Consider the following 57,671-nt stretch of genomic DNA (forward strand, 5'->3'; position numbering starts at 1 on the left):
TGATCAATTGGTCTTGAACCAATCGCACAGCCTCCAGGTAATGCAACTCTTGCATGACCTGTTCTTGCTAAAAGTGGTCCCATGACAAGCACGGATGCTCGCATTTTACGGACATACTCAAACGGAGCCTCAGTTTCTAGTGCATGAGATGCATCAACTGATACTTCGTTATTTTCAAAATGTACTTCTGCTCCTAAATGACGTAACACTTCATTGATTGTATATACATCGGAGAGCGTAGGTACATCACAAATTACGCTTTTTTCTGTACTTGCTAACAAAGATGCAGCGATAACTGGTAAAACGGCATTTTTTGCGCCTTCTACTTTAACTGTGCCGTTTAACTTTTGACCGCCGCGGACGATGATTTTTTCCAAGGTCTTCCCCTCCGCGTCCCAAATTCTCTATATTAATATTCAGTCGTTACGATTGGTGTGCCAACCGTAATCGTATGATTTTCGTTCATTTCCGAACTTCTGATGGCAATTTGAACATTCATTTTATCATTTGAAGTCATAATGAACTGTTCCCACTTATCTGTGTAAGCGGAAAGCGACACAAAATTAGACTCAACGAGATACTCAACTGGTTTTGCTTGAAATTCATTTGCTAACATTTCAGCTTTTTTTTGCAAAACAACATCCATCATACCATTTACATGACCATCGAGACAAGTAAAAATTACAATTTTCTCTTGTAATATGCTTTTTGCATGACGTACGAACTGATCATATGTATGCTCCCAGGTATTCAGTGGGCGAGCACCTTTTTGCTCATATAATAAATACGACTTTTGATTGGATTTTGTGGCGGTCTTCACGAGTAAAATTTTCGATTCTGTATCATTTTTTTCATCTTTGTAAATTCCTGTGACTTTGGTGACATGTTGTTCTTTTTTTTCGGTCCACTCATACTGTCGTAGTTCGTCTTTCAAACGTTTCACTTTTTTTGAAAATTGTTCGGATGTAATATCTACATTTGTCTTGGCATGAAGGGTCCATCCATCGACTTCAATTTGCTGGTTTTTTAGACCTTCTGCTATTTGAGCGAGCGGGGAAGATTCTTCCGCACGAACACCTTGAATCATCAGAACAAAAAAAAGAATAAACGCAAATAATGGCCAACCTTTCAAATACTTTCTCACTTGTCATTCCCCCTTGCTACAAGTGTTGCCGCAAGGAGGTCAATGCATACGTGGAAAAGTCAACAAAAGGCGAGCCTTTTGACCCTTCTTTTTACGTTCCCGCAGAAGGCTGTGACCAAACCTTTTATGTTAGAACATATAAGGAATTTGTCTCGAGAAATTTAAGTAATCAAGGAAGAAATTGCTGACTGCAGATGCGATAGCAATGGTAATGAGCATCAGCAGCAGCCTTGCTTGAACGATTTTCCCTTTTTTAATGAGTGGATCAATATTTACAGCAAGCAGTGCCCACCATGTAACCGCGATGAAAAATAGGTGGATCACAATGCCCACGATTGCTTGTTGTCCTACGTCTTCCATACAGTTGAATCCTCCTTTTATTTATTTCTGTAAAGGAAAACTCCCTTTCATTATATCCTCGAAAATCGGAAAGATGAATCATTTGGAAAAAAGAGCTACATTTAGTGTGAATCCCCTCTTATCCTGATGCCAAGGAGATGATATACTGCGTGTGGAAGGAGCTGAACACATTGAAAGATTCTTTTCCTGACTTTGTTGATTTGTACGGAGAATTGGTTCCCTCATTTGATCATGAATGGGAGGCCATTGCTTTCTACTTTGATTATAGACAGACACAGCTAGAAGAATTAGCACAATTGTGTCATTTTCATAACATTTCTTTGGATTACTCTGAGGAAAGCTTGTATCAATTAGAATCACTATACTTTGATGCATTGACCAAGCAGCTGTTCGCTGAGTGGAAAATGCCGATAGATGCATTAGAAGCGATGATGAGTGTGTATATAGGAGAGGTTGTCATCCGTCATCATTCAGATGCTGACTGGGTGGTGCGGCCTTATATGGATTCTCCGCACAAATATACGCTTGGCTTACGCAGAAATAATAAAACATGGCATTGTAGTACGCAATTTTGCGAGCACTTATATCTAGAAAAGCAAGCATCTCATCCTTATGTGTCGATGTATCAATCTCTCATGTCATCCTAAAAAAAATCCTTCTTATCACAGTGATAAGAAGGATTTTCTGTTTTATTTCCCTGCTACATTTAAACGGTTTAACGCCCGTTTTAATGCGAGTTCCGCCCGGCGTACATCACTTTCATTCGGGTGGTTCAAATGCTCTTCAGCACGCTGCTTCGCTGATTTAGCACGATCGACATCAACTTTATCTGATGTTTCAGCGGCCTGAGCAAGAATCGTTACTTGTTCAGGGCGGACTTCAACAAATCCGCCACTTACTGCAACCAATTCAGTTGATCCACTATGTTTTAAGCGAACTGCACCGATTTTTAGCGGAGCAACCATTGGAACGTGGCCAGCTAAAATACCAAGCTCACCGCTTTCTGCTCTTACACTGACCATTTCCACATCCGCTTGATACACTGGGCCGTCGGGAGTAACGATATTGACTTGAACGGTCTTCATGCTTTTACCCTCCTAAGGACCAGATTAGGCCTCTACACCCATCTCTTTGGCTTTTTCAATCACTTCTTCAATGCGTCCAACTAAGCGGAATGCATCTTCTGGAAGGTGATCGTATTTACCAGACAAGATTTCCTTGAAGCCTTTAACAGTTTCTTTCAATGGCACATAAGAACCCTTTTGGCCAGTGAACTGTTCTGCTACGTGGAAGTTTTGAGATAGGAAGAATTGAATACGACGCGCTCTGTGTACCACAAGCTTATCGTCCTCAGATAATTCATCCATACCTAAAATGGCAATAATATCTTGAAGCTCTTTATAACGCTGCAATGTTTGCTGCACTTCACGCGCAATCGCATAATGCTCTTCACCAACGATCTCAGGTGCAAGTGCACGAGATGTTGAAGCAAGAGGATCAACCGCTGGGTAAATACCCATTTCAGTCAGCTTACGCTCAAGGTTTGTCGTTGCATCAAGGTGAGCGAACGTCGTTGCAGGGGCTGGATCTGTATAGTCATCCGCAGGTACATAGATCGCTTGAATCGATGTAACCGATCCTACGTTTGTAGACGTGATACGCTCTTGCAGCTGACCCATCTCTGTTGCAAGTGTCGGCTGATAACCTACCGCTGAAGGCATACGTCCAAGAAGGGCTGATACTTCAGAACCTGCTTGTGTAAAGCGATAGATATTATCGATGAAGAACAATACGTCTTGACCTTGTTCATCACGGAAATGCTCTGCCATTGTCAAACCAGTTAGGGCAACACGCATACGTGCACCTGGCGGCTCGTTCATTTGACCAAAGACCATGGCTGTTTTTTCGATAACGCCAGAATCTTTCATTTCGTAGTAAAGGTCGTTTCCTTCACGTGTACGCTCTCCAACACCAGCGAATACAGAAATACCGCCGTGTTCTTGTGCGATGTTGTTGATCAATTCTTGAATCAGAACGGTTTTACCTACACCAGCTCCACCGAATAGACCGATCTTTCCACCTTTGATGTAAGGAGCAAGCAGGTCAACAACTTTGATACCTGTTTCAAGAATTTCAACTTCTGTAGAAAGTTGATCAAAAGAAGGCGCTTGTCTGTGGATTGGATCTCTTTGAGCTTCCACACCAAGTGGCTCATCTAAGTCAATGTTATCCCCCAGTACGTTGAAAACACGTCCAAGTGTTACGTTACCAACTGGTACTGAAATTGGTTTTCCAAGGTCTACAGCTTCCATACCGCGCTTCACACCGTCTGTTGATGCCATTGCGATGGTTCTCACTGTATCGTCACCTAAATGTAGTGCTACTTCTAAAGTTAAGTCGATATCAACTTCACTTTCGCTTTCCGCTTTATGCGAAACTTTGATCGCATTATAAATCTCAGGCAAGTGACCGTCTTCAAAACGAACGTCTACGACTGGTCCCATGATCTGACTGATGCGTCCTGTTTTCATTGCATTCCCTCCTGACAATTATTTCTATTCTAAGGCAGCTGCTCCGCCGACAATTTCTGTAATCTCTTGTGTAATCGCTGCTTGACGAGCACGGTTGTAAGAGAGTGTCAGGCTGTCGATCAATTCTTTTGCGTTGTCTGTTGCACTCTTCATTGCTGTCATTCTTGCAGCATGTTCACTTGCTTTGCTGTCAAGAAGCGCACCGAAAATCAAACTCTCTGCATATTGAGGAAGGAGAACTTCAAGAATTTCTTCTTCAGAAGGCTCAAACTCATAAGATGCGGAACGTTTATTTGGTGTCGCTGCGGCCGAAAGGTCCGTTAGCGGCAATAATTTCTTCTCTGTTACTTCTTGTGAAATCGCACTGACAAAGTGGTTGTAGAACATATAAAGTTCGTCAAACGCTTCATCAGAGAACATTTGAACTGTACTGCTTGCTAATTCTTTAATATCAGCAAACGCTACTTCGTCTCCAAGCCCTGTTACTTCAGAAATAACTGGAATACCACGCTTTTTGAAGAAGTCGCGTCCGATTTTACCAATGACAATCACCGCATATTCATCAGCGGATTGATGACGAGATTGAATGGTTTGGTAAGCGGCACGCAAAATCGAGCTGTTAAAAGGTCCTGCAAGCCCTCGATCAGATGTAATAACGAGATACCCTGTTTTTTTGACAGGTCTTGAAAGAAGCATTGGGTGCTTAGCACTTGTTCCAGTTGCAATTGCAGCAACCACTTCCTGGATTTTCTCCATGTAAGGAACAAAAGACTTCGCATTGTTTTCAGCACGATTCAGTTTCGCAGCTGATACCATTTGCATCGCTTTTGTGATCTGACTCGATTTTTTCGTTGACGTGATCCTTGACTTTATATCGCGTAATGAGGCCAAAGATTTCACCACCTTTTTTCAGGAATCCGTGTTCATTTACGTGAAAAGAGAGAAAAAGAGAATCTTTTTCTCTCGGAAAGATTACTAATTAGTTGCTTGGTGCAAACGTACGTTTAAAGCCTTCGATTGCTGTCTTCCACTCTTCATCAGCAGGCATATTTCCTGTTTGAGAGATCGTGTCAAACAAGCCTTTATGGTTTTCTTCAATATACAAGAATAACTCAGCTTCAAAACGTTTAACATCAGCAATGGCAACATCGTCTAAGTATCCTCTTGTTAGTGCGTAAAGAATCGCTACTTGTTTTTCAACTTTAAGCGGTTTGTTCAAGTCTTGTTTTAAGACTTCAACTGTTCTTGCACCACGGTTTAATTTCGCTTGAGTGGCTTGGTCTAGATCAGATCCAAATTGAGCGAATGCTTCAAGCTCACGATAAGAAGCAAGATCCAGACGAAGTGTACCTGCTACCTTTTTCATCGCTTTGATTTGTGCAGAACCACCTACACGGGATACAGACAATCCTGCGTTTACTGCTGGACGTACGCCTGAGAAAAAGAGGTCAGATTGTAAGAAGATCTGTCCATCTGTGATTGAAATAACGTTTGTTGGGATATATGCAGAGATATCGCCAGCTTGCGTTTCTACGAAAGGCAATGCTGTGATAGAACCGCCACCCTTTGCGTCACTAAGCTTCGCTGCACGTTCTAATAAACGAGAGTGAAGATAGAAAACATCACCAGGGAATGCCTCACGACCTGGAGGACGACGAAGCAATAATGAAAGCTCACGGTAAGCTGCCGCTTGTTTAGAAAGGTCATCATAGACAACAAGTACGTGCTTGCCGTTATACATGAATTCCTCACCCATCGTTACACCTGCATAAGGAGCAAGGTAAAGAAGTGGAGCTGGCTGTGATGCAGAAGCTGTGACAACGATTGTGTAGTCAAGCGCACCATGCTTACGAAGTGTTTCAACAACACCACGAACCGTTGATTCTTTTTGTCCGATCGCTACATAAATACAGATCATGTCTTGATCTTTTTGGTTTAGAATCGTATCGATTGCAACAGATGTTTTACCTGTTTGACGGTCACCAATGATCAATTCACGCTGTCCGCGGCCGATTGGAATCAAGGCATCAATTGCTTTAATTCCTGTTTGAAGCGGCTCATGTACAGATTTACGATCCATAACGCCTGGTGCTTCACTTTCGATTGGACGTGTTTTGCTTGTTAAGATTGGACCTAGTCCATCAACAGGCTGACCAAGCGGGTTCACAATACGTCCGATTAACTCTTCACCTACTGGAACCTCCATGATACGACCTGTACGTTTTACGTCATCACCTTCGCGGATATCTTTGTAAGGTCCTAAAATAACGATACCTACGTTAGACTCCTCAAGGTTTTGAGCCATACCCATTACACCGTTAGAGAACTCAACCAGCTCTCCTGCCATAATGTTGTCAAGGCCATGTACACGCGCGATACCGTCCCCTACTTGAATGACTGTACCGACATCTTTTACTTCAATTTCTGATTGATAGTTTTGGATTTGCTGCTTTATCAGCGCGCTAATCTCTTCAGCTTTGATACTCACTAAGGTTTCACCCCTTCTAACGATTTTCGCCTGCAAGCTGACGTTCAATGCGGGAAAGCTTTCCGCTGACACTGCCGTCATAAATGCGGTTTCCGATACGGATTTTCACTCCGCCTATTAGATCCTTGTCAATCACATTTTCAACACGTAGTGATGTGACTCCGGCTTTTTTGGCAAATACTTCAGATAAAGATTGAATTTCAGCACCGCTCAGCGGTTTCACTGAATACACGACCGCATCGTCTATTTGTTTCGTGCGGTTTGCAAGTTTCACAAACTCCGACGTCATTTCAGAGAAAATATTCGTGCGTCCGCGGTCAATCAGTAAATACATTGTGTGCAATACATAAGTAGAAACACCTTTGAAAGCTTCTGCAATCAACTGTTTCTTTTTGTCTGCAGTAATCTTTGGATGAACAAGGAAGTCATTGAGTTCTTGATCAGCCTTTAGAACTTTTTTGATCTCATTCAGCTCTTTTTCAGTTTCGTCTACTGCCGAAGAAGCAAGAACGATGTCAAAAAGAGCAGAAGCGTAACGCTTAGAGACAATAGTTACGCTCATCGGCTTTCGCCTGCCTCTTTAAGGTACTCTTGAATCAATTTCTCTTGTGCCTGCTCATCAAGTTCTTTTTCAATCACTTTAGATGCAATCAGCACAGATAGTGATGCAACCTGCTCACGCAGTGCAGCCACAGCTTGTTCTTTTTCTTTCACGATTTCAGTTCTAGCAGACTCTTTCAAGCGCTCTGATTCTTGACGTGCTGCTTGAATGATCTCTTCTTTTTGCTTCTCACCAATCTTTTTCGCATTTTCGATGAGTGTATGTGATTCTTCGCGTGCTTCTTTCAATAAGACACGTTGTTCTTCAAGAAGCTTTTCAGCTTGAACGTGCTTTTCTTCAGCACTTGAAATTTCATTTCCTATATAATCTTCACGCTGTTTCATAATCCCTAATAAAGGCTTAAGCGCAAATTTCTTTAAAAGTGCAAGCAAGATGAGCATAGCGATAAGCTGGAATAACATATCACCGGCGTTGAAGCTTAAGCCCCCTGCTCCTAAAACCACTGGTAACTGAGACATTTAGTACGGCAACTCCCTTCTTTAAATAATATGTTAAGAAACAAAACATAAAGGAATGGCGAAGTTTCGAACTAATCTGATCTTCGCCATTAAAATTCATATTAGAACGCTTCTCACATATTAACCAAAGAATGCCAAGAATGCGATAACGACAGCGATAATTGGAAGTGCCTCAACTAAAGCGACCCCGATGAACATAAGTGTTCTTAGTTCTCTACCAGCTTCTGGCTGACGAGCGATTCCTTCAACTGTTTTAGATACGATTAGACCGTTACCAATACCTGCTCCTAGTGCTCCTAAACCGATTGCAATTGCTGCTGCTATTAAATTCATTAAAAAGCTCCTCCTTTAAAATAACGTCCTTTTTGGACTCTCAATTTTTTAGTGTTCGTCGCTGACTTTATGGGAAATGTACACCATTGTCAGCATGGTGAAGATAAATGCCTGGATTGTTCCGACAAACAAACTGAATGCCTGCCATACAATCATCGGCACGATGGCACCTAATGTACCAACGATACCAAGCGCAATATTTTGCGTGTAGAAATTGGTCGCAAGTCCTGCAAGTAACCCAAGAAGAATCTCTCCAGCGAAAATATTTCCGTAAAGACGCAAACCAAGTGTTAGCGTGTTTGCAAATTCTTCAATGATTTTCAGCGGCACTAAATATGGGATTGGCTTGAAGAAGTCTTTCGTATATTCCTTGACTCCTTTTGCCTTGACACCGTAGAAGTGTGTAAGTCCCATGACCATAATTGCTAGTGTCATTGTGATTGCAGGATCAGCAGTTGGTGATTTCCACCACAAGTTGTGATCGACCGTAATCGAGAACGGCAGTCCAAGCATGTTTGAAACAAATATGTACATGAGTAATGTAACGCCAAGCGCTAGAAATGGGGCTCCTGTTTTCATGTCCATCGAACTACCTATGATATTTCGAACAAAATCAACGATCCATTCCATGAAGTTCTGCGCCTTAGTCGGACGAATAGACAGAACACGAGTAGTCAGCACCGCTATGAGAAGAACGATGATACTAGCAATCGTAATCATGAGAACATTGGATAAGTTGAACGTTAACCCTAAAAATTCTGTAGTTTTTGAACTGTGACCCAAAGAGTATTCACCTCTCTTCCATAGTAGAACGTTTAAGTTGAATGAAGGAATCTATCATAATGACAGGATATATTGTCATTAATCCTATAACAACACCTGCCAGATGAACTTCATTAGGGTAACGCCAAGCAATCGCTACTGCGAGAATCGCGTTGGCCCACCTGGCTGTACTTCCCATTGAACGAATGGATTTTCCTTTTTTAACCGCTCGATCAAAAGCGTGCATTCTCCGTATAAGTAGGAATAAATTAAAGAAAGCAAAAATTGTGCCGATAATGAAACCAAGAAACAGTGGTTTAAAACCAGGCATGGCATAGCCAAACACAAAAATTGCCAATAGATAGAACATGTATTTACTCTGTCTGCGGAAAATCGCGTTTGGATCGTTCATTCATCTGACTCCCGATGAAAAGTATTGTAAAAAAGGTGATAAATGGTGATGAAAACTGCGTAGAAGACGCTTATGATAAGCCGTCCTATTCGAAAAAAATCAATCACCCATCGGTCTAATTGCACAATCAGACTTGAAATCTTTAGATCTATGGGATGCTGCTTCATTCGTTGATACAAACCCTGATTATTAAAGGGTTCACAATGAGGATTAGTAGAGTGCTATAGGCTATGAAAACCTTACCATAATACCCTCGTTTAGCATACAATAGCGTCTATGATGTGTCAATCGGTTGAAAGTTAAAAAACTTTTCTATAGTGATAGAGCACACAAAATGTTCACAATTTCATCAAACTTTAGGAGAGATGTGACAATCATTGAAATAAACAGCCAATGTTCAGTATACATTGATTTTTCTAAGAACGGTATCAACCGTTTGTCATATATTTCAAAAAGCCCACATGCACGTTTGCATGTGGGCTTTTATTAAGACTTTCTTATTTCGTTCCGTACATACGGTCACCAGCATCACCAAGACCTGGGATGATGTAACCTTTTTCGTTTAGTTTCTCATCTAATGCTGCAATGTAGATATCAACATCTGGATGATGCTTTTGCATTTCCTCTACACCTTCAGGGGCAGCAATCAGACACATAAAGCGAATGTTTTTCGCACCGCGTTTTTTCAAGCTGTTTAACGCTTCGACTGCTGAGCCGCCAGTTGCAAGCATTGGGTCTACTACGATAAATTCACGTTCTTCCACATCAGATGGAAGCTTCACATAATATTCAACAGGCTTTAATGTTTTCGGATCACGGTATAAACCAACATGTCCCACTTTAGCAGCTGGAATGAGTTTCAAAATCCCGTCTACCATTCCAAGACCTGCTCTTAAAATTGGCACAACACCGAGTTTCTTCCCTGAGATCACGTTTGATTTCGCTACTTGTACAGGTGTTTCTACATCTACCTCTTCAAGCGGTAAATCTCTTGTGATTTCAAATGCCATTAATGTTGCAACTTCATCCACTAGCTCTCTAAATTCTTTAGTTCCTGTATGAACGTCACGAATATATGTAAGTTTGTGCTGAATAAGCGGGTGATCAAATACATAAACCTTTGCCATTGCTTGCTACAACTCCTTTTCTGTCATCTTCCGGTGAACTTTGCACACTTCCTACAATTCTACATAAAAAGACATCATCTTTCAATATGATTCGCAAATCCTACAAAAAAAACCCACATGCCAAATATAGGCAAATGGGTCTGTTTTTTAATAATCTAATTCGTTATATAGAGGGAAACGGGCCGTAAGATCAGATACACGCTTTTTCGCCTCTTCTAATTTCGCTTCATCTTCATGATGCTTTAGCGCAAGTGCAATAATGGAACCGACTTCTTTCATCGCTTCTTGATCAAAACCGCGGCTTGTTACTGCTGCTGTACCTACACGTACACCACTTGTGACAAATGGTTTCTCTGGATCATAAGGAATTGCATTTTTGTTCACTGTAATACCGATTTCATCAAGAACGTTTTCTGCAATTTTTCCTGTGATGCCAAGAGAACGCAAGTCGATGAGAACAAGATGGTTATCTGTTCCGCCAGATACAAGCTGAATATCTTCAGATAAAAGAGTTTCAGCTAGTTGTTTTGCATTATCAATGACGTTTTGTGCATATGTTTTGAAATCTCCGTTCAATACTTCACCGAAAGAAACAGCTTTTGCAGAGATGACATGCATCAGTGGTCCACCTTGAATACCAGGGAAAATCGATTTGTCGATCTTTTTACCAAACTCTTCACGGCATAGAATCATTCCGCCGCGAGGTCCGCGTAATGTTTTGTGAGTTGTCGTTGTCACAAAATCTGCGTAAGGAACTGGATTTGGATGAAGACCTGCTGCAACAAGACCAGCAATGTGAGCCATGTCGACCATAAAGTAAGCACCGACTTCATCAGCAATCTCACGGAACTTTTTGAAATCAATTTGACGTGGGTATGCACTTGCACCCGCAACGATAAGTTTCGGCTTATGTTCACGTGCTTTTTCAAGTACATCTTGATAGTCGATATGCTGAGTTTCTTTATCTACACCATATTCTACAAAGTTGTACTGTACACCACTAAAGTTTACAGGGCTTCCGTGTGTTAAATGCCCGCCATGTGATAAGTTCATGCCCAGTACTGTATCGCCATGCTCAAGAATTGTAAAGTATACGGCCATGTTCGCTTGAGCACCTGAGTGAGGCTGTACGTTCACATACTCAGCGCCAAAAATTTCTTTTGCGCGGTCACGTGCGATATCTTCCACAACGTCTACATGTTCACAGCCGCCATAGTAGCGTTTACCAGGATAGCCCTCAGCGTATTTGTTAGTTAATACAGAGCCCTGTGCTTCCATGACTGCTTCGCTTACGAAGTTTTCTGATGCAATTAATTCGATTTTGTCCTGCTGGCGTTTCCGCTCTAGTTGAATTGCTTTGAATACTTGTGCGTCTTGCTCAGGTAAATGTTTCATCAGCGAAATCCTCTCCAATCTATTTCCATTCGATGTTTTCACCATCTCATTGTACACGGTTTTTGAGTAAAATGTAAAAGTTTTTTTTGGAAAATCGACTTCTTTATTATGAAAACCCGAATATTCAAGTGGTAAAGCGTCTTCATCATTCAACATTATATTAGAAATATATCGAAGCTATGATCTTGTATAAACGGCTCGTTCTCCGCCAATCAGCTTCGGACGCGTTTTCGCAAAAGTCACATGTGCATGTCCTAATCGATGACGACTGAGGCGGACAGGTACAGCGACTCTCTTTAAGTGCATCCCAATTAACGTATCACCGATATCAATTCCAGCATGTGCCTCAATGCATTCGACTAATACAGGATGTTCCATTTGCTGATACGCATGCGCCGCCATCGAACCACCTGCCTTGCGGACAGGTACTGCAGCTACGATCTCCAGGTTAAAACGGAAAGCCGCTTCTTCTTCAACAACAAGGGCACGATTTAGATGTTCACAGCATTGAAAGGCGAGCTCGATGCCGGTCTCTCGTCTTAACTGATCCAATTCTTGATAGATAGAGGCAGCAATTTGCTCACTTCCTGCAGTACCAATATGCTCACCAGCCACTTCTGACGTACTGCAGCCAATGACTAAGATTTGCCCGGCACGCAATTCAACTGTTTGATGAAACTCTTTTAACATTTCAAGCCAATCTTGACCAATGTTCATGTTAAGCGCTCCTTATAGGTGCTTTTCTTCGTAATCAGCAATTTTGCCAATCCGCACAGCATGGCGTCCTGCTGTAAACTCTGTCGTCAGCCAAATGTGCGCAATCTCACGTGCTAATCCTGGCCCAATCACTCGCTCTCCCATCGCAAGAACGTTCGTATCATTATGTTCTCTCGTTGCTTTCGCACTAAATGTATCATGAGCCAATGCACAGCGAATTCCTTTTACTTTATTTGCTGAGATGCTCATGCCGATGCCTGTCCCACAAATTAAAATGCCGCGGTCGACTTCTCCGTTTGCCACCATATTGGCTACAGGGAAAGCATAATCTGGGTAGTCTACGGAACCTGATCCGCATTCACAACCCATATCAATGTATTCAATCTTCAATTCATCCATCAGTTGTTTGATTTCTTCACGAATATTCGTTCCGCCGTGATCGGATGCAATGGCTACTTTCATCGGGCAATTCCTCCTAAGGGTGAGTTGATCTGTTATGTCTTACATTCATTCTTTATTTACAGTTATATTTTAACCTCTGCCTAGTGATTTGCAAACAATAGCAGAAAAACCGTTGAGGCAACGGTTTTACAGGTTATCTATTATGATGATCTTTTTTCAGCTTCTCAGCAAGCTGATACAGTAAGGCTTCTAGTTCATCTCGTGTTTCCTGATAAACAGAAAGACTTCCTCCAAACGGATCGGATACATCGCCTTCTGTTCCTGTCGCAAATTCCTTTAAAGTGAAGACCTTGCCTTTTGCATGCGCATATTGCTCTGCAATCAACTGTTTATGCTGCATCGTCATCGTGAAGACGTAATGAGCTTCGCGCAGAAGATCCTCTGTCAATTTTAATGATGAGTGATTTAGTGGAATGCTTTTCTCAAATAATGCTTCGATCGCTTGAGGAGAAGCCTTCCCTTCATCGGAGGCAAAAATGCCCGCTGATTTTACAGTGACCTCTAAACCTTTTTCATCTGCAATTGAAGCAAAAAGGGCTTGAGCCATTGGACTTCTGCATGTATTTCCCGTACAAACAAATAAGATTTTCATCTTTCGCCCTCCTTTTCTTCTATTATATAGCATTTCATTCTACATGTTATGTAAGGAGATTGGCTAGAGCGGAAATAATAATTTGATACCAAAGGCTAGTAAAATGATTCCGCCAAGCGCGCCGCTATATGAACCAACCCATGACCGAACCTGTTTACCGAGTAATAATCCGAGCCATGTGAGGAGCATACTAAAAAAACCAAACAATAATATAGTCATCCACACCTGGGAACCGTAAATCCCAAGACTTAAACCAACGGAGAAGCTGTCTAGGCTTACACTTGTAGCAAAAAGAACGAGACCAGCCCCAACAGGTGCGATAAAGGGCTTATCCTCTTTGCGGATAGAAGCAACAATCATTTGCAGTCCCAGCACCAAAAGCAGCGCCCCGCCGATATAGGTGGCAAGAAGACCGAGCCATCCGGATAAGAGCTGACCTGTCAGCATGCCAAAAAGCGGCATAAACATATGAAATATCCCAATGACAAGTCCAATATAAATGATCTGGCGGAACCTCAGCTGAATCATCCCCATACCAAGTCCAACCGAAAAAGCATCCATCCCAAGTGCAAAAGCCATGATGCTGAGTGTCAGCAATTCGCCAGCTAGTTCGTTCATGTAAATCCCCCTTGGACACACATTCTTCTTTAACCTATGTTTGTCCAAGAAAGGTTAGAACTATTGGAACGAAGGGAGTGTACGCCCTCCTGCGGCTTTTTGCAGACGGTTCATAATGGCAGAACCAACTCCCTGCTCTGAGAAGGCTTCTGAAATAATCAAGTCTACATCTGTTTCATCAAATTGTCTCAGTACACGATAAAGGTTTGCAGCAACCGTTTCAGGTTTTTCTCTATATCCACAGCTGTACACAACATCTGCCGCAAACAGCGATTTCTTTTCTTCTGTTGTCAGCACTCCGACTTTTAGACCTTCAGCTTTGTATTTCTGTATGTGACGCTGCATATCTTCAACACTTCCATGAAAGATATACATCTTGGCTTCAGGTGCATAATGTGTGTATTTCATTCCCGGCGATACAGGCGCTTCGTCCTTTTTTGTCAGCCCTGGATCCACACTCACCGTCCCCACGACCTCTTCTAATGCTTCTTTTGTAATTCCGCCTGGTCTTAAAATCACTGGGGTCTCACCGGCACAGGATACAACCGTTGACTCAACGCCAATTCCAGTTGAACCGCCATCCACAATCCCAGCGATTCTCCCTTCGAGATCACTCGCTACATGGTCAGCTTGTGTTGGTGAAGGTTTTCCCGAACGATTGGCACTTGGTGCAGCAATTGGCAGACCAGCTGCTCGGATCAGCTCAAGCGCAATGGGATGGTCAGGCATTCTCACACCTACTGTGGATAAACCTGCTGTAACCTGCTTTGATAAAGTGCCCGGCTTACAAGGAAGAACGATGGTTAAGGCGCCCGGCCAAAAGGCATCCATCAGCGCCTTTGCTTTTTCGCTTTCTATTTGTGCAAATTCGTGAAGCTGCTGAACCTCCGCAATGTGAACAATCAACGGATTATCACTCGGACGCCCTTTCGCTTCATAAATTTTCATAACGGCTTCTGTCTCTTTCGCATTTGCCCCGAGTCCGTAAACGGTCTCTGTCGGGAACGCAACCACTTCATTTTGCTGCAGCAGATTGGCCGCCTGTTTAATTTGTGGATAGTATGTGGATAAATCCTTTTCTACATCCACAGACCACCTTTTTGTATTTAACATCATACAAACTCCTTTTAAAAAAAGATAAAACTGTTGATATATCTCAATTATCCTTTTGAAAGTATAAAAGATGATGATCAATAAAACAAGCGTTGTCCACAATTTGTGGATAACGCTTGTTTAATAGTGGATAAGTATGTGTATAAGTCCATCATTTTGTGATTAACTGCCTTTTTTTTGCAGGACCACAGCCTGTTCTTTCCCCAATGTCTCTTTTGCATGTGCTGAGCTCCATATGCTTTCTGGAATTTCCTCTAAAGGCGTAAAGCCCATTAATGCCAAAAAATCATGGGAAGAGGAATGGTTTGCGACGACATAAAAAGTATCCACACCCATTTTTTCACCGAGCGTTTGAACACTTTGGAACAAAGAGACAATGTGTCCCTGACCGAGCTTATCTGATATGACAAGAGACCGCAGCAATCCCTCTTGTTCATTGAGCTGTTCAAGACCTAAGCAGCCTGCCAGCTGACCATCCGCATCTTCCATCACTACAAATGCCGTTCGCTCCGCAAGTGTTACTCCGCCTTTTGCTTGTCCCTTTTCAAGAAAAGCATTGATCGCCGGGACATCTTGTTCTGTGGCTATTCTTAATTGATAATACATGCTTTCACCTCTTTTTGTTCTCTTACTTCAACTCTATGAGGCAAAAACCGATTTATACCTTTTTTAAGAGAAAAGACTAGAGACCCATTCAAACAAAAAGAACTTCACTTCACCTGTCTCTTCTTCCTCTTCTTTCACCACTTCATTAACAGACTCTTTCGTTTGCTGCGCTGTCACTTGTTTATCATCCTCCCCTTCTGGTGAGGCGATGGCTTCTCCGTTTGAAAAATCGATAAAGCAGAGCGGCGGAAATAACACACACCACCAGTTGGCTCCGTCTCCTTCTCCAAGCGTAATTAAAATGGCTTCATATTTCCCAGCAGGGTAGACGAAATTTCCATAGAGCTTTGTTGGAAATGAAGCTTTTTGAAAACTGACCGATACGGATTGATCTATGTGCTGTTCCTTCAATTTCGCTTTGGCGATACGATTGATTTCTGGCAGCTTTGATCGAATGACACGTCTTGCTTCTTCAATGGATGTGAGGTCTTTGACCCACTCTGTCATACTCGCATTGACCTCGTCACGAATACTTCTTTTCACATCCTGATCCGCTGAACGATCACTATTTGCTAAAATGCGTAATCGAATCGCTTCATCTGGTATGACAACAGGCTGATTTGCAGAAGCAGCCGCTGTCTCCTCTCTGCCAAGATTTGCAAAAGCACCGCATAATAATAGAAACATATAAAGACAAATCATCGTTTTACTTTTCAACATTGTGTGTTCCCCCCACTTTTTCTCTTCGCTACAAACATTGTGTCCAGGAAACCCATCTCATAAACAGTCAACATGATTTTTTTAATAGATTATGAGTCAAAAACAAAAAAGCCGTTCTCATTAAGAACGACTTTTGAGTGAGGATTGGTAGTCAGAAGGGTATAGTCTCCCATCCCAATCTCGGCTGATTTTTAAACCAGATTCTGTTTTGATGACAGTCATGGCTCCTTTTTTCTCGATTTCTTTTTTGACTTTTCCTTTTTGATCGATAAATTGGATCACCATTTCATAGTTAAATTCAATTCTGTCATCGCTTTCATCTGAAGGCGTAAACGTAATTTTCTTCAGCTTGATTTGACAATCTTGATCCTTTGCCGCTTCTAATATGCTCGGGAACATGCTGTCTTGTGTATATTCTTGATATTCATGTTCGGTTAAATAAACCTTCAGCTTCTCTTTCATGTCAAATAGGTCATCCGTTCGATTCACTGTGTATTGTGCTTTTTTATAGCTTTCTCCAAATGCTGCTGCCTCTTTTTTAAAGCTCGGTTTACCACAAGCACTCACAATCAATAGTACACTGACGATGACCAACACCATCGCATACCTTTTGTTCACACCATTCGCTCCTTCAAAACAAATTTATGTAAAAAATCATGATCAGAATGTTCATTCTTCTATATATACGTTTCTCTTTTACCATAAGTTTCATCTTTACATAATAAAATAGTCCGGCTTTCTTCAGCCGGACTTTCCGTTTTGAATGTGTGCGCAAACAGCTCGATCTTTTCCGTTAATATCTTTGACGATGCAGACATCCGCTTTAGGAAATGCCTGCTCAAGAAGCGCTGTGACATCTTGACCTTGCGTATGTCCAATTTCAAAGACAACAACTGCCTGCTCTCTCAGCACGCTAGGAAGATCATGAACGAGACGCTGATAAAACCACAAGCCATCACGTCCGTCCGTCAGCGCATTCGCCGGCTCATGCTTTGTCACAACCTCAGACAAACTGTCCATTTCTTCCGCCGCAATGTAGGGTGGATTGGAAATAAATACGTCCACTTTCATGCCTTGAGCTATAACAGGTTCAAGTAAATCCCCATGTAAAAAATGAACGTCTGCACCGAGCGCTTGTTGATTCCGTTTTGCTACCGCAAGTGCTTCTTGCGAGATATCAGTCGCTGTGACAGATAGTGATTTTTTTTCAAGAGCCAGCGTAATCGCAATAGCCCCGCTTCCTGTGCCAACGTCAACTGCTTTGAGCGGCTGATCGGGCGGGAAAACGTCACCTACTAAATGGAGCGCTGCCAAAACAACTTCTTCCGTTTCAGGACGAGGGATGAGAACATGCTTGTTCACCTCGAAAGGACGTCCGTAAAAGAATTCAACTCCCGTTAAATGCTGAATAGGAACACCAGCCTTGTGCTGCGTCACAAATTTGCTGAACAGGTGATCTTGCTCCTCAGGCAGCGAATCATGAAAACGTGCAAGAAGCTCACTTCTGCTCCAGCCAAGTACATGCATCAAAAGAAGCTCTGCTGCATTTTGGTCTCTTCCAGCTTCCGTTAACAAAGAAGAAGCCCATTTAAGGGCTTCAAAAATTGTTCGCTCTTTATTTTGCATTTTGAAGCTTTCTTGCTTGGTCTTCCATAATTAATGCATCAATGACCTCGTCAAGTTTTCCTTCTAAAATTTGATCAAGCTTTTGAATCGTCAACCCGATACGGTGATCTGTTACACGGTTTTGCGGGAAGTTGTACGTACGGATACGCTCTGAACGATCCCCTGTTCCAACCGCAGATTTACGCGTTTGATCATATTCAGCCTGTGCTTCACGCTGGAATTTATCATAAATTCTCGCACGCAGTACTTTCATGGCTTTTTCTTTGTTTTTGATTTGCGACTTCTCATCCTGACAGGATACAACCACACCTGTTGGAAGGTGAGTTAATCGAACTGCAGACATGGTCGTATTGACACTTTGTCCGCCAGGTCCGCTAGATGTGAAAGTATCTACACGGATGTCTTTTTCATGGATATCAATTTCTACTTCTTCAGCCTCAGGCAATACAGCAACTGTCGCTGTTGATGTATGAATTCGTCCGCCTGATTCCGTTTCCGGAACACGCTGCACGCGGTGTGCGCCGTTTTCAAATTTCAGTTTGGAGTATGCGCCTTTCCCGCTGATCATAAAGATAATCTCTTTATAACCGCCTGTGCCTGTGACACTCGCTTCCATCACTTCCGTTTTCCAGCCTTGCATTTCAGCATAACGACTGTACATGCGGTAAAGGTTTCCGGCAAAAAGAGCAGCTTCTTCTCCACCCGCTGCACCACGAACCTCCACAATAACGTTTTTGTTGTCATTCGGATCTTTCGGGATCAGCAAGATTTTCAGCTCGTCTTCTAAACGTTCCGTTTCCTCTGTGAGCTCTGAAATTTCTTCTTTGACCATGTCGCGCATCTCGGCATCCAGCTTCTCTTCCAGCATTGCTTTCGCGTCATTCAGCTGGTCGTATGCCGCACGATATTGTCTATATACCTCAACAGTTTCTTGAATATCGGATTGCTCCTTTGAATATTCACGAAGCTTCGTAGGGTCGTTCACCACTTCAGGGTCACTTAAATATTCATTTAGCTTTTCATAGCGTTCTTCAATTGATTTTAAACGGTCTAACATGGTCTTCACCTCTGTTTTGTGCGTAACAGTCTAATTATAGTATAGCGGGGTATGACAGTCAAAAAAATTTCCAAAACAATTGATTTCCTGCAATTTTTCGCTAGAAAACACGATCTTTGGCGATTGGTTACTTGTTTTGTCTAACGTGAAGGAACAGGTCCTCCTTAAAGAGAATGGTACTTGTAATTGAAAAAAGGGAGGGCATTTGGTTTGAATACAAATGAGGTTGCAAAGGAAATTGGTGTTTCTTCAAAGACGATTCAGCGTTGGGTCAAACAGCTCAACATCCCTGTCGCCCGGAATGAACTTGGACATTATGAATTTCATGAAGACATTGTACAGCTGCTCAAAGAGGTCAAACACCAGATGAGTGAAGGTGTAATCCTCCAAGACATTCAACTGCCAATCCATAAGGAAACCGTCCGTCAATCAGCACCTGCTGCCCAAACTGATGTCTCCATACAACGGATTGAAGCATTAGAAAAACAGGTGAAAGAGCTTATTCAGCAGCAATTACACGTCAATAATGTAGAAGACCGCCTGCAAGAGCTTGAACGGAAATTGGCTAAAAAAGCAGATGAAGGTGTATCGTATCAGCTGCTTCAGCACCGCAGAGAAATTGAAGATTTATCCACTAAATTTGACCGCCTCACCGCAGCCTTGAAACAACCATCACAAGTAGAAGAAAAAAAGGAAATCGCACACCCTGACATCAAAAAAAAGCGTGTACTCTTCCCTCTGTTTCATTCATTTCGTTAAGAAAGGCTGCCTCGATAGGCAGCCTTTCTACTATATTATACGGTAAGTGCAATAATGATCGGTAATGTGATGAGTGACATGATGGCACTGATCACAAATGCGGATGCAGTTTCCGCCTCTTGTTTTTCAAATCGTGTTGCGATCATCGCTGCAACAGCTGAACCTGGGAAGGCAACAAGCAATACAGCTTTTGTAATTTCATCAGCCGAAAGACCCATAAGAACGGCAATGAAATACATAAGTAATGGTTGTACAGCTACTTTTAGCAATGCAATACTGAAGGCTGGCAAGCTTAATTTAATTTTTCGGATACCAACAGTGACACCGACTGCGAATAGCGCAACCCCTGATGTAACGCTGCCAATTTCCTCCAACATTTCATGTCCGATTGCAGGAAGTTTAAATCCTAAAAGAACAAGAATGATACTGGCTAACGGCGCAAGTGCAAGCGGCTCTGATAAACCGTGCAAAATTGCTTTTGTCGTCATTTTTAGGAAACTTTCGCCTTCTTTGGCTTTTCCTTTTGTTTTTTCACCGACAGTTGACACAATAATAGCAATTGGATCAAGCAATGCATTTACAACTATTCCGGTAATCGCAATCGGAATTGCGACTTCTTGAGCCCCAAATAAACTGCCCAAGACCGGAATCCCCATAAATGCAAAGGTCGGTTGTGCTGAGTTTAATGAGAAAACAGAAGAATCTGTTAAATCATATTTAAAAGCAAATTTTGTAACTAAAAGGATAATGATATAAAAACCAACAATTCCGAAAATCAATGCAACGAAAAATGGAATTTGACTATAGAATTTATCTTTTGGTGTTGACAGAATACTGGCGATAAAGTGCGCTGGTAAAGCATACTTTGTAACAAGTGTACTTACACCTTTTGCAGATTTAGCGTCATAGCTGCCGAAGTTCCCTGCGAACCAACCCAGCGCGATAACGAAAAAAATCGGTGCTAGGAGGATCAAAATATTTAAAAAGTCCACCTTACTCTTCCTCCTTAAATCCTTTACGTGTTTCTTTTTTTATTGCGGCATTGCTTAAATTACCCGAAGCAATGCCGCGTTACACATTTTATTATGCTCTTACAATTTTTTTATATTCAGGAATCCACATTGCGTCTTTCACAGCTTGTTCGATGTTATCAGGTGTTCTTCTAGCGACACCATCTTTAATTGCTGCTTTCGCTACTTCAACAGCCACATGAATTGACACTTCTTGCAATTTATCAATACTTGGAAGAAGACCAGCACCTGGTTTCTCATGATCAACCATTTCAGCAATTGCATTCGCAGAAGCAACGAACATGCCTTTTGTGATGATTTTTGATTCTGTTACGATTGAACCAAGACCAAGTCCAGGGAAAACGAACGCATTGTTTGATTGTCCGATTTCATGTTCAATTCCGTTATACTCAACGTTTTCGAACGGGCTTCCTGTTGCAACAAGCGCACGGCCGTCAGTCCATTTGAATAGATCCTCTGGCACAGCTTCAGCAAGCGGTGTTGGGTTAGACATTGGCATGATCACTGGACGCTCTGTATGAGCTGCCATTTCTTTAATGATTTCTTCAGTGAATGCGCCGCCTTGACCTGATGTACCGATAAGGATCGTCGGCTTCACCCTGCGAACAGTTTCAGCAAATGAGATTTGTCCTTTTTCATCGCGTGCCCAGCCTTCTACTTCATCAGAAGTACGAAGGTATGGTTTTTGGAAATCAAGTACTTCATCTTCAAATTGATCTGTTAGCAATCCTCTGTAGTCTAATGTCCAGAATGCATTGTTTGCTTCTTCTTCTGTTAGACCTTCAAGAACCATTGTGTCACGCATTTGATCTGCAATTCCGATACCAGCTGATCCAGCTCCGAAGATGACAACACGGTGATCTTTCAATTCAGTACCAGTTTTCTTGACAGCTGCAAGAACACCCGCTAAAGTAATGGCACCAGTACCTTGAATATCATCGTTGAACGTTAAGATGTTATCGTTGTATTTTTTCATGATGTTACGCGCATTTTTGTTTCCAAGGTCTTCCCAGTGAAGCAATGCTTTCGGGAAGAATTTAAGTGCTGCTTTCACATAAGCATCAATGAATTCTTCGTATTTTTCACCTTGTACACGTTTGTGATGGTTCCCGATGTATAATGGATCATTCAATAATTTTTCATTGTTTGTTCCAACATCTAATACAACTGGAATCACGCGGCTAGGATCAATACCTGCTGCAGCCGTGTAAACAGCTAATTTACCGATTGCGATATTGATACCACCAACACCCCAGTCACCAATTCCAAGAATACTCTCAGAGTCAGTTGCAACGATGAGGTCAATATCTCCAGCAGTTGCGTGTAAGTTTTCAAATGCTTTCTCGATTCCGTCAATGTCATCGATTGAAAGATAGACACCATGAGGTCTTCTGTATTCATGGCTGTATTCTTGGATCGCTTCACCAACAGTTGGTGTGTACACAACCGGAAGCATTTCACGAAGCTTTTCTGTTAGAAGCTTGTAGAACAATACTTCGTTACGGTTTTGCAAATCACTTAAGTATACGTTTTGACGAAGACGATCCGGCTGAGCTAGAAACTGCTTGTACGCTCTTTCTGCTTGCTGTTCTAAAGTTAGAACCGTTGGAGGTAGTAAGCCTTCTAGTCCAAGCTCTTGTCTTTCTTCTTCAGAGAAAGCAACGCCTTTGTTCAACGTTGGAATCGATAATACATCTTTACCTGTCAAAGTGGTTTCGAGGTACCCTTCTTTTGTTTTCTTCACGTTGTTCATCAAAAACTACCCTCTTTCTAAAATATAAATAAAGTGAACTATTAATCCAAAGAACGATTAAGGAGAAAAATCCTTAATCAAAAAAATTATGACAAGAAATCGAACTTTTCGTTTAAATGCTTTACACTACAGTTAGTCATTTTATGCCTGCTTATGACAAAACGCAAGCGTTGAAAATTAGATAATTTAATCGTAGTGTTATTTAATTTATTTAAGTACAAATGATGGGTGTTCAGCCAAAATCTCGAAAAACGAAACACAGCGGCATTTGCTATTTTTTATTTGTCAAGTGTTGTACCAACATCAAGTCTTGGTACTTCATGGTGATGTCTGCATCGTGCTTCGTATGATTCCTGCGCACCTACTAAAATAATAGGATCATCATAGGATGCGGGTTTACCGTCGATCAAGCGTTGTGTTCTACTCGCTGGGGAGCCGCATACCGAACAAACTGCTTGAAGTTTTGTTACAAGCTCTGCACATGCCATTAAATGCGGAACAACACCAAATGGCTCTCCTCTGAAGTCTTGATCCAGGCCTGCAACAATGACTCGGTAGCCTTGGTCAGCCAATTGAGTGACAATGTCAATGATTGTCTCATCAAAAAATTGCACCTCATCAATGCCAATGACATCGGTTCTTTCTGATATGTGCGTTATTATGTCTAATGGTGAGGCTACTGCAATCCCATCTAATGATGAACCGTTATGTGACACAACTGAGCTTGTACTATATCGGTTATCAATTGCTGGTTTGAATATTTTTACTTCTTGTTTGGCAAAGGTGGCCCTTTTGGCTCTCCGAATCAATTCTTCCGACTTTCCAGAAAACATACTGCCGCAGATGACTTCAAGCCAACCGCTTTGTTTCATCACATACATAAGGTCTTCTCCCCCGTTTTAAAGTTCCATCAATCCACGTAAAAAAACAGGCAAGAACGGATTCCTGCCTGTTTATTGTATCTATTATTACTTAAGACCGTATTTTTTGTTAAAGCGGTCAACACGTCCATCAGCAGAAGCGAATTTTTGACGGCCTGTATAGAAAGGATGGCACTCAGAGCAAATCTCGATGCGTACCTCTTCTTTTACTGATCCAGTTTCAAACTCATTTCCACAAGCGCATTTGACTGTAGCTTTTTTGTAGTTAGGATGAATTCCTGTTTTCATCTACTGTCATCTCCTTCCGCCCTGAATCCAATTCGGAAACAGAGTTAATATCTCAGAAATAAATTCTGAAACGCACATGATAAAATTATAACAGTGTGAGTCTATGATTGCAAATGTATTTTTTCAGGGAAGCTATCTTCTTGATGCAGACATATTGGCTTGTTTCCATTCTTGCGTTAAAATATCGAAAAATTCTTGGTTTGTCTTTGTTTTTCTCATTTTGCGCATGAACTTTTCAGCGAAGTCAGGTGTATCTGACATCGATTTTCTCATCGCCCATAAACGATCAAGATGCTCTTTTGGCACAAGCAGTTCTTCTTTTCTCGTACCAGAACGGCGAATGTCGATCGCAGGGAAAATTCTTCTTTCGGCCAAAGAACGGTCCAAATGAAGCTCCATGTTTCCAGTTCCTTTAAACTCCTCATAAATCACGTCATCCATACGTGATCCTGTATCAACAAGTGCAGTGGCTAAAATCGTCAAGCTTCCGCCTTCTTCAATGTTACGCGCAGCACCAAAGAAGCGTTTTGGACGATGAAAAGCCGCAGGATCAATACCGCCTGAAAGCGTTCGGCCGCTTGGCGGAATCACAAGGTTGTAAGCACGAGCAAGCCTTGTGATGCTGTCCATTAAGATGATGACATCTTTCTTATGTTCAACAAGACGCATAGCACGCTCTAAGACAAGCTCTGCTACTTTAATGTGGTTTTCCGGTACTTCGTCAAAGGTTGAACTAACAACATCCCCTGCAACAGAACGTTCGATATCTGTTACTTCTTCTGGGCGTTCGTCAATCAAAAGGACAATCAGCTCTGCCTCTGGGTGATTTTCAGAAATGCTGTTGGCAATTTCTTTAAGCAAAATGGTTTTTCCAGCCTTAGGCGGTGCAACGATTAAACCACGCTGTCCAAATCCAACTGGCGCCATCATGTCCATAATTCTAGTAGACAGGTGATTAGGCTGTGTTTCAAGAATCATTTGGCGGTCAGGAAATAGCGGTGTGAGTGCAGGAAAGTGAACACGTTCCTTTGCTGATTCTGGGTCGTCCCCATTTACCGCTTCTACATGAAGGAGGCCATAGTAGCGTTCATTTTCTTTTGGAGGTCTTACCTTTCCAGACACTTTATCTCCATTTCGTAAATCAAAGCGTCTGATTTGTGAAGCTGAAATATAAATGTCTTCAGAACTTGGGGAGTAGTTAATCGGTCTTAAGAAACCAAATCCCTCAGACTGAATAATTTCAAGAACCCCTTCCATAAATAAGAGATCCTCTTGCTCAGCGTTCGCCTTTAAGATGGCAAAAATTAATTCTTTTTTTGTTAGTTTGCTGTAATAAGAGATTTTGTATCGCTTTGCTAACTCATACAGCTCTTTTAATTTCATATTTTCCAAAGATGAAATCGAAACATCTTTCAATATGGACACCACACTTTTCTAGTCAATGTATTTCTTTACAAATGCATGACCATTGTATTTGATTAGCTTTTAATTCCGTTGTTGTTGGAATGACCTCGCTCTGATGGTAACGCTCCCACTCGTTTTATCGTGAAAGATAGGAACAATGTGAAATAGAGCTTTGTCAACATAGAGAAGGATAATGAGTATATCGTCATGATGCGGCAGTATTTAAACTTGTTGAAGCTTAAAAGAAGTAAATTCGCAGAAAATTTCGCAGCACTCTTTAGTTTTACCTCATTTGCAGAGAATATTCAACTTTTAAAAGAAAATGATATACATTTGACACCTATATGAAAAGCGGGTAATGAATACCCGCTTTCAGATTACGGACGAATGACAAGATTCGGTTTTTTCTTTAAGCTGTGTCTGCCGTCTACGAAACGAACCGTACCTGATTTCGCACGCATGACAACACTATGTGTTGTTCCAACAGAGCCTTTGAATTGAACACCTTTAAGCAATTCGCCGTCCGTTACACCTGTCGCTGCAAAAATGGCGTCATCTCCTTTTACGAGATCTTCCATTCTGAGGACTTTCCCAACATCCAGCCCCATTTTCTCACAGCGTCTGAGTTCTTCTTCACTTTGAGGAAGAAGCTTACCATGAATTTCGCCACCAAGTGCCTTTAACGCAACAGCAGAAAGGACACCCTCAGGCGCTCCGCCTGAACCAAATAGAATATCAACACCTGTGTGATCAAATGCTGTATTAATGGCTCCTGCAACGTCACCATCGTCGATCAGTTTAATTCTTGCTCCTGCTTCTCTCAGTTCAGCAATAATTTTCTCATGTCGATCTCTGTTTAAAATCGTTGCAACCACATCTTCAATATCTTTGTTTTTTGCTTTTGCAACAGCTCGAAGATTATCAATGACAGGCGCTTCAATGTCGATGCAGCCTACCGCTTCTGGACCTACTGCGATCTTATCCATGTACATATCAGGTGCATTCAGCAGATTGCCATGATCTGCAACCGCAATGACAGCTAAGGCATTCCAGCCGCCGCTTGCCACAATGTTTGTTCCTTCTAATGGATCAACAGCGACATCCACGCGAGGTCCATATCCGTTCCCAAGCTTTTCCCCAATATAAAGCATTGGTGCTTCGTCCATTTCTCCTTCGCCAATGACCACTGTCCCCTTCATCGGAATGGTGTCAAATACATCACGCATTGCACTTGTTGCAGCATCATCCGCTTCGTCTTTTAATCCTCTTCCCATCCAACGGGCAGATTTTAATGCAGCTGCTTCTGTCACCCGTACTAGTTCCATCGATAAACTTCTTTCCATTTTTGTCCAAATCTCCTCTCACAGTCAAAGCCTTATGAATTTTGAAGTTCTTCTATTTCTTGGTCATTCAGCTTTTCACGCCAGATGGTTGCACCCAAGCCTTCAAGCTTCTTCTCAAGCAAACTATATCCTCTGTCTATATGTTCAAGCCCTGTGATTTCGGTCACACCGTCTGCCATTAACCCTGCGACAACAAGACAAGCGCCTGCACGCAGATCACTTGCTTTGACCTTTGCTCCTTGGAGCTGCGTTTGTCCGGTAATAATAGCAGATCTTCCTTCGACCTTCATGTTTGCACCCATTCGGCGCAATTCGTCAATGTGCTTAAAGCGTGCTGAGTAGATCGTATCTGTGACCACACTCGTGCCTTTCGCTTTTGTTAACAGCGCCGTCATCGGCTGCTGAAGGTCAGTCGGAAAGCCCGGATACACAAGGGTTTTGATATCGACAGGCTTGAGTCCTTCGTTTCTGCCAACGATCAGCATCTGATCGTTGCTCGTTTCAATGGTGAACCCCATTTCTCTAAGTTTCGCCGTAATTGATTCTAAATGAGTTGGGATCACATTATCAAGTACAACTTCATCCCCCATCGCTGCACCAGCTATTAAAAATGTTCCTGCTTCGATGCGGTCAGGGATGATTGAATGCTTACAGCCATGAAGAGATTCTACACCTTCGATTCGAATGACATCGGTACCCGCACCTTTGATTTTGGCCCCCATGCTTGCAAGCAGTGTCGCTACATCAATAATTTCGGGTTCCTTTGCAGCATTTTCAATCACGGTTTTCCCTTCAGCCAGTACGGCTGCCAGCATGATGTTGATCGTCGCACCTACACTGACAACATCAAGATAAATCCGGGCTCCGACTAATTTTTCAGCACGCAAATAAATTGCACCCTGCTCGTTTGTCACCTCGGCTCCAAGTGCTTCAAACCCTTTGATATGCTGATCGATCGGCCTAGGCCCTAAGTGGCACCCTCCTGGCAGTCCGATGACAGCCTGCTTAAATCTGCCCAGCATGGCGCCCATTAAATAATAGGATGCACGCAGTTTCTTCACTTTTCCATTAGGAAGCGGCATACTAATCATGGAAACAGGATTAACAACCATTTCACCTTTTTCAAAAGTGACCTTTCCGCCAATTTCTTCTAACAGATCTCGCAATGTGTCGATATCTGATATATGCGGAAGGCCTTCAATGGTTACTGGAGAATCAGCAAGAATCGTGGCAGGAATCAGTGCTACAGCACTATTTTTCGCACCACTAATATGTACGGTCCCGCGCAAGGGATCACCGCCGGCAATGTTTAACTTTTCCATATTTGTCTCCCTTCTTAAAGAAGATCACTGTTGGAGTTATACTGTTTGTGGATGTCGCGCTTTAAAAGGTCTTGTCCAAAATTTAGCCAATATCAAGAGAAAGAATACAGGTTAAACGAAATTTGTCGGAAGAAAAATAATCGAAGCTTTGCGAGGCTGTGATGTTCTCTTCTTTGCACAAAACATTTCTTAGCGTTTATAAGGAAAACTATGGCAAACGAGAGACGATCCCGCCTGCCACAATCACTTATTTATTCCAGTCTGCTAAAAATTGCTCAATGCCTGCATCCGTTAATGGGTGTTTCGTCAGCTGCTTGATGACTTTCAGCGGCATTGTGCCGATATGAGCTCCTCTAAGCGCAGCTTCTGTCACATGCTGCGGATGACGAATGGATGCAGCAATGATTTGTGTATCTAATCCATGAACATCAAAAATAGTTTTCACTTCGCTGATGAGATCAAGACCATTTTGGCCAATGTCATCTAAGCGGCCAAGGAATGGAGAGACATACGTCGCACCAGCTCTAGCTGCAAGAAGTGCCTGATTTGCACTAAAAATCAATGTGACGTTTGTTTTAATTCCAAGGTCTGTTAATGCTTTGACAGCTTTAAGGCCATCTGTAGTCATTGGAATTTTGACCGTAATATTTGGTGCGATGGCAGCAAGCTCTTTTCCTTCTTCAATCATTTCCTCTGCTTTTAGGGAAATCACTTCTGCACTGACAGAACCTGATACCACGTCAGTGATTTCGCGAAGGCGGTCGTGGAATGATACGTCCTTTTCTTTCGCTACTAAACTAGGGTTTGTTGTGACGCCTGCTAAAATGCCAAGCTCGTGCGCCTCTTTGATGTCTTCAATATTCGCTGTATCTACGAAAAATAACATAACTGTGCCACTCTCCTATCAATAAATTGTCTGAAATGTAAATTTGATTGCGCTTTCTCAAGATATGGAGAAAACCGCCTGTGACTCAGGCGGCTTTCGGTTCTCATCAAATTATGCTTGGTTAGAAGAACCAAATTCGCGCATTTTGCCGATAACAGTCGCTTTAATTGCGTCACGAGCTGGTCCAAGATATTTACGTGGATCATACTCTTCTGTTTTTGCAGCAAGTGTTTCGCGTACTGCTTTCGCAGAAGCAATTTGGTTTTCAGTGTTGACATTGATTTTTGCTGTACCAAGTGAAATTGCACGCTTGATGTCAGCAGTTGGGATACCTGTTCCGCCGTGAAGAACAAGTGGAAGACCAGTTGTTTTACCAATTTCTTCCATCTCAGCGAAACCAAGGTTTGGTTCACCTTTGTACGGACCATGTACTGAACCTAATGCAGGTGCAAGGCAGTCAATACCAGTGCGTTCTACAAGCTCTTGGCACTCTTTTGGATCAGCATAAATAACGCCTTCAGCGATGACGTCATCTTCTTGCCCACCAACAGTTCCAAGTTCAGCTTCTACAGACACACCATGGAAATGTGCAAGTTCAACGACTTTCGCAGTTGTTTCCACATTCTCATCGAATGGGTGGTGAGAAGCATCGATCATGACAGAAGTAAATCCTGCATGAATCGCTTTTGCACAAGATTCAAAGCTTGAACCGTGATCTAAATGAATCGCAACAGGAACTGTTACATTATATTCTTCGATTAACGCTTTAACCATTGCGACAACTGTTTTGAAGCCGCCCATGTAGCGTCCTGCTCCTTCAGATACTCCTAAGATAACAGGAGATTTCTCTTCTTCAGCAGCTTGTAAAATCGCTTGCGTGAATTCTAAGTTATTTAAGTTAAACTGTCCAACAGCGTAACCTTTTTCCTTTGCGTCTTTCAACATTTCTGTCATTGAAACTAAAGGCATGATGAAAAATCCTCCCTATGTAGCTAATTTGCTTGCTAAAAAAAGCTCTCCACCCTAGCATGACCAGAATTTCTCGCCATATGTAAACTTTCAAAGTCAGATCGCTTTCTTCTTCCTTTCTAGGATACCAATTATTCGACAAATCGGCAACAGAATGACTCGATTCAATCATTTCCATCTAGCCATTTGTTTCAAGCGGCAGGTATTCTTTGACAGCATCTCGGATTTCATCAATATCAAAAGGTTTAGCGAAGTGCGTCAATGCACCGAGTTCTTTGGATTCTTGGATCATATCTAACTCGCCATAGGCTGTCATAATGATGACACGGATGTCTTCATCAATTAATTTCATCCGTTTTAAAATTTCGATACCATCCATTCCGGGGATTTTCATATCAAGCAGGACAAGGTTCGGTCTATGGTTTTTCACAATATCTAATGCCTGTAGTCCATTGGCAGCTTGGAAGGTTTGATAGCCTTCTTTATGAAACACTTCATTCAATAATATTCTAATACCGTACTGATCATCGACAATTAAAATTTTCTCATTCATCTGTTACACCCCATTGCTTTCATTTTTCGCCATAAAAAGAGCTGTTGTTAAATAATTCTGTTTGATTTTCACATTTCCTTTAATTATAATAGTTTACTTTACGACATTTTCTGAGCATTTTTCCTAATATTCTCTTTATATTCTATTATAAAATGATCTGACCGAAGGAGGAAATGAGTCTTGTTAAAAATTTTTACGACCCAGTTATCAGGTATTTTTTCACGTATTGGAGAAAAACAGGCTGAAGCGATTGAGGACGGTGCACGCCTTCTTGCACAGGCTGTTGTCAGTGGACATGCCGTTTATTTTCACGGAAAGAATGAACTGGCTGCTGTCGCCCTAGAGGCATCTGAAAGCAAGGAGCCGTTTCCCGGTGCGAAGGTGCTGCCGCTCGATCAAAAGGAGCGCAGCTTACTTCACTCAAGTGACAGGGTGCTGCTATTTTATTCAGACCCAGAAGATCAAGAAATTCAATCTCTTGCAAAAGAACTGCACGAACAAGGTACGCCCGTTGTTGGTGTAGGGCCGGCACAAAAGGAGCCGTCTACGATTGAAGAGCATTGTGATGTCCACATTGATTTCCAGCTCAAGAAACCGCTTGTGCCCGCTGAAGATGGGACAAGGTTTGGTTATCCTGCTTTAATGACCTGCTTATACGTCTACCACGCTCTATCGTTTACTGTGAAGGAAATCGTCGAGGAATATGAATAAAAAAACTGCCGAGAAGTGATATTCCCGGCAGTTTTTTGTTTTATTTTGATTCAGATGCTTGAAGTGAAGCACCAACGAAATCTCTAAATAATGGCTGTGGTCTTGTCGGTCTTGAAACGAATTCTGGGTGGAACTGAGAAGCAAGGAACCAAGGGTGATCCTTCAGCTCGATAATTTCAACAAGACGTCCATCTGGGCTTGTACCAGAGAAGACAAAGCCTGCTGCTTCCATTTGCTGTCTGTATTCGTTATTAAACTCGTAGCGATGGCGGTGGCGTTCGTAGACCACTTCGTCATTGTATGCAGCAAATGCTTTTGAGTCTTCATTTAATTTACAAGGGTATAGACCGAGACGAAGTGTTCCGCCTAAATCATCTACATCCTTCTGTTCTGGAAGAAGGTCAATGATTGGGAATGCTGTTTCAGGGTCAATTTCCGCTGAATGAGCTCCCTCAAGGCCTAATACGTTTCTCGCGTATTCGATAGATGCCACTTGCATTCCTAAGCAGATTCCGAAGAATGGCACTTTGTTTTCACGGGCATATTGTGTAGCAATGATTTTCCCTTCTACTCCGCGGTCTCCGAAGCCTCCAGGAACAATAATGCCGTCCACATCTTGTACGAAATCAGCGATATTCTCTGCTGTCACTTCTTCTGCATTGATCCATTTAATTTGAACATCTGCATCAAACGCATAACCAGCATGACGAAGTGATTCAACGACAGAAATATAAGCATCTTGCAGCTCAACATACTTCCCTACAAGACCAATTGTGACTTGTTTCGAAAGGTTTTGCACTTTATCAACAAGCGCTGTCCACTCCGTCATGTCCGCATCTTGGCAGTCAAGTTTCATATGTTCACATACTAGCTTGTCCAGCCCTTGTTTTTGTAAATCAAGCGGAATGGAGTATAGCGTGTCTGCATCCTGACATTCGATAACAGCTTTTGTATCAATATCACAAAATAGCGCAATTTTGTCCTTCATATCTTGTGCCAATGGCATTTCCGTTCTGACCACAATGACATTTGGCTGAATACCAAGACTGCGAAGTTCTTTCACACTATGCTGTGTTGGTTTTGTTTTCAATTCACCTGCTGCACGGATGTAAGGAACAAGGGTACAATGAATGTACATCACGTTTTCACGGCCGATGTCACTCTTCATTTGACGAATGGCTTCAAGGAATGGAAGGGATTCGATATCTCCTACTGTTCCGCCGATTTCTGTAATGACCACATCTGCACCCGTTTCTTTTCCGGCACGGTACACACGGTCTTTGATTTCATTTGTAATGTGGGGAATGACCTGTACTGTTCCACCTAAGTAGTCACCGCGGCGCTCTTTCTTCAGAACAGTAGAGTAGATTTTACCAGTTGTGACGTTGCTGTACTTATTTAAGTTAATATCAATGAAACGCTCGTAGTGACCTAAGTCAAGGTCTGTTTCAGCACCATCATCTGTGACAAAAACTTCACCGTGCTGGTATGGACTCATTGTCCCTGGGTCTACGTTGATGTATGGATCGAATTTTTGAATGGTGACATCCATCCCTCTATTTTTCAGAAGGCGGCCTAACGATGCAGCCGTGATTCCTTTTCCAAGTGAGGAAACAACTCCTCCTGTTACAAAAATATACTTTGTCATTTCGTATGCTCCTCTCTTTTTTACCCTTGCATGTCTAGACATGCACAGCTTCATCCTTTTTAGAGTGTATCCCTAAATCTCTTGAAAAATAAGAAAGCTCCCTTTCAAATAAATGAAAGGGAGCGTAAATGAACGTATCTTTACGTACTCTTTTTTAGAGAGCCCAAAATACATACTACATAGTTCGCTCTCGAAAGTCAAGACGGTTTTGTCCTGTTTTGAAGACCGGTTTGAGAGGGTTATTTGTCTTCCTCATCATCGTCTAAATCGTCTTCATCAATCTCCGTTAAGCCGTCATCATCTTCATCGTCATCTTCGTCGAAGTCTTCAAGATCTTCTTCAATTTCTTCATCATCGTCTAGGTCGAGATCATCGTCGTCTTCAACAAGGTCAAGGTCTTCTTCAAGCTCGTCGATTTCTTCTTCCTCTTCGATCTCATCGAAGTCGTCTTCAACGACAGCTGCTTTTGATTTTTTCTTTTTCGCTTTTGTTTTCACAGCTGGCTGAACTTCTTCTTCGATTTGATCAACTGGATACCAGCTGCGAAGTCCCCATCTCTGATCACCTAACGAAATAAAGCGGCCATCTATATTTAAGTCTGTATAAAATTGAGCAAGTCGATCATCAAGATCGGATTTTTGTATTCCTTGCAAACGGATAATTTCATCTATTAACTCGGAAAACGTAATTGGTGTTTTGCTGTCTCTGAAAATTTCATAAGCAAGTTCAACTAAAGACATTTGTTTGAGCTGTTCCTGTGAGTATTCTTTCAAACTCAAGGTCAGACACTCCCTTTCTATTACATGTATGTATCCATTTATCAGTGAAATAATAAGTATTTATACCTTATTCTTACGACAAACCATACCTCTCATTATAAACAAATTGGGGGAGTTTATGCCACCTTTATTGATGTTAATTTTTGATTTTTCTCACGGGGAGCACCTAGAGTGGGTACGGCATGCTTTTTGTCGTTCAGTTTTTTCTCGTCTGTTTTAAAATGGGATGTTCTGAATGAGTGAGACAACGACAGGAATCGTGAATAACATTCCAGCAGACATGAGTACGATTAGTTTTCTCCGGCTGTTTTCTTTTTCTTCCTGCTTTTTTGGAGATTTCGAAAGCTCCGCGGACACCATGATCCAGATCACCATCGTGACGATTGCCAAAATGCCCATAAATGTTGAGTTCATCATCATAACCTCCATATTGATATTTTCCCTAATTTTAACATAACATGATGATATGGATGAACATTAACAATACGCTTACGTTTGAAAACTGCATGACGAACGAAAACAGACCGCCTCACGTTCAGGCGGTCTATGCTTGTTTTCTACATATCTAGCAGTTTCCTTGAGATGACCAGGCGCTGGATTTCCTGAGTTCCTTCATAAATTTGAGTGATTTTCGCATCACGCATGTATCGTTCGACTGGGTAATCCTTTGTGTAGCCGTACCCGCCGAAGATTTGAACCGCCTCTGTCGTCACCTTCATCGCTGTATCACCAGCAAAGAGCTTGGACATGGCTGATTCCTTCCCATACGGGAGGCCTTTCGTTTCGAGCCATGCCGCCTGGTAAGTAAGCAGCCTTGATGCTTCAATCGCTGTTGCCATATCAGCCAGTTTAAAGGCGATCCCTTGCTGCTGAATGATTGGTTTGCCAAATTGTTTACGCTCCTTGGCATAATCAACCGCCGCATCAAGAGCACCTTGCGCAATCCCAACCGCCTGTGCAGCAATGCCGTTTCTGCCGCCATCGAGTGTCATCATGGCTATTTTGAACCCTTCTCCTTCTAGACCGAGCCGGTTCCTTTCATGAATTCGGCAATCTTCAAATCGAATTTCAGTTGTTGGCGATGAACGTATGCCCAGTTTGCTTTCCTTTTTGCCAACAGAAAAACCAGGTGTCTCTTTTTCTACAATAAAAGCAGTTGTATTTCGAGACGAAGCTTCTTGGTCTGTGACGGCAAACACAATATAATAATCTGCAATGCCTCCATTTGTAATAAAAATTTTCGCCCCGTTCAGGACATATTCACTGCCTGCCTTGACGGCCGTTGTCTTCATTCCGCCGGCATCTGAACCAGAACCGCTCTCAGTGAGCGCGTATGCTCCTATCTTCTGCCCTGTTGCAAGGGGCTTTAAGTATTTCTCTTTTTGTTCCTTTGTTCCGAATGTATAGATTGGCCATGAAGCAAGAGATGTATGAGCGGACAGGGTGACGCCTGTAGAGGCGCACACTCTTGAAAGCTCCTCAACTGCTATGACGTAGGCTAAATAGTCACTGCCGATTCCGCCCACGTCTTCCGGCCAAGGGATACCCGTTAAACCGAGCTCCGCCATTTTGCGAAAAATAGATGGATCATATGTCTCTGTTTCGTCTCGTTCTGCTGCTGTTGGCTCCACTTCATTTTTCGCAAAGTCTCTCACCATTTTTTGAATCATTTCATGTTCATCACTTAATTGGAACTGCATCGTGAGCCACCTCGTTTCATATTAGCTGTTTACAGATGACCAGCCTTTGAATTTCACTTGTTCCTTCATAGATTTCACAAATTTTCGCATCACGAAAGTAACGTTCTGCTTGATAGCGATTCGTATAACCATCCATGCCTAGCAAATGGATCGCTTCTGTACTGATCTCCACCGCCGTTTTTGACGCAAATAGCTTTGCCATTGATGCTTCCTTTGTGACCGGACGATTGGCCTCTTTGAAAGAAGCCGCTTGATAGACGAGCAGTTTTGCCGCCTCAAGCTTCGCCGCCAAATCGCCCAGCCGAATGGTTGTTTCAAGACCTGCTGGATGCTGCTTTAAATAGACCACTGCCTCGGTTAATGCGGCTTCTGCAATGCCAAGGCTTTGAGCCGCAATTCCGATTCTCCCTGCATTTAAGCTGGACATGGCAATTTGAAAGCCCTCTCCTTCTGCACCGAGCAGCTGATCTTTTGGAATCCGCACGCCATCAAAATGAAGCGTGACTGTTTTTGAACCGTGCAGTCCCATCTTTTTCTCATCTTTTCCAATCGTAAATCCCGGCGTATCTTTCTCGACAATGAACGCCGATATATTTTTTCTCGCAGAAGCCGGATCGGTCACCGCAAAGACAAGATACAGTTCTGCTTCTCCGCCGCTTGTGATAAAGATTTTCGTCCCATTTAATACATAATCGCCGCCCATCCGCTCTGCTCTTAACTGAATACTGGAGGCATCTGATCCTGCCTTTGGTTCAGTCAGACAAAAGGCGCCCAGCTTCTTCCCGGATGCAAGCGGCGGGACATAAGTTTCTTTTTGTTCCTTCGTTCCAAAAGTCAAAATAGGCATCGTCACAACAGATGTATGAACGGACACAATGACACCGATGGTCGCACTCACTTTCGATAATTCATGGATTGCAATGATATACGTTGTAAAATCTGCTCCTAAGCCTTGATACGAAGCTGGTATTGGAATCCCTAGATAGCCTTGCCGCCCCATTTCACTTAAAAGGGTGTTTGGAAACCGGCCTTGTTCCATGGCTTCTACTTCAGGGAATATATGCTGGCGTGCAAATTCTGCTGTCTGTTCTCTCCAGAGACGCTGTTGATCCGTAAGCAAAACATCCATCTTGACTCCCCCTATGAGTGGTCGTGGTATGTGTAAAAACCTCTCTTTGTCTTTTTGCCCAGCCAGCCTGCATTCACGTATTTTTTTAAAAGAGGACAAGGTCGATATTTGCTGTCTCCAAGTCCCTCGTGAAGGGTATTCATAATAAATAAACATGTATCCAGTCCGATGAAATCAGCTAGACGAAGCGGCCCCATTGGATGATTCATCCCAAGTGTCATCACGCCATCAATGCTTTCTGCATCTGCTACGCCTTCATACAGGGTGTAAATGGCTTCATTGATCATTGGCATCAATATGCGGTTTGATACAAACCCTGGGAAGTCTTCCACTTCAATTGGGGTTTTGTTTAATGTCTTCGCTGTTTCATAAACAACTTGATATGTGTCATCACTCGTTTGCAGCGCTCGAATGACTTCAACCAGTTTCATGACAGGAACCGGATTCATAAAATGCATGCCAATCACTTTCTCCGGTCTGCTCGTCACAGCTGCTAATTCTGTGATCGACAAGGAAGACGTGTTTGACGCAAATATGGCCTCCGCCTCTGCAAATTGATCAAGTGTTTCAAAGATTTGTTTTTTCACACTCATTTGTTCTGATGCGGCTTCTATGACTAAATGAGCCTGCTGTACGTCTTTTAAATCTGTGGAAACGGCAAGCCGCTGCGTAATATCTCGGACTGCCTGATGTGCCAGCTTTCCTTTTTCTGCCCGCTTCGTCAGTTGTTTGGTCATGGAGGAGATCGCTCGATGAATCTGCTTTTCTGATACATCATGGATCAGGACTGTATAGCCTGACTGAGCAAACACTTGGGCAATGCCTGATCCCATTTGACCAGCCCCAACGACCATAACGGTCTCTTCTATACTCATCAATAAACGCCTCCCTTTTCATCTACCTTTATCATGATGGCGTCTCCTTGACCGCCTCCGCTGCAAATCGCCGCAATGCCAATGCCTCCGCCTCTTTGTCTTAATGCATGAATCAATGTCAATATCACGCGTGTTCCGCTTGCCCCAATCGGATGACCGAGCGCGACAGCCCCTCCGTTGATATTCATTTTCCGCCGGTCGATCCCAGTTATTTTTTCACATGCCAGAGCCACAGCTGAAAAGGCCTCATTGATTTCAAACAAATCAATATCCTCTAGGCGCTTTCCTGTTTTCTTTAAAAGCTTCTCGATGGCAAAGGCTGGTGTTTTCGGAAAATCCTTTGCCTCTACAGCAACCTGAGCATGACCGAGAACGACTGCCATTGGCTTTACGTCATGCCGTGCAGCATACGTGTCTTTCATTAAAAGAAGCGCACTTGCGCCATCATTGACACCTGGTGCATTTCCAGCGGTGATGGTGCCCTTCTGATCAAAAACAGGCATGAGCTTTGACAGCCGTTCATATGACGTATCACGCCGCGGAGATTCATCTTCTGTAATCAGCCGTTCTCCCGTTTTTGTTTTGACGGTGACGGGGGCGATTTCATGTTGAAAAAAGCCGTTTTTTTGCGCTTCGATGGCCCGTTCATGACTTCTGAGTGCCCACAGATCCTGCTCTTCGCGCGTGATGTCGAGCTCCTTTGCAGCCATACTTCCATACTCACCCATATGAACGCCTGTAAACGAACAGGTCAATCCATCTAAAATCATCGCATCTTGTACTGCACCATCACCCATTTTGTAGCCCCATCGCGCTTTTTTTAGCAGATAAGGAGCGTGAGACATGGATTCCATACCGCCCGCTGCGATGACCTCAGCATCTCCGGCTCGAATGATTTGATCTGCTGCGGTCACACTGCGCATGCCTGAAGCACAGACTTTATTGATGGTTTGTGTTGGAACAGACCAAGGAAGATCAGCATATCTTGCTGCTTGCCTTGAAGGAATCTGCCCTTGCCCTCCTTGTAAAACATTTCCCATGATGACTTCATCTATTTCATGAGAACCCGAAACTCTTTCCAGTGCAGCCTTGATCGCTATACCGCCTAGTTCTGCGGCAGTCAAACCACTGAGAGCGCCGCCTAGTTTCCCAAATGGTGTTCTTGCTCCAGATACAATGACCGTCGTACTCATATATGCCCCTCCCCCGTTTGTTACCGCTTACATATGATTTAGGCAGCTGATGAAACAGCGCCATGGATAAGCCGATGAACATCCTATTCATCGGCCTGTCATGTTTACGACACTTGCTTTCCAGGCTCACCAAACACTGATTTTTCAAGAAGTTCGGCGACATCAAATGTGCCTACCTGTTCCTCTACTTCCTTCGCCTTCGTCCCATCTCCCAGCATCGTTAAGCAATAAGGACACCCTGAGCTGATGATGGACGGCTGGACCTGTAACGCCTGCTCCGTTCGTGCAGTGTTAATCCGGGTACCCGTCTCTTCTTCCATCCACATTAAGCCCCCGCCTGCACCGCAGCACATACCAGTTTCACGGTTGCGCTCCATTTCTTTCAGCGTCACACCTGGAATGGCTTTTAAAATGTCTCTTGGCGGGTCGTACACTTCGTTATATCTGCCTAGGTAGCAAGAGTCGTGGAAGGTAATCACTTCGTTCACTTCATGTACAGGTGTTATTTTCCCTTCTTTCACTAACTCTGCCAGTAATTCTGTATGATGGTATACTTCTGCCTCAAGTCCGAAGTCTGGGTATTCATTTTTAAATAAGTTATAGGCGTGTGGATCAATCGTGACGATCTTTGTGACGCCGTTTTTCTGGAATTCTTCAATGTTTTTTGCAGCAAGCTCTTGGAATAAAAATTCGTTTCCGAGTCTTCTTGGCGTATCGCCTGAGTTTTTCTCTTTATTGCCTAGGATGGCAAAGGATACTCCCGCTTCATTGAGGAGCTTTGCAAAAGCAAGTGCAATCTTTTGGCTTCGATTGTCATATGCCCCCATTGAACCAACCCAGAATAAATAATCAAAGCTTTGATCTGCTTTTTTCAACTCTTTCACTGTTGGCACATGCACATCTTCTCTCAGTTCACGCCAATTTTCTCTTTCTTTCCGGTTCAATCCCCACGGGTTCCCTTGGCGCTCAATGCTTGTCATGGCACGCTGTGCATCGGCGTCCATTTTTCCTTCGGTCAGCACAAGATATCTGCGCATATCAATAATCTTGTCGACATGTTCATTCATGACAGGGCATTGGTCTTCACAGTTTCGGCATGTCGTACATGCCCAGATCTCTTCTTCTGTAATGACCTCTCCAATAAGAGAAGGATGATATATCGAGCTGGCAGCCGACTCTTCCGCACCTGCTCCTCTCGCCTGCAGTGCCAGCTGGTTTCCTGTTGTCTGCTTGAAGGCAAGCTGCGGGACCCAAGGTGTTTTTGATGTAATGGCGGCCCCTTTATTGGTTAAATGATCTCTTAACCTTAAAATCAAATCCATTGGAGACAGCATCTTCCCTGTCCCTGTTGCCGGGCACATATTCGTGCAGCGCCCGCATTCCACACAGGCGTAAAGATCGATGAGCTGAGACTGACGGAAGTCTTCAATTTTTCCTACACCGAAGGTCTCTTGTGACTCATCTTCAAAATCAATTTTTTGCAGCTTGCCTGGCGGGTCTAATCTGCTGACAAATACGTTCACAGGCCCTGCAATCAGATGGGCGTGCTTTGACTGAGGAACGTATACTAAGAATGTCAGCAAAATAAGAAGATGCACCCACCATGCGGCATAAAAAACAATCGCAGCCGCAAGAGGTGAAATTCCGCCCAGCAAGAAGGCAATACCAGAAGCGATTGGCTCAGTTGGTGATAGAGAGTGTCCATGCCAGATGATGTTCATGCCGTTCCCAAGTAAGACTGTCAGCATTAAACCGCCAATAAATAAAAGCACTAGTCCCGATTTGAAGCCTCGTTTTAAACGGACAAGCTTTTCCACGTATCTTCTATGGAAAGCCCATACAACGGCCACTAAAATGAGAAGTGTGACCACCTCTTGGAAAAACGTAAAGACGCCGTACACCGGACCTAAAGGAAGCCCGCTGTCTGGAATAAGCCCCTTCAGAATAAAATCAAGGGCTCCGAACTGTACGAGGATAAATCCGTAGAAAAACAGCACATGAATGATGCCGCTCTTCTTGTCCTTTAACAGCTTCTTTTGCCCAAATACGTTGACCCAAACACGCTCTAAGCGTTTCTTCATGTCTTGTTGAAACTCTTCTTTTTTACCAAGACGAATATACGCCGCTCGTGTTCGAATGAGATAAACAAACAAATACAGAGCGTAAGCGGTCACCGCCGCAAATGCAATCAAGTTGATGATTAAAAGGCTATTCATCTTGCTCCCCCTTTCATTCCCCAAAACCAACTTTGTTCCGTTTCCATGTTGTACCTCTATCATAAATAATGAATGAGTATTCAGTCAATATTTTTTACGCGTTTGGGTACACTATTGAAATATGCAAAAAAGGAGGAAGTTTCATGATCGCATTAATCATCCTACTCGTAATCATTGCCATCGTTTTGCTCGTCATGTTAGACCTTTATATGGGAAAGAAATATTTTTCTACGCACGCATTTGAACGGTCTTTTGACCAAACAAGCGGCGATGCCACCTTTTATCATGATGGCGAACCATTTTTCGATCAGCTGCTTACGGATATACAGCAGGCCTCTTCTTCTATTCATATGATGTTCTTTATTGTAAAGAACGACAAGATTGGTCAAAGGGTGTTCCAAGCATTGAAAGCCAAAGCGGAGCAAGGCGTTTCCGTCTTTTTGCTAACCGACCGATTAGGCTCCTATCCGTTTGATCAAAAGTCGATTGACATGCTAGAAAGAAGCGGCATTCAATTTTACTTTTTAAATAAGCCTCGTTTTCCTTTTTTGATTTACCGTTTAAACATGAGAAATCACCGTAAAATTACGGTGATTGATGGGAAAATTGGCTATATTGGCGGATTTAATATAGGCGATGAATATGTTGGAAAGAAAGGCCGGTTTGGCATTTGGAAGGATTATCATTTGCGGATGACTGGACAGGTTGTCGCAGATCTCCAGCATGTATTTCTGAATGATTTGTACCGGTCGTCTGGTATTCATCAGCTGCAATATGAGGTTTTCCCTGCATTGGAACCGGGAACATTACAATGCACAACACGCGCGACTGCTGGCTTTTCTTTAGAAGCTTTATTTCTCCAAGATATTCAGCAGGCGAGGAAACAGATCATCATCTGTACGCCTTATTTTATTCCATCTTCCCCTCTTCTGAAGGCGCTGCTTGATGCACGAAAGCGGGGCGTCACAGTTGAAATCATCATTCCAATGAAAGCGGATCATCCACTTGTCAAAGAGGCTGGCTTTCATTATTTGAAGGACCTCATTGCCTCTGGATGTCTTGTTTATCGTTTTTATAAAGGGTTTTATCATTCGAAAGCCATTTTGATTGATCACAGCCGCTGTATGATCAGTACCGCGAATTTTGATAAACGCAGCTTGTTTTTAAACGAAGAAGTAGATGTAGCCATTGATGATCCCGCTTTTACTGCACACGTAGAAGAAAAGATTCGGGAGCATATGGAGGTATCTGAAATCTTGACAGAAGAAACATTGTCAAAGCGCCCGCTTTTCACACGGCCGCTTGAGTGGGTTGCCGCCATGTTCTCGTATTTTTTATAAAGGAGATGACCTATGCGTTATCGATTTGGTTATGTATCCAATGCCGTCACCTTGTGGGAAGCTTCTCCTGCCAAGTCGCTGACCTTTGCTAGATACAGCAAGCTCGCTAAGGAAGAAAGAAAAGAGGCTTTATTGCGAACAACAAACGCCAATCTCGTGAATACATTAAGAACGCTTTATTTCGCCATTGCTCATGATATCCCGCTTTACCGTTTTTCAAGCTCGATCGTCCCGCTCGCGACCCATCCAGAGGTGCGCTGGGACTTTGTGACACCTTTTCACAAAGAATTTCTTGAGATCGGCAAGCTGGTGAAACGGCACGGCTTACGGGTCAGCTTTCACCCCAATCAATTCACCTTGTTTACCAGCCCAAAACCTTCGATTACAGAAAATGCCGTCATCGATATGACGTACCATTATCAAATGCTTGAGGCGATGAAGCTCGATAAGGAAGGCTACATGAACATTCATGTAGGCGGGGCGTACGGCGATAAAGAATCGGCTCTTCAACGCTTTGATGAAAATATCAAACAGCTTCCAGCTCATATCAAGGCGAGAATGACACTTGAGAACGATGACAAAACATATACGTCGCTGGAAACGCTTGGTGTATGTGAAAAGCATGACATTCCGTTTGTTTTTGATTACCATCATCATGTGGCAAATAAAGATGATGATGATGCACTCGATGACATCCTGCCAAGAATGTTCGACACTTGGACAAACACTGGCATTCCGCCCAAAATCCATTTGTCTTCACCTAAATCAGAAAAAGCCATACGCAGTCATGCTGATGGAGTAGATATGAACTTTGTCTTACCGCTTTTTCAAGCATTAAAACCGTATGGTCGTGATGTAGATTTCATGATTGAAGCAAAATTAAAGGATCAAGCTCTGCTCCGTCTAGTCGAAGAGCTGTCAGCGATAAGGGGCAATCGGCGGACAGGCGGGGGAACCATTGAGTGGAAAACATAGAGAAAGGTTTACCTTTGTGCAAATGGGGGTAACAAAGCTATTGTGAGAAAGTAATTAACAGGAGGATATGAAGATGTCTCAAATCTATTCAATCCGAATCGCTGCGAAAGCGTTGAATTTACATAAGCTTATTTCTCTTTATGAAAAGTGCCAGCAGGCTCAGCATCGTTTATATGTGTATTCTAAAAAGACAATGTGCAGCATTAAGAACATCGTAGAGCTTGAAACCTTCAGGCTCACTCATTTAGAATCTGACTACTTAATTGTCGTGGAGGGGAAAAAAGCGCAAGACCTCCTACAGCCATTTGAAAAAGAGAAGGTTTCATAAAGAAGAGCAGCCATAGGCTGCTCTTTCAGATTGGTTGACAAAGGGCTAAAATGATGTTGATTTTAGCCCTTTGTCTTCTTTTCACGTGATTGAAAACCTTTGCAGCCCTAGGAAGGACGAGTACCGGCGCGGAGCGAATTTGACATTCGTGAGCACCGGCACGCAGGCGTGACAACGAATGCGAGGGTTTGTCTACATGCTGGGAGAGCAGCCGCAGGCGCTCTTTTGCTATATCCACTCTTTTGTTAACCAAACTTGTTTGGAGGATGCATCCATTTTCACTTGTGCCCCGATTGGCATCGTAAGCATTGGGTGCGTATGAGCACAGTCAAAATCAGCGATGAGTGGTCTTTTTGTCTCTCCGAGTACCTCAAGTAAAATCTCATAAGGCTCTTTGCCCGTCCCTTCATCATCAAACAGCTCATGTTTTCCTAAAAGAATCCCAGAAACCCGTTCAAACACGCCATTTACTTTCAATAAAGAGAAGTTCTTTTCTACAACCGACGCGGTTTTCATACAATCTTCAATGAGAAGGATGTCTCCGTTTTGGATGGCTGGCATGAACTCACTTCCCCATATGCCGTACATCGCATTCAAGTTCCCGCCGATCAATCTGCCTTCTGCCTGTCCCTCTATGACGCACAGCCAATCATTTGGACGCTGCTTTTTATCACCCGTCTTTTCTTCCCAATTGATTCGTTCATCTGTCCAAAAAGGCGGTTTTTCAATCTGATAAGGAATGGTTTGATGGGACATCAGGATGTCCTCAAACGACTGATATGTATAAGTGACAAACGGTTCAAACTCGCCAAAAGAAGGAACAAGCGCCGGTCCGTAGAAAACAGGCAGTCCCGTTTTTTCGTAGGCCGCTAAAAGAATCGCTGTCGCATCTGAATAACCAATCATGATTTTCGGATGTTGTTTCAGCAGGTCAAAATCAAGATAAGGCAGCAAACTATTTGAATTCGTCCCGCCAATCATTGACATGATGCACGCCAAGTCCTCTCTAGCCATCAGCTCATTCAGCTCATCTGCTCGTTCTTGAATTGTACCTGAACGGTAGTAATCCTCTTTCCCTGTTAATGATCCTGGAACCACAATGAATCCTTTTTGCTCAAGCCACTTCTTCGCCCGCTCATACCTAAGAGGCGAGGTCGCTGATGCAGGACTAGAAGGTGAAAATATACTGATCTTATCGCCCTTTTGTAATCGCCGAAGCCCCTTCATTCCATCAGATCCTTCCTACAAACGTTTTTTCTATCCTAACAAAAAAAGCCCTTTATCAAAAGGGCTTTCTCTTTAATGACCAAACTGCGCTTCATGCAGTCTGCTGTACACGCCTCCCATTTGAATAAGGTCTTGGTGACGGCCTTGTTCTTGGATGCCTTCCTCTGTCACGACGATGATACGATCGGCGTGTTTAATTGTTGCCAGGCGGTGGGCAATGACGAGTGTTGTCCTTCCGACAGCCAGTTCGCTCAGTGCATCCTGTATAGCTTTTTCTGTTTCTGTATCAAGTGCTGATGTGGCTTCATCTAAAATAAGAATCGAAGGATTTTTTAGGAACATCCGCGCAATCGACAGACGCTGCTTTTGACCTCCCGACAGTTTGACGCCGCGCTCGCCTATGACTGTATTTAATCCTTCTGGGAAACGCTGGACGAGTTCCTCTAAATGCGCACGACGTACAGCCTCCCAAATCTCTGCATCGCTGGCTTCTAAGTTGCCGTACGCAATGTTTTCTCGAATGGTGCCTGAGAATAAAAAGACATCCTGCTGCACAATGCCGATCTGCTGTCTTAAAGAAGACAAGGTCATCGATTTTGTACTCACACCATCAATCGTAATCCCCCCTTTATCCACATCATAAAAACGTGGCAGCAAACTGCAAATCGTCGATTTCCCGGCTCCTGAAGGCCCGACAAACGCAACAGTTTCTCCTTGTTTGATCTTCAAATCGATGTCCTTTAACACATGGCTGTGCTCATCGTAGCCGAATGTCACGTTTCGATATTCAATTTCACCTTTCAGTCCGAATACATCACGAGCTCCCTCTGTATCCTTTACATCTGGCTCTGTTTCAAGTAAGTCGACATAGCTTTTAAAGCCCGCAATTCCTTTTGGATACATTTCAATCACTGTGTTGATTTTATCAATCGGTCTGAATAAGACATTTGTAATGAGAACAAACGCGATAAATCCACCTGCCGTTAATTGCCCCTGCAGAACAAACCATGTCCCTGCCAGAAGGACAAACAGTGTCACAAGACGTGTGAGAATGTAACTGATTGAGCTGTTCACCGACATGATTTTATATGAAAGAAGCTTCGCTTTCCGAAAGCGGTTGTTGTTTTCAGCAAAACGCTTTTTCTCGAAATGTTCGTTGGCAAAAGCTTGAACAAGACGAATGCCGCCAATATTGTTTTCAACCCTTGCATGAAAGTCTCCAATGTCATTGTTCAGCTGTGTAATCGCCTGTGTCATCTTCTTATTAAAATGAAGGGCAAGCCAAATGATGACAGGCATGATCAAGAAGGTTAAGATAGCAAGCTGCCAGTTAATCATCAGCATGACAGCAAAGGCGCCAAGAATCGTCATAATTGCAATAAACAAATCCTCAGGTCCGTGATGAGCCACCTCACCAATGTACATGAGGTCATTTGTCATTCGAGACATAAGCTTACCCGTTTTGTTGTTATCAAAGAACTTAAATGAGAGACGCTGAAAATGATCAAACAGCTTCTTCCTCATATCTGTTTCAATATTGATGCCAAGCATGTGTCCCCAGTACGACACAATAAACTGCATAACCGAGCTGAGTGCATAAATGATAAACAGAGCAAGTGCGGTCCAGGCAATGACCGTCCAGTTCCCTGTTGGTAATAATGTATCAATGAAGTAGTTCACGATCAGCGGGAAACCTAGCTCCATCAGTCCAACTGCGACAGCGCAAAAGAAATCTAAAAAGAACAGACCGCGATAGGGCCTGTAATAGGCGAAAAAGCGTTTTAGCATATGTAAAAGAACCTCATTTCCTCTATAATTGATAATCATTTTCAATTATAGAGGAATCCTCTTCAAAATACTAGATCAGGAAATGATTTCTTTGGCTGGAAATCCTCATAATACGCCAGAAAACAACCGGGCAAATGATTCCTTCAAACGCTCTTTTAAGCCTCTTTTATAAAAATGAACAGGGCCCATTTGCTCACATTCCTTCATATCTTCCTCATAGTGGGCCATCAATTGCTCAATTGGCTTTTTCGCAGCTGTAAAGACATTGACCTCAAAATTGAGCTGAAAGCTTCTCATATCGACATTCGCGGTACCGACAGAGGCGAGTTCTCCATCTGCGATCATCACCTTTTGATGCATGAATCCTTTCTGATAGTGATACACCTTGATGCCCTCTTTTAGAAGCTCAGAAAAATAAGATCGTGTGGCGTATTGTGTGAGAAATCCGTCATTGATCTCTGGAACCATCACCCGCACATCCACCCCTCTTGTGGCAGCGATTTTGAGCGCAGTGCGAATCGATTCGTTTGGTACAAAGTAAGGTGTGGCAATCCAGACAAATTGTTTCGCATTAGAAATGAGGGCATCATATAAATCACTCATACTTTCTTTCATATCAGGTCCAGTTGGTACAACCTGAATGACATCCTCGCCTGTCACAGAATGCGGCGTATGATACCTCGGATCATCAATTAATACTTCATCTGATACATACTCCCAGTCCAGCATAAAAACGGAGTGAAGGGTCTGAACAGCCTCACCCTTTAACATGGCATGCGTATCACGCCAAAAGCCGATCTTTTCATCCCGTCCTACGTATTCCTTGCCGACATTTAACCCGCCGACAAACCCTGTCTCTCCATCAATAATGACGATTTTTCGGTGATTTCGAAAATTAAATTTTTGATTAAAGAATCCATATTTTAAAGGTAGAAAAGGAGCGACCTTGACCCCTGCCTGCTTCAAGCGTTTAATATCTTTTCGGGAGAAGCGGATGCTGCCTGCCGCATCATATATGAAACGGACCTCTACCCCTTCTTTCACTTTTTCAATCAAAATCTCCATCATCCGGTGGCCGAGGAAATCGGATTTGAACATGTAATATTCAATATGAATGAACGATTTTGCCTTTTTTAACTCTTCAAAAATTCTGGGGAACGTCTCCTCCCCATTCTTTAAAATCTCCATATCACTATTTGTGTTCACATGCATGCCTGTTGCTTTTTCTGTGTAATGAAAAAAAGCACGCTGATTATCGGTTAAACGTGACTCATTCGGCTTACTCTCAAGCTCAGAGATTCTGCGTAATTTCTCGCGGTTATACATTCTCTTTGATTTGAATAAATGACCCTTTACATAGAGCTGCCCTGAGAACAGATAGAACATATAGCCAATGATCGGGAAAAAAATCAGCACATATATCCATAACAGCGTGTGCTGTGATGTACGATTCTCCAGCATGAGTGAGATGATACTAAATAAAATAATGGCGATATAAATCGCTGCGTACAGCTGAACGCTCCACGCCGGCACAGTCCACCAATACACCACATATGCCCCGAATATCATAAAATATAAAAATAAAAATTCCAGTCTTCTCTTTTTCACATTCTCCGCCCTCATTCTGTCTTTTTCTCTTCCATACCCTTTGTACAGCTTGTATGAAACGCACGACCCATTCCTTTCTCCTAGCCTTTACAGACTTGCGCTATTTGATCCGATATAATGGAGAAATACGTGATGGAAAGGAAGATTTGTTTATGCATACACCTCCACCTTTAAAAAAAGGCAGCCATATTCGGGTCATTGCCCCAAGCCGAAGTGCCAGCATTTTATCAAAAGAAGGAATTTCTCAAGCGAAAAAACGTCTGGAGTCTTTAGGGTTCACTGTCTCTTTTGGACAGCACGTCTTTGAATGTGACCTTCATTCATCATCGTCTATTGAACACCGCTTGTCTGATCTGCATGAGGCGTTCAAAGATGATGAGGTCGATGGTATTTTGACAGCCATCGGAGGCTTCAACTGCAATGAGCTTTTGCCTTATATTGATTACGACTTGATCCGTCAGCATCCTAAAGTCCTTTGCGGCTATAGTGACATTACAGCACTTGCAAGCGCCATTACAGCGAAATGTGATATGGTAACATATTCTGGCCCCCATTTCTCAAGCTTTCAAATGGAGCAGGGACAGCAGGAACAGACCGCTATGTTTCAAGCTTGCTTGATGAATGGCGGCGAACCGTTTGATGTGATTCCTTCGACAAAATGGAGTGATGACGCGTGGTATCTCGATCAAGCGAACAGGCAGTTTCATCCGACGAAATGGAACATATATCAGGAAGGAACAGCTGAAGGCACCTTGTTTGGCGGAAACCTTTGTACACTGAACTTACTGCAAGGGACATCGTTTATGCCGAATGTAAAGGATGCGATCTTATTTGTGGAAGATGATGAGCTGGTGTTCCCTGAAATGTTCGCCAGAGACCTTACCTCCCTCTTGCAGCATGCACAATCAATCAAAGGGTTGATCATCGGACGCTTTCAGAAGAAATCCAAGATGACAGAAGAACATTTAAGATTCATTTTAGATAAACATCCAATGCTCAAACACATCCCTGTGATTTATGATGTCGATATCGGACATACACAACCAGTCTTCACTTTCCCGATTGGTGGAAACGTTCAGCTAGCGTGTACAAATGGAGACGTGAAGCTGCGCATTCATTCATAACGAAAGGCCAAAAAGCACCCGAATAGGCGGGGCTTTTTTCTATGCCATCATCTTTTTTGAAATTTTTTTAGAAAAAGTGATCCAACCCTCTATCCCCTTAGTTAAGTAGATGTAAAAGAAAAGAGAGGAGGCAAAAATATGTTTTCTGATGTACTTAGCCAATTATTCGATTCTATTTCTAACATGATTAATACGCTTGGATAATTCCATTTGACACACACATACTACATGCTTGCCGAAGGGAGACACACTCTATGTTCTCTGATGTACTTAGCCAATTATTTGATTCTATCTCTAACATAATTAATACGCTTGGATAATTTTCAAAACCCGCTATCTCTTAAGGATAGCGGGTTTTTTATACCAAAAAGCCCCACTCATTCAATAGAGTGGGGCTTTCTTTCATTTCATTACATCTTTTCCGGAGCCGATACACCAATTAGTTTTAATGCATTCGCAAGCGTGATTTGTGTTGCTTTCATGAGTGAAAGACGTGCTGTTGTTTTTGTTTCGTTTTCTGCGTCAATGACCTTCTCGGCATTGTAGAAGCTGTGAAGGGCTGATGCAAGGTCATAAATATAGTTGGTCACGCGGTGCGGAATACGCTTTTCAGCTGCTTCTGCTACAACTTCTGGGAAGCTGCCAATGATTTTCAGAAGATCGTATTCTTTTTCCGATTGAATGTGAGAGAAATCGGCTTTTTCAAGGTTCGGTTCATAGCCTTTTTCTTCACCTTGACGCAGCATGCTGCAAATTCTCGCATGCGCATATTGTGCATAGTACACAGGGTTTTCGTTAGACGTAGAAATCGCTAAGTCTAGGTCAAAGTCCATATGTGTCGCCGCACTTCTCATCGCAAAGAAATAACGAGTCGCATCTAAGCCGACTTCTTCAATCAAGTCACGCATTGTGACGGCTTTTCCTGTACGCTTACTCATCTTCATCTTTTCACCGTTTTTGTAAAGATGCACAAGCTGAATGATTTCGACTTCAAGCTTGTCAGCTGGATATCCAAGTGCTTGAATCGCCGCTTTCATTCGAGGGATATAGCCGTGATGGTCCGCTCCCCAAATGTTAATGAGCTGGTCAAAGCCTCTGTCCAATTTGTCTTTATGATATGCGATGTCTGGAAGCAGGTAAGTGAAGCTGCCGTCTTTTTTAATCAGCACACGGTCCTTGTCATCGCCAAAATCAGTTGAACGCAGCCACGTTGCACCGTCTTCTTCAAAAACATAGCCTTTAGCGCGAAGTGTCTCCAGCGCTGGTTCGATTTTTCCATTTTCATATAAAGAGGTTTCTGAATACCATACATCAAATGGCACACGGAAATTCTCAAGGTCTACACGTAATTTCTCTAATTCGTATTTCAAGCCGTATTCACGGAAGAACTTCATACGCTCTTCTTCCGGTTCATGAACAAAACGGTCCCCAAATTCATCCGCAAGCTTTTGTCCGATGCCTTTGATGTCTTCTCCTCTGTAGCCGTCTTCAGGCATTTCCTTTTCAAGACCGAGTGCCTCAAAATAACGTACTTCTACAGATAAAGCGAGGTTATTGATTTGATTCCCTGCATCGTTGATATAGTATTCACGGCTCACATCGAACCCTGCTTTATCAAGGATGTTGCAAAGGGAATCTCCTACAGCTGCTCCGCGGGCATGTCCAAGGTGAAGGTCACCTGTTGGGTTGGCTGAGACGAATTCGACTTGCACCTTTTGACCGCCGCCTGTATTCGTTTCGCCATAAGCTTCTTTTGCCTCAAGAACAGCTGGAATGAGTTTTGTTAAATACTGATTGTTCATATAAAAGTTAATGAACCCTGGACCTGCGATATCCAGTTTTTCAATGGAAGCTTTCCCTTTATCAAATGCATTGACGATGTCCTCTGCGATTTGACGAGGTGCTTTTTTCGCAATGCGGGCAAGCTGCATCGCCATGTTGGTCGAGTAATCACCGTGAGTTTTGTCTTTCGGCACTTCTAAAAGGACATCTGGCACCTGGCTTTCATCGGCAAGTCCTGCTTTGACGACTGCCGCTATGATTTCTTCTTTTAACGCATCTTTGACCTGTTCTGCGATATTCATGAACGTAAATCCTCCTTATACGAAATCGATAATGTATGTAAATGCTTTTGATCTTCTCCTGTCAGCATATCGTACGTAATGTGCAGCAGTCCCTTGTCCACATCGAGATCAATACCATGTGTGTGCACATCTAACTGAAGTGTACCGAATGGCATCGTGTAATGTGTGACGGTTGTTTCTCCAATGAGAAAGCGCTGCTTCATTTGAATAGCCCCTGATCTCATCACAAAAATTTCTTTTTCACTCATTTTCACAACGGTTTTTACTTGACCCATTTCATGTTCTTCATGGTAAGTGAGATACGTTTTGTCATTCTTCTCTTGGTACGTTCCAGTCGTGCGGAATTCGATCGTTTCAGCCGGCTCCGTCTCTGGTTTCATCACTGACTTTACATGAATTGAAATTTGGTTTTGTGTCATTTTGCACTTCCTTTGCTAAGACCCGTTTAACTAAAATAGTATACCATATTCACGATCGCCTATCATACCATCATTTCTCATCTTCACGGCGATTAAACTTCGTTTTTCATCTTCAGCCATCCCTTTAGAAAAAAAGAAAAATACAACTGACCACTACGACAAGTCCAGCCTTTACGCCCAAGTCTTTTCTTTTCATTAAGTAAAAAAGAGCCTGTATGCCTGAACTTGCCAAAAATGCCTGAAAAAAATCAAATGGTGCGATTTGATCCTTTTTAAATACCACCTGCATGAATAACGCAATGGCCGTCAAATAGAAAAAGCCTCGATCGTGAAACAGCCCCAGCATCTCTTCCTTTGCTTCCTTTTTCGAAGCAAAAACAGGCGGATTAGCTGCGAGCTCTCGTATCAGTGTGAGAAAGCCTGCCCCTAACACACATAAAGCGAGGAACACCATCAATATGGACGAAAACATGAGCTCCCTCCTTTATTTTTTGACCAATGTAAAAAAAGAGCTTGTCCACATGAGATGACAAGCTCCTCTATCAACTGATTATTTCACAAAACCAAGCAGCATTTCGCGTAAAAGCTTACTCGCTGTATTCGCTGTTTGGTCTGAATGATCATATACAGGTGCTACCTCGACAAGGTCAGCCCCGACGACTTTGACGTCAGATCCTGCAATTGCATGAATGGATGCAAGCAGCTCTTTTGATGTAATACCGCCAGCATCTACCGTTCCTGTACCAGGTGCATGAGCTGGATCAAGTACATCAATGTCGATCGTCACGTACACTGGACGCCCTTTTAGCTTTGGCAATACTTGCTTCAATGGCTCCAGTACTTCAAATTTAGAAATGTGCATACCCGCTTCTTTTGCCCATTCAAATTCTTCTTTCATTCCAGAACGGATGCCGAAAGAGAATACATTTTCAGCTCCAATCAGTCCTGCAGCTTTTCGAATCGGTGTTGAATGTGAAAGCGGCTCCCCCTCATATTCCTCACGAAGATCCGTATGTGCGTCCATATGGATGATGGCCAAATCAGGGTATTTCTTATACATCGCACGGAAAACCGGCCAAGACACGAGATGCTCGCCGCCCATTCCTAATGGAAACTTCCCTTTTTCTAAAATGCTGTCGACATACTCTTCAATTAAATCTAAGCTCTTTTGTGCATTCCCAAAAGGAAGTGGGATGTCACCCGCATCAAAGAATGGCACCTCATGCAGCTCACGATCTAAATAAGGGCTGTATTCCTCTAAACCGATCGATACTTCACGAATGCGGTTAGGACCGAAACGTGAACCTGGGCGGTAGCTGACTGTCCAGTCCATCGGCATGCCATATAAAATGACCTTTGCATCTTCCCATGTCGGATGACTTCCAATAAACACTTTTCCTGAATAAGCCTCGTCGAATCTCATGCAAGATTCCTCCTTTTACGCTTCAAAAAATGCGCAAACCGTCATTTGCGCATGTCCATTTCGCTTGATTTATTTAATTAAGTCGCTCACAAATTTCGGCAGAACGAATGCCGCTTTGTGCAATTCTTTTGTGTAATATTTCGTCTCAATATCAAAGAAACGGCTGTCTTCTACAGCAAGTGGATCATATTTTTTAGAACCGATGGTGAATGTCCAAAGACCGCTTGGATACGTTGGAATATTCGCTGTGTAAAGCTTTGTAATTGGGAAAATTTCTTTTACATCACGCTGTACATTTGTAATCAGCTCAGGTGTGAACCAAGGGTTGTCCGTTTGTGCAACGAAAATACCGTCTTCTTTAAGTGCTTTTGCGATTCCTGCGTAAAATCCTTTAGAGAACAGGTTCACAGCTGGTCCAACAGGCTCAGTAGAGTCAACCATAATCACATCATACTCGTTGTCAGCTTCAGCAATGTGCATAAAACCGTCTCCTACTTTCACATCTACACGAGGATCGTCTAGTTTCCCAGCGATAGAAGGAAGGAATTTCTTCGAGTATTCGATGACCTTTCCGTCAATATCAACAAGTGTCGCTTTTTTCACACTTGGGTGTTTGAGGATCTCACGAATGACACCGCCGTCTCCTCCACCTACAACAAGAACATTTTCCGGGTTTGGATGAGTGAAAAGAGGAACATGTGCCACCATTTCGTGGTATACAAACTCATCTTTCTCAGACGTCATCACCATGCCGTCTAAAAACAGCATATTGCCAAACTCTTCTGTTTCCACCATTTCTAAATGCTGAAAGTCTGTTTGTTCTGTGTGAAGGGTTTTGTTCACCTTCAATGTAATACCAAAATTCTTCGTTTGCTTCTCTGTATACCAAAGTTCGCTCATTGTTCATCTTCCTCTCATCCAATAATAAACAAACATCTATTGTTAGCGCCTTTTATCGGCTTTGACTATATCGATTGTCCAAGAAAAAAGTATAGTGGATTCATATCAAATTGTAAAGAACCGCATGAGTTCTCTTCATTTTTTAAAGCGCTCCAGCAATCGCTTGTTTAAAACGGTTTTCTTTGTTCCATACTGATAAAAAACCGTCAAAATGGGGGCTTTGCATGGACACAATCATGAGTAATAAAAAAATCCGCATGACCGTGAAAACGATTCGAGCCTGTTTTTTTATCGGCTTGCTCGCTTTTCTATTTGCAGGTACCGTCTTTTTGACGATTCTATTAATAGCTAAATGGCAAGGTGCCCCTTCTGTTCAAGTTCCCCAATCCACGACCATTTATGCAGCCGATGGCTCAAAGCTTGGAGAATCCAGCTTTGGAGAAAAGAGATATTGGGTGCCATTAAAGGAGATGTCTCCTCATATCAGACAGGCAGTTGTCGCTGTTGAAGATAAAACCTTTTATGAGCATCATGGCTTTGATGTGAAACGGATGGCAGGTGCTGCGGTGGCCGATATTCGTGCCATGGCTAAGGTGCAAGGTGCCAGCACGATCACCCAGCAATATGCACGAAATCTGTATTTAGATCATGATAAAACGTGGAAACGGAAGTGGAATGAAGCCTTTTACACGATTCGTTTAGAACAAAACTATACAAAAGATGAGATTTTAGAAGGATACTTGAACACCATTTATTATGGTCACGGAGTGTACGGTGTGGAAGCAGCGTCCCGTCTGTATTTCGGGAAAAAAGCAAAGAACTTAACCCTCGCTGAATCTGCCCTGCTTGCCGGTATCCCAAAGGGGCCTTCTCTCTATTCCCCTTATGTGAATGAGGAGAAAGCCGGCGCAAGAAAGAATATGATTTTGAGACAAATGCACGAGGATGGCATGATTACGAAAAAAGCAGCCGATGACGCTGCGAAAGAAAAGCTGTCCTATCGCCCTTTGCAAAAGAAGCAGCTGCAAGCAAAGCAAGCCCCGTATTTTTATGACGATGTGATTCGAGAGTTGAAACAAAGCTTGGGGTTAACTGAGGAACAGATTGAAACCTATGGGCTTCATATCCAAACGACTCTCAATCCAGAATTACAGAAAATCGCAGAAAAGACGTTAAAAAATACGATGAATTCCAAATCAGAAATCCAAATCGGCTTTGCCGCCATCCATCCTCAAACAGGGCATGTACTTGCCCTCATAGGCGGGAGAGATTATGAGAAAAGTCCATTCAATCGGGTGACACAAGCAAAAAGGCAGCCCGGTTCAACCATGAAACCCCTTCTTTATTACATTGCCTTGCAAAACGGGTTTACACCCGCAACCGTCATGCGCAGTGAGGAAACGGTGTTTGAACTGGACGATCAAGGCAGCGATGCCGCTTATTCACCAAGCAATTATCACGGCTATTACGCCAATGACGGCATTACAATGCTTCAAGCTTTAGCGCTGTCTGATAATATTTACGCTGTAAAGACCCATCTATTTTTAGGAATGGAGCAGCTTGTACGTGCTGGCAAGACATTTGGAATCAAGGAGAAACTAGATCAAGTACCATCTCTTGCCCTGGGCACGTCTCCTGTGAAACCCATTGAAATGACCAATGCTTACGCCATGCTGGTCAATGGCGGAAAACGCGTCAAACCAACCTTTATTACGAAAGTAACCGACGCAAAAGGCAATGTGCTTTTTGAAGAGAAACAAAAACGAGAACAAATCCTCGATGAAAAAGCAGCATTTGTCACCACCGACATGATGTCAGGCATGTTCAATGATCAATTAAACGGCTATACAAGTGTCACTGGCCGCACCATTATAAAGGACCTTACACGAACATACGGAGGAAAGTCTGGGACTACAGGCGCCGACAGCTGGATGATCGGCTTCTCTCCCCAGCTCGTCACAGGTGTATGGACAGGCTATGATAAAGGCCGCACCATTGACTCAGTCGAAGAAACGGCCTATGCGAAAAAAATATGGGCTTCCTTTATGGAATCAGCTCTCTCAAAGCAGCCAGCCTCCTCCTTCATGCCGCCTGACGGTGTCAAAGGGGTATATATCAATCCAAAAACCGGCGACCTCGCAGGTCCAGGATGTGAATCAAAGGTATTCACCTATTTTATAGAAGGTACGGAGCCGACAGGTGTCTGCTATGGTGCTGAGGACAAGGCCTCTGAGCAGGAACCAGTTCAAGATCAAAAGCCAAAGAAATGGTGGGAAAAGTGGCTGAAACGTTAAAAAAGACATGAAAAACCCCGAGACCTGCATCTCGGGATTCTCCATGTCCTAGCTTTAACACCAGTTTACTCAAAAAACGGATCGAATTGGTAGACATCCGCCAATCTTCACAAAAATTTCACAATTATTCAGGGACAGCCAATCCTTCTTTTAATTCATCTGTCGATGCGTCCCATAGCGCTTGATTATGACCCTTTAGGAAATCAGCCAGCACCTTTTTGGATACGTCATCCATATGACTAACGACGATTTTCCGCTTCATCGATTTATCCATTAAATTCACATGCTCTGGAAGTGACTTATACCCGCGGCGGATCGAACGGTCAACGGTCATTTCACAAGCCGTCACACCTGCATAATAAGGTCCTTCTTCTCTGCGGTCAATCGTCACCCATACGAGCCAATACGGCTTTCCGTTCGGCACTTCTTCTTTTGTTTTCAAAAATTTAATTCCTTTTTCGACGGCACTTCTTGCATGCATGGCACCAATATCAATGACAGCTTCCTTTTCTTCTACATCAATGATGACTGGCGAGATATTATCAAGGCTGAGGGCGCCTGCCCCAAAGCCTCCATGTCCGTCGGTTGCATCTGTTTTTTTAATGATGTTAAAACCAATTGGTTTCTTCTTTTTACCTTCCATTCTTTAAACCTCCTAAAGCAGCGGCTTCAAAATAAGATTAAACCAGTGTATGATTTGATCCCGCATTCCGATCAATGGACCAAACACAAACTGTCCCAGCGGTGTGATCACGAATATGAGAAAAATAATGATCCCATATTGTTCAAATTGCGTCATTTTCGCCCGGATACGGGGGCTGACGACGTCCTCAATAATACGATACCCATCAAGCGGCGGAAGCGGTAATAAGTTAAATAGGAACAAGATGACGTTTAAGTTAATAAAGATTAAAAAGAAATTATCGACTCCCGGCTCAAAGCGCATGATCCACTCTCCGCCAAATTTCTGAAGAAGCACATACACAAAAAAGCCCAAAAACGCCAGCACCAAGTTACTTAATGGCCCAGCAATGGAGACACAAATCCCTGCTAAGCGCGGTTTTTTAAAATGGTAACGATTCACCGGTACAGGTCTCGCCCAGCCAAACCCGGCCACAAAGATCAAAATCGTCCCGAATACATCGAGATGCTTCAGGGGATTGAGCGTCAGTCTCCCTTGATTCTTAGCCGTCGGGTCTCCGAATCGGTACGCAACATATGCATGCGCCAGCTCGTGCATCGTAAATGCAACAACAAGCGTAATGGCAACATATGGAATAAGTTCTAATGGATAAACAAGAAATTGGTTCAAAGGCAAGAATCCCTCTTTCTTTCTATACAATGATTTACTTCATTCAGTATACTATAAGAAGTCCCTTAAACTAAAGGGAAGCGTAGCATTAAAGGAAAAAGGAGGTTTTCGCCATGCCGATTGTCACCGTTCAAATGCTTGAAGGAAGAACAGATGAGCAGAAAAGAGCTCTTGTGGAGAAAGTCACTGATGCCGTTGTTGAAACAACAGGCGCAGGGGCAGAAAAAGTCTCTGTTATTATTGAAGAAATGAAAAAGGAACACTAT

General features: G+C 42.9%; 61 protein-coding genes (2 of these 61 cut by a window edge). 9 read left to right on the top strand and 52 right to left on the bottom strand.

Annotated elements, in window-relative coordinates:
- From murA to NSU13_RS16925, 3 genes are all read right to left on the bottom strand, one after another.
- A protein-coding gene (murA, locus tag NSU13_RS16915) for a UDP-N-acetylglucosamine 1-carboxyvinyltransferase (RefSeq protein WP_024423722.1) crosses the window boundary here: on the bottom strand, positions 1 to 377 show its beginning. It extends 931 nt beyond the left edge of the window; only the first 377 of its 1,308 coding nucleotides appear in the window; it begins with the start codon at positions 375 to 377; the stop codon falls past the left edge of the window.
- 32 nt (positions 378 to 409) lie between these two features.
- A complete protein-coding gene (locus NSU13_RS16920; protein ID WP_342489657.1) occupies positions 410 to 1,144 on the bottom strand; it encodes a YwmB family TATA-box binding protein in 735 nt (244 codons plus the stop codon).
- Positions 1,145 to 1,273: 129 nt separating this feature from the next.
- Complete coding sequence (locus NSU13_RS16925; protein ID WP_342489658.1) at positions 1,274 to 1,504, bottom strand: DUF1146 family protein; 231 nt, start codon at positions 1,502 to 1,504, stop codon at positions 1,274 to 1,276.
- Between the two features lie 170 nt (positions 1,505 to 1,674).
- Here NSU13_RS16925 and NSU13_RS16930 point away from each other — a divergent pair, with 170 nt between their 5' ends.
- Complete coding sequence (locus NSU13_RS16930) at positions 1,675 to 2,151, top strand: hypothetical protein (RefSeq protein WP_024426339.1); 477 nt, start codon at positions 1,675 to 1,677, stop codon at positions 2,149 to 2,151.
- A 42-nt stretch (positions 2,152 to 2,193) separates the two neighbouring features.
- Here NSU13_RS16930 and NSU13_RS16935 read toward each other — a convergent pair whose 3' ends face one another.
- From NSU13_RS16935 to prfA, 21 genes are all read right to left on the bottom strand, one after another.
- Positions 2,194 to 2,589 (bottom strand): F0F1 ATP synthase subunit epsilon, encoded by a 396-nt coding sequence (locus NSU13_RS16935; RefSeq protein ID WP_003214592.1) that lies wholly within the window; start codon positions 2,587 to 2,589, stop codon positions 2,194 to 2,196.
- Positions 2,590 to 2,613: 24 nt separating this feature from the next.
- On the bottom strand, positions 2,614 to 4,035 hold the full coding sequence (atpD, locus tag NSU13_RS16940; protein WP_024423726.1) for a F0F1 ATP synthase subunit beta: 1,422 nt from the start codon (positions 4,033 to 4,035) through the stop codon (positions 2,614 to 2,616).
- Positions 4,036 to 4,059: 24 nt separating this feature from the next.
- Positions 4,060 to 4,926 carry a F0F1 ATP synthase subunit gamma gene (locus tag NSU13_RS16945; RefSeq protein WP_024423727.1) on the bottom strand — a complete coding sequence of 289 codons (867 nt, stop codon included), beginning with the start codon at positions 4,924 to 4,926 and terminating at the stop codon, positions 4,060 to 4,062.
- A gap of 88 nt (positions 4,927 to 5,014) precedes the next feature.
- On the bottom strand, positions 5,015 to 6,523 hold the full coding sequence (gene atpA, locus NSU13_RS16950) for a F0F1 ATP synthase subunit alpha (RefSeq protein WP_034281219.1): 1,509 nt from the start codon (positions 6,521 to 6,523) through the stop codon (positions 5,015 to 5,017).
- A 16-nt stretch (positions 6,524 to 6,539) separates the two neighbouring features.
- Positions 6,540 to 7,085, bottom strand: coding sequence for a F0F1 ATP synthase subunit delta (locus NSU13_RS16955; protein WP_024426340.1), 546 nt, complete (start codon positions 7,083 to 7,085; stop codon positions 6,540 to 6,542).
- Positions 7,082 to 7,603: a F0F1 ATP synthase subunit B gene (gene atpF / locus NSU13_RS16960; protein WP_034281220.1), complete on the bottom strand. Its 522-nt coding sequence runs from the start codon at positions 7,601 to 7,603 to the stop codon at positions 7,082 to 7,084. Before atpF ends, NSU13_RS16955 begins: the two co-directional genes overlap by 4 nt.
- 120 nt (positions 7,604 to 7,723) lie before the next feature.
- On the bottom strand, positions 7,724 to 7,936 hold the full coding sequence (gene atpE, locus NSU13_RS16965; RefSeq protein WP_003214968.1) for a F0F1 ATP synthase subunit C: 213 nt from the start codon (positions 7,934 to 7,936) through the stop codon (positions 7,724 to 7,726).
- 48 nt (positions 7,937 to 7,984) lie between these two features.
- Positions 7,985 to 8,719, bottom strand: coding sequence for a F0F1 ATP synthase subunit A (gene atpB, locus NSU13_RS16970; protein WP_024423730.1), 735 nt, complete (start codon positions 8,717 to 8,719; stop codon positions 7,985 to 7,987).
- Positions 8,720 to 8,726: 7 nt separating this feature from the next.
- Positions 8,727 to 9,110, bottom strand: a complete 384-nt coding sequence (locus tag NSU13_RS16975) for an ATP synthase subunit I (RefSeq protein WP_024423731.1) — start codon at positions 9,108 to 9,110, stop codon at positions 8,727 to 8,729.
- Positions 9,111 to 9,607: 497 nt separating this feature from the next.
- Positions 9,608 to 10,237, bottom strand: a complete 630-nt coding sequence (gene upp, locus NSU13_RS16980) for a uracil phosphoribosyltransferase (RefSeq protein ID WP_003214553.1) — start codon at positions 10,235 to 10,237, stop codon at positions 9,608 to 9,610.
- Positions 10,238 to 10,384: 147 nt separating this feature from the next.
- Positions 10,385 to 11,632, bottom strand: a complete 1,248-nt coding sequence (glyA, locus tag NSU13_RS16985; protein WP_034281450.1) for a serine hydroxymethyltransferase — start codon at positions 11,630 to 11,632, stop codon at positions 10,385 to 10,387.
- Between the two features lie 177 nt (positions 11,633 to 11,809).
- Positions 11,810 to 12,349: a TIGR01440 family protein gene (locus tag NSU13_RS16990; RefSeq protein WP_034281221.1), complete on the bottom strand. Its 540-nt coding sequence runs from the start codon at positions 12,347 to 12,349 to the stop codon at positions 11,810 to 11,812.
- 12 nt (positions 12,350 to 12,361) lie between these two features.
- Positions 12,362 to 12,811, bottom strand: coding sequence for a ribose 5-phosphate isomerase B (rpiB, locus tag NSU13_RS16995; RefSeq protein WP_003214714.1), 450 nt, complete (start codon positions 12,809 to 12,811; stop codon positions 12,362 to 12,364).
- Positions 12,812 to 12,944: 133 nt separating this feature from the next.
- Complete coding sequence (locus NSU13_RS17000; RefSeq protein WP_342489659.1) at positions 12,945 to 13,403, bottom strand: low molecular weight protein arginine phosphatase; 459 nt, start codon at positions 13,401 to 13,403, stop codon at positions 12,945 to 12,947.
- A 63-nt stretch (positions 13,404 to 13,466) separates the two neighbouring features.
- On the bottom strand, positions 13,467 to 14,021 hold the full coding sequence (locus tag NSU13_RS17005; RefSeq protein ID WP_024423735.1) for a manganese efflux pump: 555 nt from the start codon (positions 14,019 to 14,021) through the stop codon (positions 13,467 to 13,469).
- A 60-nt stretch (positions 14,022 to 14,081) separates the two neighbouring features.
- The gene (locus NSU13_RS17010) at positions 14,082 to 15,134 is read right to left on the bottom strand and encodes an L-threonylcarbamoyladenylate synthase (protein ID WP_342489660.1); all 1,053 of its coding nucleotides are present in this window, start codon (positions 15,132 to 15,134) and stop codon (positions 14,082 to 14,084) included.
- A gap of 162 nt (positions 15,135 to 15,296) precedes the next feature.
- The gene (locus NSU13_RS17015; protein WP_034281223.1) at positions 15,297 to 15,740 is read right to left on the bottom strand and encodes a general stress acyl- n-acyltransferase; all 444 of its coding nucleotides are present in this window, start codon (positions 15,738 to 15,740) and stop codon (positions 15,297 to 15,299) included.
- 63 nt (positions 15,741 to 15,803) lie between these two features.
- Positions 15,804 to 16,457 carry a stage II sporulation protein R gene (gene spoIIR, locus NSU13_RS17020; RefSeq protein ID WP_286072021.1) on the bottom strand — a complete coding sequence of 218 codons (654 nt, stop codon included), beginning with the start codon at positions 16,455 to 16,457 and terminating at the stop codon, positions 15,804 to 15,806.
- Positions 16,458 to 16,580: 123 nt separating this feature from the next.
- Entirely contained in the window at positions 16,581 to 17,060 is a 480-nt protein-coding gene (locus tag NSU13_RS17025) for a hypothetical protein (RefSeq protein WP_326847872.1), read from the bottom strand.
- 141 nt (positions 17,061 to 17,201) lie between these two features.
- A complete protein-coding gene (gene prmC, locus NSU13_RS17030) occupies positions 17,202 to 18,086 on the bottom strand; it encodes a peptide chain release factor N(5)-glutamine methyltransferase (protein ID WP_268481145.1) in 885 nt (294 codons plus the stop codon).
- Positions 18,076 to 19,143, bottom strand: a complete 1,068-nt coding sequence (prfA, locus tag NSU13_RS17035) for a peptide chain release factor 1 (protein WP_034281226.1) — start codon at positions 19,141 to 19,143, stop codon at positions 18,076 to 18,078. Before prfA ends, prmC begins: the two co-directional genes overlap by 11 nt.
- Positions 19,144 to 19,353: 210 nt before the next feature.
- On the opposite strand from prfA, the gene racA reads away from it, so the two are divergent.
- Positions 19,354 to 19,902: a chromosome-anchoring protein RacA gene (gene racA, locus NSU13_RS17040; protein WP_268481147.1), complete on the top strand. Its 549-nt coding sequence runs from the start codon at positions 19,354 to 19,356 to the stop codon at positions 19,900 to 19,902.
- A 35-nt stretch (positions 19,903 to 19,937) separates the two neighbouring features.
- Here racA and NSU13_RS17045 read toward each other — a convergent pair whose 3' ends face one another.
- From NSU13_RS17045 to NSU13_RS17090, 10 genes are all read right to left on the bottom strand, one after another.
- Entirely contained in the window at positions 19,938 to 20,894 is a 957-nt protein-coding gene (locus tag NSU13_RS17045) for an AEC family transporter (RefSeq protein ID WP_024423743.1), read from the bottom strand.
- Between the two features lie 91 nt (positions 20,895 to 20,985).
- Entirely contained in the window at positions 20,986 to 22,686 is a 1,701-nt protein-coding gene (malS, locus tag NSU13_RS17050) for an oxaloacetate-decarboxylating malate dehydrogenase (RefSeq protein WP_034281228.1), read from the bottom strand.
- A 278-nt stretch (positions 22,687 to 22,964) separates the two neighbouring features.
- Complete coding sequence (locus tag NSU13_RS17055; RefSeq protein ID WP_342489661.1) at positions 22,965 to 23,567, bottom strand: thymidine kinase; 603 nt, start codon at positions 23,565 to 23,567, stop codon at positions 22,965 to 22,967.
- Positions 23,568 to 23,654: 87 nt separating this feature from the next.
- Complete coding sequence (gene rpmE, locus NSU13_RS17060; protein ID WP_003215407.1) at positions 23,655 to 23,855, bottom strand: 50S ribosomal protein L31; 201 nt, start codon at positions 23,853 to 23,855, stop codon at positions 23,655 to 23,657.
- 132 nt (positions 23,856 to 23,987) lie between these two features.
- Positions 23,988 to 25,271 (bottom strand): transcription termination factor Rho, encoded by a 1,284-nt coding sequence (gene rho, locus NSU13_RS17065; RefSeq protein WP_008354975.1) that lies wholly within the window; start codon positions 25,269 to 25,271, stop codon positions 23,988 to 23,990.
- A gap of 365 nt (positions 25,272 to 25,636) precedes the next feature.
- Positions 25,637 to 26,602 (bottom strand): class II fructose-bisphosphatase, encoded by a 966-nt coding sequence (gene glpX / locus NSU13_RS17070; protein ID WP_012011567.1) that lies wholly within the window; start codon positions 26,600 to 26,602, stop codon positions 25,637 to 25,639.
- A gap of 32 nt (positions 26,603 to 26,634) precedes the next feature.
- Positions 26,635 to 27,924 carry a UDP-N-acetylglucosamine 1-carboxyvinyltransferase gene (locus NSU13_RS17075; RefSeq protein ID WP_024423746.1) on the bottom strand — a complete coding sequence of 430 codons (1,290 nt, stop codon included), beginning with the start codon at positions 27,922 to 27,924 and terminating at the stop codon, positions 26,635 to 26,637.
- A 247-nt stretch (positions 27,925 to 28,171) separates the two neighbouring features.
- Positions 28,172 to 28,810 (bottom strand): fructose-6-phosphate aldolase, encoded by a 639-nt coding sequence (gene fsa, locus NSU13_RS17080; RefSeq protein ID WP_024426351.1) that lies wholly within the window; start codon positions 28,808 to 28,810, stop codon positions 28,172 to 28,174.
- A 111-nt stretch (positions 28,811 to 28,921) separates the two neighbouring features.
- Entirely contained in the window at positions 28,922 to 29,779 is an 858-nt protein-coding gene (locus NSU13_RS17085) for a class II fructose-bisphosphate aldolase (protein WP_024423748.1), read from the bottom strand.
- Between the two features lie 178 nt (positions 29,780 to 29,957).
- Entirely contained in the window at positions 29,958 to 30,332 is a 375-nt protein-coding gene (locus tag NSU13_RS17090; RefSeq protein WP_003214681.1) for a response regulator, read from the bottom strand.
- A 180-nt stretch (positions 30,333 to 30,512) separates the two neighbouring features.
- Here NSU13_RS17090 and NSU13_RS17095 point away from each other — a divergent pair, with 180 nt between their 5' ends.
- Positions 30,513 to 31,043, top strand: a complete 531-nt coding sequence (locus NSU13_RS17095) for a DUF2529 domain-containing protein (protein WP_268481149.1) — start codon at positions 30,513 to 30,515, stop codon at positions 31,041 to 31,043.
- Positions 31,044 to 31,083: 40 nt separating this feature from the next.
- Here the strand turns inward: NSU13_RS17095 and pyrG are convergent, their stop codons facing one another.
- The 8 genes from pyrG to NSU13_RS17135 all read right to left on the bottom strand — a co-directional run bounded on the left by pyrG (position 31,084) and on the right by NSU13_RS17135 (position 40,583).
- The gene (gene pyrG / locus NSU13_RS17100; protein ID WP_034281230.1) at positions 31,084 to 32,691 is read right to left on the bottom strand and encodes a CTP synthase (glutamine hydrolyzing); all 1,608 of its coding nucleotides are present in this window, start codon (positions 32,689 to 32,691) and stop codon (positions 31,084 to 31,086) included.
- A 239-nt stretch (positions 32,692 to 32,930) separates the two neighbouring features.
- Positions 32,931 to 33,470 (bottom strand): DNA-directed RNA polymerase subunit delta, encoded by a 540-nt coding sequence (gene rpoE, locus NSU13_RS17105; protein ID WP_034281231.1) that lies wholly within the window; start codon positions 33,468 to 33,470, stop codon positions 32,931 to 32,933.
- Between the two features lie 216 nt (positions 33,471 to 33,686).
- Positions 33,687 to 33,884, bottom strand: coding sequence for a hypothetical protein (locus NSU13_RS17110; RefSeq protein ID WP_034281233.1), 198 nt, complete (start codon positions 33,882 to 33,884; stop codon positions 33,687 to 33,689).
- A gap of 143 nt (positions 33,885 to 34,027) precedes the next feature.
- Positions 34,028 to 35,170 carry an acyl-CoA dehydrogenase gene (locus tag NSU13_RS17115; protein WP_211043627.1) on the bottom strand — a complete coding sequence of 381 codons (1,143 nt, stop codon included), beginning with the start codon at positions 35,168 to 35,170 and terminating at the stop codon, positions 34,028 to 34,030.
- 16 nt (positions 35,171 to 35,186) lie between these two features.
- Positions 35,187 to 36,299, bottom strand: a complete 1,113-nt coding sequence (locus NSU13_RS17120) for an acyl-CoA dehydrogenase family protein (RefSeq protein WP_081124973.1) — start codon at positions 36,297 to 36,299, stop codon at positions 35,187 to 35,189.
- Positions 36,300 to 36,310: 11 nt separating this feature from the next.
- Complete coding sequence (locus NSU13_RS17125) at positions 36,311 to 37,174, bottom strand: 3-hydroxybutyryl-CoA dehydrogenase (RefSeq protein ID WP_081124976.1); 864 nt, start codon at positions 37,172 to 37,174, stop codon at positions 36,311 to 36,313.
- The gene (locus tag NSU13_RS17130) at positions 37,174 to 38,367 is read right to left on the bottom strand and encodes an acetyl-CoA C-acetyltransferase (RefSeq protein WP_342489662.1); all 1,194 of its coding nucleotides are present in this window, start codon (positions 38,365 to 38,367) and stop codon (positions 37,174 to 37,176) included. The genes NSU13_RS17125 and NSU13_RS17130 overlap by 1 nt, the downstream gene beginning before the upstream one ends.
- Before the next feature lie 104 nt (positions 38,368 to 38,471).
- Positions 38,472 to 40,583, bottom strand: a complete 2,112-nt coding sequence (locus NSU13_RS17135; protein WP_342489663.1) for a heterodisulfide reductase-related iron-sulfur binding cluster — start codon at positions 40,581 to 40,583, stop codon at positions 38,472 to 38,474.
- Between the two features lie 143 nt (positions 40,584 to 40,726).
- Between NSU13_RS17135 and cls (NSU13_RS17140) the strand changes: the two genes are divergently transcribed.
- The 3 genes from cls (NSU13_RS17140) to NSU13_RS17150 all read left to right on the top strand — a co-directional run bounded on the left by cls (NSU13_RS17140) (position 40,727) and on the right by NSU13_RS17150 (position 43,226).
- On the top strand, positions 40,727 to 41,923 hold the full coding sequence (cls, locus tag NSU13_RS17140; protein WP_041115506.1) for a cardiolipin synthase: 1,197 nt from the start codon (positions 40,727 to 40,729) through the stop codon (positions 41,921 to 41,923).
- Between the two features lie 12 nt (positions 41,924 to 41,935).
- A complete protein-coding gene (gene uvsE, locus NSU13_RS17145) occupies positions 41,936 to 42,898 on the top strand; it encodes a UV DNA damage repair endonuclease UvsE (RefSeq protein ID WP_252049880.1) in 963 nt (320 codons plus the stop codon).
- A 73-nt stretch (positions 42,899 to 42,971) separates the two neighbouring features.
- On the top strand, positions 42,972 to 43,226 hold the full coding sequence (locus NSU13_RS17150) for a hypothetical protein (RefSeq protein WP_034281244.1): 255 nt from the start codon (positions 42,972 to 42,974) through the stop codon (positions 43,224 to 43,226).
- A gap of 228 nt (positions 43,227 to 43,454) precedes the next feature.
- Here the strand turns inward: NSU13_RS17150 and NSU13_RS17155 are convergent, their stop codons facing one another.
- The 3 genes from NSU13_RS17155 to cls (NSU13_RS17165) form a co-directional block, all read right to left on the bottom strand.
- A complete protein-coding gene (locus NSU13_RS17155) occupies positions 43,455 to 44,453 on the bottom strand; it encodes a S66 peptidase family protein (RefSeq protein WP_342489664.1) in 999 nt (332 codons plus the stop codon).
- A gap of 72 nt (positions 44,454 to 44,525) precedes the next feature.
- Positions 44,526 to 46,241, bottom strand: coding sequence for an ABC transporter ATP-binding protein (locus NSU13_RS17160; protein ID WP_342489665.1), 1,716 nt, complete (start codon positions 46,239 to 46,241; stop codon positions 44,526 to 44,528).
- A gap of 105 nt (positions 46,242 to 46,346) precedes the next feature.
- Positions 46,347 to 47,849 (bottom strand): cardiolipin synthase, encoded by a 1,503-nt coding sequence (gene cls / locus NSU13_RS17165; protein WP_041115905.1) that lies wholly within the window; start codon positions 47,847 to 47,849, stop codon positions 46,347 to 46,349.
- Between the two features lie 152 nt (positions 47,850 to 48,001).
- On the opposite strand from cls (NSU13_RS17165), the gene NSU13_RS17170 reads away from it, so the two are divergent.
- Positions 48,002 to 48,973 (top strand): S66 peptidase family protein, encoded by a 972-nt coding sequence (locus NSU13_RS17170; RefSeq protein ID WP_211043636.1) that lies wholly within the window; start codon positions 48,002 to 48,004, stop codon positions 48,971 to 48,973.
- A gap of 410 nt (positions 48,974 to 49,383) precedes the next feature.
- Here the strand turns inward: NSU13_RS17170 and argS are convergent, their stop codons facing one another.
- The 5 genes from argS to speE form a co-directional block, all read right to left on the bottom strand.
- Positions 49,384 to 51,057 carry an arginine--tRNA ligase gene (gene argS, locus NSU13_RS17175; protein WP_034281247.1) on the bottom strand — a complete coding sequence of 558 codons (1,674 nt, stop codon included), beginning with the start codon at positions 51,055 to 51,057 and terminating at the stop codon, positions 49,384 to 49,386.
- Positions 51,054 to 51,476 carry a DUF1934 family protein gene (locus tag NSU13_RS17180; protein WP_003215400.1) on the bottom strand — a complete coding sequence of 141 codons (423 nt, stop codon included), beginning with the start codon at positions 51,474 to 51,476 and terminating at the stop codon, positions 51,054 to 51,056. The genes argS and NSU13_RS17180 overlap by 4 nt, the downstream gene beginning before the upstream one ends.
- Positions 51,477 to 51,600: 124 nt before the next feature.
- Positions 51,601 to 51,948, bottom strand: coding sequence for a hypothetical protein (locus tag NSU13_RS17185; RefSeq protein ID WP_211043637.1), 348 nt, complete (start codon positions 51,946 to 51,948; stop codon positions 51,601 to 51,603).
- A gap of 78 nt (positions 51,949 to 52,026) precedes the next feature.
- On the bottom strand, positions 52,027 to 52,899 hold the full coding sequence (gene speB, locus NSU13_RS17190; RefSeq protein ID WP_075621567.1) for an agmatinase: 873 nt from the start codon (positions 52,897 to 52,899) through the stop codon (positions 52,027 to 52,029).
- 69 nt (positions 52,900 to 52,968) lie between these two features.
- On the bottom strand, positions 52,969 to 53,799 hold the full coding sequence (gene speE / locus NSU13_RS17195) for a spermidine synthase (RefSeq protein ID WP_025093862.1): 831 nt from the start codon (positions 53,797 to 53,799) through the stop codon (positions 52,969 to 52,971).
- A 224-nt stretch (positions 53,800 to 54,023) separates the two neighbouring features.
- Here speE and NSU13_RS17200 point away from each other — a divergent pair, with 224 nt between their 5' ends.
- Entirely contained in the window at positions 54,024 to 56,093 is a 2,070-nt protein-coding gene (locus NSU13_RS17200) for a transglycosylase domain-containing protein (protein ID WP_268481160.1), read from the top strand.
- 124 nt (positions 56,094 to 56,217) lie between these two features.
- Here the strand turns inward: NSU13_RS17200 and NSU13_RS17205 are convergent, their stop codons facing one another.
- Both NSU13_RS17205 and NSU13_RS17210 read right to left on the bottom strand, forming a co-directional pair.
- Entirely contained in the window at positions 56,218 to 56,736 is a 519-nt protein-coding gene (locus tag NSU13_RS17205) for a YwhD family protein (protein WP_024423769.1), read from the bottom strand.
- Positions 56,737 to 56,748: 12 nt separating this feature from the next.
- Entirely contained in the window at positions 56,749 to 57,405 is a 657-nt protein-coding gene (locus NSU13_RS17210; RefSeq protein ID WP_024423770.1) for a site-2 protease family protein, read from the bottom strand.
- Positions 57,406 to 57,518: 113 nt separating this feature from the next.
- Here NSU13_RS17210 and NSU13_RS17215 point away from each other — a divergent pair, with 113 nt between their 5' ends.
- On the top strand, positions 57,519 to 57,671 hold the 5' portion of the coding sequence (locus NSU13_RS17215) for a 2-hydroxymuconate tautomerase (RefSeq protein ID WP_003214939.1). It continues 33 nt past the right edge of the window; only the first 153 of its 186 coding nucleotides appear in the window; its start codon is at positions 57,519 to 57,521; its stop codon lies beyond the right edge, outside the window.

The sequence above is a fragment of the Bacillus sp. FSL M8-0049 genome (genome assembly GCF_038593355.1).
In the GTDB taxonomy this organism is placed as follows: Bacteria; Bacillota; Bacilli; order Bacillales; family Bacillaceae; genus Bacillus; species Bacillus safensis.

Bases quoted from the DNA above. Each gene is read 5' to 3' on its own strand.
- NSU13_RS17180 (WP_003215400.1), bottom strand. From the start codon at position 51,476: ATGACACAAAACCAAATTTCAATTCATGTAAAGTCAGTGATGAAACCA.
- argS (WP_034281247.1), bottom strand. From the start codon at position 51,057: ATGAATATCGCAGAACAGGTCAAAGATGCGTTAAAAGAAGAAATCATA.
- NSU13_RS16975 (WP_024423731.1), bottom strand. From the start codon at position 9,110: ATGAACGATCCAAACGCGATTTTCCGCAGACAGAGTAAATACATGTTC.
- NSU13_RS17025 (WP_326847872.1), bottom strand. From the start codon at position 17,060: ATGGTGTTGGTCATCGTCAGTGTACTATTGATTGTGAGTGCTTGTGGT.
- NSU13_RS16955 (WP_024426340.1), bottom strand. From the start codon at position 7,085: ATGAGCGTAACTATTGTCTCTAAGCGTTACGCTTCTGCTCTTTTTGAC.
- NSU13_RS17200 (WP_268481160.1), top strand. From the start codon at position 54,024: ATGGACACAATCATGAGTAATAAAAAAATCCGCATGACCGTGAAAACG.
- NSU13_RS17120 (WP_081124973.1), bottom strand. From the start codon at position 36,299: ATGGATGTTTTGCTTACGGATCAACAGCGTCTCTGGAGAGAACAGACA.
- prmC (WP_268481145.1), bottom strand. From the start codon at position 18,086: ATGCAAAATAAAGAGCGAACAATTTTTGAAGCCCTTAAATGGGCTTCT.
- NSU13_RS17015 (WP_034281223.1), bottom strand. From the start codon at position 15,740: ATGTATTATCAATTAAGAATAGCCACAGAACAAGATGTCCCGGCGATC.
- speB (WP_075621567.1), bottom strand. From the start codon at position 52,899: ATGAGATTCGACGAGGCTTATTCAGGAAAAGTGTTTATTGGAAGTCAT.
- NSU13_RS17130 (WP_342489662.1), bottom strand. From the start codon at position 38,367: ATGAGTACGACGGTCATTGTATCTGGAGCAAGAACACCATTTGGGAAA.
- cls (WP_041115506.1), top strand. From the start codon at position 40,727: ATGATCGCATTAATCATCCTACTCGTAATCATTGCCATCGTTTTGCTC.
- NSU13_RS17110 (WP_034281233.1), bottom strand. From the start codon at position 33,884: ATGAACTCAACATTTATGGGCATTTTGGCAATCGTCACGATGGTGATC.
- atpE (WP_003214968.1), bottom strand. From the start codon at position 7,936: ATGAATTTAATAGCAGCAGCAATTGCAATCGGTTTAGGAGCACTAGGA.
- NSU13_RS17155 (WP_342489664.1), bottom strand. From the start codon at position 44,453: ATGAAGGGGCTTCGGCGATTACAAAAGGGCGATAAGATCAGTATATTT.
- NSU13_RS17135 (WP_342489663.1), bottom strand. From the start codon at position 40,583: ATGAATAGCCTTTTAATCATCAACTTGATTGCATTTGCGGCGGTGACC.
- NSU13_RS17055 (WP_342489661.1), bottom strand. From the start codon at position 23,567: ATGTATGTGATGAAACAAAGCGGTTGGCTTGAAGTCATCTGCGGCAGT.
- NSU13_RS17085 (WP_024423748.1), bottom strand. From the start codon at position 29,779: ATGCCTTTAGTTTCAATGACAGAAATGTTGAAAGACGCAAAGGAAAAA.
- NSU13_RS17150 (WP_034281244.1), top strand. From the start codon at position 42,972: ATGTCTCAAATCTATTCAATCCGAATCGCTGCGAAAGCGTTGAATTTA.
- NSU13_RS17010 (WP_342489660.1), bottom strand. From the start codon at position 15,134: ATGTTAAATACAAAAAGGTGGTCTGTGGATGTAGAAAAGGATTTATCC.
- atpD (WP_024423726.1), bottom strand. From the start codon at position 4,035: ATGAAAACAGGACGCATCAGTCAGATCATGGGACCAGTCGTAGACGTT.
- malS (WP_034281228.1), bottom strand. From the start codon at position 22,686: ATGAACAACGTGAAGAAAACAAAAGAAGGGTACCTCGAAACCACTTTG.
- NSU13_RS17115 (WP_211043627.1), bottom strand. From the start codon at position 35,170: ATGCAGTTCCAATTAAGTGATGAACATGAAATGATTCAAAAAATGGTG.
- NSU13_RS17160 (WP_342489665.1), bottom strand. From the start codon at position 46,241: ATGCTAAAACGCTTTTTCGCCTATTACAGGCCCTATCGCGGTCTGTTC.
- speE (WP_025093862.1), bottom strand. From the start codon at position 53,799: ATGAGCGAACTTTGGTATACAGAGAAGCAAACGAAGAATTTTGGTATT.
- uvsE (WP_252049880.1), top strand. From the start codon at position 41,936: ATGCGTTATCGATTTGGTTATGTATCCAATGCCGTCACCTTGTGGGAA.
- fsa (WP_024426351.1), bottom strand. From the start codon at position 28,810: ATGTTATTTTTCGTAGATACAGCGAATATTGAAGACATCAAAGAGGCG.
- NSU13_RS16935 (WP_003214592.1), bottom strand. From the start codon at position 2,589: ATGAAGACCGTTCAAGTCAATATCGTTACTCCCGACGGCCCAGTGTAT.
- NSU13_RS16990 (WP_034281221.1), bottom strand. From the start codon at position 12,349: ATGAACATTGGTCAAGATTGGCTTGAAATGTTAAAAGAGTTTCATCAA.
- glpX (WP_012011567.1), bottom strand. From the start codon at position 26,602: ATGGAAAGAAGTTTATCGATGGAACTAGTACGGGTGACAGAAGCAGCT.
- rpmE (WP_003215407.1), bottom strand. From the start codon at position 23,855: ATGAAAACAGGAATTCATCCTAACTACAAAAAAGCTACAGTCAAATGC.
- atpF (WP_034281220.1), bottom strand. From the start codon at position 7,603: ATGTCTCAGTTACCAGTGGTTTTAGGAGCAGGGGGCTTAAGCTTCAAC.
- NSU13_RS17005 (WP_024423735.1), bottom strand. From the start codon at position 14,021: ATGAACGAACTAGCTGGCGAATTGCTGACACTCAGCATCATGGCTTTT.
- NSU13_RS17205 (WP_024423769.1), bottom strand. From the start codon at position 56,736: ATGGAAGGTAAAAAGAAGAAACCAATTGGTTTTAACATCATTAAAAAA.
- upp (WP_003214553.1), bottom strand. From the start codon at position 10,237: ATGGCAAAGGTTTATGTATTTGATCACCCGCTTATTCAGCACAAACTT.
- prfA (WP_034281226.1), bottom strand. From the start codon at position 19,143: ATGTTAGACCGTTTAAAATCAATTGAAGAACGCTATGAAAAGCTAAAT.
- NSU13_RS17170 (WP_211043636.1), top strand. From the start codon at position 48,002: ATGCATACACCTCCACCTTTAAAAAAAGGCAGCCATATTCGGGTCATT.
- glyA (WP_034281450.1), bottom strand. From the start codon at position 11,632: ATGAAACATTTACCTGAGCAAGACGCACAAGTATTCAAAGCAATTCAA.
- pyrG (WP_034281230.1), bottom strand. From the start codon at position 32,691: ATGACAAAGTATATTTTTGTAACAGGAGGAGTTGTTTCCTCACTTGGA.
- NSU13_RS17000 (WP_342489659.1), bottom strand. From the start codon at position 13,403: ATGAAAATCTTATTTGTTTGTACGGGAAATACATGCAGAAGTCCAATG.
- NSU13_RS17075 (WP_024423746.1), bottom strand. From the start codon at position 27,924: ATGGAAAAGTTAAACATTGCCGGCGGTGATCCCTTGCGCGGGACCGTA.
- rpiB (WP_003214714.1), bottom strand. From the start codon at position 12,811: ATGAAAGTAGCCATTGCATCCGATCACGGCGGAACGAATATTCGTGAA.
- NSU13_RS17185 (WP_211043637.1), bottom strand. From the start codon at position 51,948: ATGTTTTCGTCCATATTGATGGTGTTCCTCGCTTTATGTGTGTTAGGG.
- NSU13_RS16925 (WP_342489658.1), bottom strand. From the start codon at position 1,504: ATGGAAGACGTAGGACAACAAGCAATCGTGGGCATTGTGATCCACCTA.
- NSU13_RS17125 (WP_081124976.1), bottom strand. From the start codon at position 37,174: ATGAGTATAGAAGAGACCGTTATGGTCGTTGGGGCTGGTCAAATGGGA.
- NSU13_RS17090 (WP_003214681.1), bottom strand. From the start codon at position 30,332: ATGAATGAGAAAATTTTAATTGTCGATGATCAGTACGGTATTAGAATA.